Source organism: Synechococcus sp. C9, from assembly GCF_022984075.1.
In the GTDB taxonomy this organism is placed as follows: Bacteria; Cyanobacteriota; Cyanobacteriia; order Gloeomargaritales; family Gloeomargaritaceae; genus Gloeomargarita.
Genome location: NZ_JALAAD010000001.1, coordinates 575441 through 633111 on the forward strand (window position 1 = coordinate 575441; position 57671 = coordinate 633111).

Annotated in this window: 56 protein-coding genes and 1 pseudogene (1 of these 57 cut by a window edge); 33 read left to right on the forward strand and 24 right to left on the reverse strand. The window is 55.8% G+C overall.

The genetic code is table 11. The features are described 5' to 3' along the window. Positions 1-518: the 3' end of an SMC family ATPase gene (locus MLD66_RS14605; RefSeq protein WP_247215428.1), read on the forward strand. It extends 2485 nt beyond the left edge of the window; the window shows 518 of its 3003 coding nt (coding positions 2486-3003); its start codon lies off the left edge, out of view; the stop codon is at positions 516-518. Beyond that, complete coding sequence (locus MLD66_RS02850) at positions 515-1555, forward strand: FAD-dependent oxidoreductase (RefSeq protein WP_247215429.1); 1041 nt, start codon at positions 515-517, stop codon at positions 1553-1555. Before MLD66_RS14605 ends, MLD66_RS02850 begins: the two co-directional genes overlap by 4 nt. A 126-nt stretch (positions 1556-1681) precedes the next feature. On the opposite strand, the gene MLD66_RS14455 is transcribed toward MLD66_RS02850, so the two are convergent. The 6 genes from MLD66_RS14455 to hisD all read right to left on the reverse strand — a co-directional run bounded on the left by MLD66_RS14455 (position 1682) and on the right by hisD (position 7629). After that, positions 1682-2272: a pentapeptide repeat-containing protein gene (locus MLD66_RS14455; RefSeq protein WP_281438400.1), complete on the reverse strand. Its 591-nt coding sequence runs from the start codon at positions 2270-2272 to the stop codon at positions 1682-1684. Positions 2273-2303: 31 nt separating this feature from the next. Then, positions 2304-2801, reverse strand: coding sequence for an HNH endonuclease (locus MLD66_RS02865; RefSeq protein ID WP_247215430.1), 498 nt, complete (start codon positions 2799-2801; stop codon positions 2304-2306). 61 nt (positions 2802-2862) lie between these two features. After that, on the reverse strand, positions 2863-4065 hold the full coding sequence (locus MLD66_RS02870; protein ID WP_247215431.1) for an MFS transporter: 1203 nt from the start codon (positions 4063-4065) through the stop codon (positions 2863-2865). A 336-nt stretch (positions 4066-4401) separates the two neighbouring features. Further along, positions 4402-5949: a bifunctional aminoglycoside phosphotransferase/ATP-binding protein gene (locus MLD66_RS02875; protein WP_247215432.1), complete on the reverse strand. Its 1548-nt coding sequence runs from the start codon at positions 5947-5949 to the stop codon at positions 4402-4404. Then, entirely contained in the window at positions 5942-6340 is a 399-nt protein-coding gene (locus MLD66_RS02880) for a universal stress protein (RefSeq protein ID WP_247215433.1), read from the reverse strand. The genes MLD66_RS02875 and MLD66_RS02880 overlap by 8 nt, the downstream gene beginning before the upstream one ends. Continuing rightward, positions 6340-7629 (reverse strand): histidinol dehydrogenase, encoded by a 1290-nt coding sequence (hisD, locus tag MLD66_RS02885; RefSeq protein WP_247218937.1) that lies wholly within the window; start codon positions 7627-7629, stop codon positions 6340-6342. Before hisD ends, MLD66_RS02880 begins: the two co-directional genes overlap by 1 nt. A 214-nt stretch (positions 7630-7843) precedes the next feature. Here hisD and rpsT point away from each other — a divergent pair, with 214 nt between their 5' ends. From rpsT to secG, 10 genes and pseudogenes are all read left to right on the forward strand, one after another. Then, the gene (rpsT, locus tag MLD66_RS02890; RefSeq protein ID WP_247215434.1) at positions 7844-8137 is read left to right on the forward strand and encodes a 30S ribosomal protein S20; all 294 of its coding nucleotides are present in this window, start codon (positions 7844-7846) and stop codon (positions 8135-8137) included. 5 nt (positions 8138-8142) lie between these two features. After that, positions 8143-8934 carry a TatD family hydrolase gene (locus MLD66_RS02895; protein ID WP_247215435.1) on the forward strand — a complete coding sequence of 264 codons (792 nt, stop codon included), beginning with the start codon at positions 8143-8145 and terminating at the stop codon, positions 8932-8934. A 21-nt stretch (positions 8935-8955) separates the two neighbouring features. After that, complete coding sequence (gene rpoB / locus MLD66_RS02900) at positions 8956-12246, forward strand: DNA-directed RNA polymerase subunit beta (RefSeq protein WP_247215436.1); 3291 nt, start codon at positions 8956-8958, stop codon at positions 12244-12246. 54 nt (positions 12247-12300) lie between these two features. Next, on the forward strand, positions 12301-14265 hold the full coding sequence (locus MLD66_RS14610) for a DNA-directed RNA polymerase subunit gamma (RefSeq protein WP_339396880.1): 1965 nt from the start codon (positions 12301-12303) through the stop codon (positions 14263-14265). 45 nt (positions 14266-14310) lie between these two features. Further along, positions 14311-18159 (forward strand): DNA-directed RNA polymerase subunit beta', encoded by a 3849-nt coding sequence (locus MLD66_RS02905; protein ID WP_339396882.1) that lies wholly within the window; start codon positions 14311-14313, stop codon positions 18157-18159. 8 nt (positions 18160-18167) lie between these two features. Next, the gene (gene hpnA, locus MLD66_RS02910) at positions 18168-19151 is read left to right on the forward strand and encodes a hopanoid-associated sugar epimerase (protein ID WP_247215437.1); all 984 of its coding nucleotides are present in this window, start codon (positions 18168-18170) and stop codon (positions 19149-19151) included. After that, positions 19151-20218: an undecaprenyldiphospho-muramoylpentapeptide beta-N-acetylglucosaminyltransferase gene (murG, locus tag MLD66_RS02915; RefSeq protein ID WP_247215438.1), complete on the forward strand. Its 1068-nt coding sequence runs from the start codon at positions 19151-19153 to the stop codon at positions 20216-20218. Before hpnA ends, murG begins: the two co-directional genes overlap by 1 nt. A 296-nt stretch (positions 20219-20514) precedes the next feature. Further along, a complete protein-coding gene (locus MLD66_RS02920; protein WP_247215439.1) occupies positions 20515-21741 on the forward strand; it encodes an ABC transporter substrate-binding protein in 1227 nt (408 codons plus the stop codon). Beyond that, the gene (locus MLD66_RS02925; protein WP_247215440.1) at positions 21741-22361 is read left to right on the forward strand and encodes a DUF3318 domain-containing protein; all 621 of its coding nucleotides are present in this window, start codon (positions 21741-21743) and stop codon (positions 22359-22361) included. Before MLD66_RS02920 ends, MLD66_RS02925 begins: the two co-directional genes overlap by 1 nt. A 292-nt stretch (positions 22362-22653) precedes the next feature. Continuing rightward, a pseudogene (gene secG, locus MLD66_RS02930) lies at positions 22654-22878 on the forward strand (preprotein translocase subunit SecG); the annotation flags it as partial. A 37-nt stretch (positions 22879-22915) separates the two neighbouring features. Here the strand turns inward: secG and MLD66_RS02935 are convergent. The 3 genes from MLD66_RS02935 to glyA are packed head-to-tail and all read right to left on the reverse strand — an operon-like array spanning position 22916 to position 26227. Next, a complete protein-coding gene (locus MLD66_RS02935) occupies positions 22916-23938 on the reverse strand; it encodes a Gfo/Idh/MocA family oxidoreductase (RefSeq protein WP_247215441.1) in 1023 nt (340 codons plus the stop codon). Continuing rightward, on the reverse strand, positions 23908-24966 hold the full coding sequence (locus tag MLD66_RS02940) for an MraY family glycosyltransferase (protein ID WP_247215442.1): 1059 nt from the start codon (positions 24964-24966) through the stop codon (positions 23908-23910). The genes MLD66_RS02935 and MLD66_RS02940 overlap by 31 nt, the downstream gene beginning before the upstream one ends. Before the next feature lie 4 nt (positions 24967-24970). Beyond that, entirely contained in the window at positions 24971-26227 is a 1257-nt protein-coding gene (glyA, locus tag MLD66_RS02945) for a serine hydroxymethyltransferase (RefSeq protein WP_247218939.1), read from the reverse strand. Between the two features lie 123 nt (positions 26228-26350). Between glyA and MLD66_RS02950 the strand changes: the two genes are divergently transcribed. After that, positions 26351-26593 carry a NifU family protein gene (locus MLD66_RS02950; protein WP_247215443.1) on the forward strand — a complete coding sequence of 81 codons (243 nt, stop codon included), beginning with the start codon at positions 26351-26353 and terminating at the stop codon, positions 26591-26593. A gap of 466 nt (positions 26594-27059) precedes the next feature. Here MLD66_RS02950 and plsY read toward each other — a convergent pair whose 3' ends face one another. The 6 genes from plsY to MLD66_RS02980 all read right to left on the reverse strand — a co-directional run bounded on the left by plsY (position 27060) and on the right by MLD66_RS02980 (position 29721). Further along, a complete protein-coding gene (plsY, locus tag MLD66_RS02955; RefSeq protein WP_247215444.1) occupies positions 27060-27692 on the reverse strand; it encodes a glycerol-3-phosphate 1-O-acyltransferase PlsY in 633 nt (210 codons plus the stop codon). Beyond that, positions 27689-27952 carry a chlororespiratory reduction protein 7 gene (locus MLD66_RS02960; protein ID WP_247215445.1) on the reverse strand — a complete coding sequence of 88 codons (264 nt, stop codon included), beginning with the start codon at positions 27950-27952 and terminating at the stop codon, positions 27689-27691. The genes plsY and MLD66_RS02960 overlap by 4 nt, the downstream gene beginning before the upstream one ends. Further along, entirely contained in the window at positions 27945-28616 is a 672-nt protein-coding gene (locus MLD66_RS02965; RefSeq protein ID WP_247215446.1) for a type I restriction enzyme HsdR N-terminal domain-containing protein, read from the reverse strand. Before MLD66_RS02965 ends, MLD66_RS02960 begins: the two co-directional genes overlap by 8 nt. 10 nt (positions 28617-28626) lie before the next feature. Next, entirely contained in the window at positions 28627-29157 is a 531-nt protein-coding gene (locus tag MLD66_RS02970; RefSeq protein ID WP_247215447.1) for a tetratricopeptide repeat protein, read from the reverse strand. Then, entirely contained in the window at positions 29158-29445 is a 288-nt protein-coding gene (locus MLD66_RS02975) for a hypothetical protein (RefSeq protein WP_247215448.1), read from the reverse strand. 126 nt (positions 29446-29571) lie between these two features. Further along, positions 29572-29721 (reverse strand): chlorophyll a/b-binding protein, encoded by a 150-nt coding sequence (locus tag MLD66_RS02980; protein WP_247215449.1) that lies wholly within the window; start codon positions 29719-29721, stop codon positions 29572-29574. A gap of 119 nt (positions 29722-29840) precedes the next feature. On the opposite strand from MLD66_RS02980, the gene MLD66_RS02985 reads away from it, so the two are divergent. The 9 genes from MLD66_RS02985 to hisG all read left to right on the forward strand — a co-directional run bounded on the left by MLD66_RS02985 (position 29841) and on the right by hisG (position 39742). Continuing rightward, a complete protein-coding gene (locus tag MLD66_RS02985) occupies positions 29841-31049 on the forward strand; it encodes a DUF697 domain-containing protein (RefSeq protein ID WP_247215450.1) in 1209 nt (402 codons plus the stop codon). Between the two features lie 34 nt (positions 31050-31083). Beyond that, positions 31084-31389, forward strand: a complete 306-nt coding sequence (locus MLD66_RS02990) for a YtxH domain-containing protein (protein WP_247215451.1) — start codon at positions 31084-31086, stop codon at positions 31387-31389. Then, positions 31382-31813: a hypothetical protein gene (locus MLD66_RS02995; protein ID WP_247215452.1), complete on the forward strand. Its 432-nt coding sequence runs from the start codon at positions 31382-31384 to the stop codon at positions 31811-31813. The genes MLD66_RS02990 and MLD66_RS02995 overlap by 8 nt, the downstream gene beginning before the upstream one ends. A gap of 47 nt (positions 31814-31860) precedes the next feature. Then, positions 31861-33204 (forward strand): ribosome biogenesis GTPase Der, encoded by a 1344-nt coding sequence (der, locus tag MLD66_RS03000; protein WP_247215453.1) that lies wholly within the window; start codon positions 31861-31863, stop codon positions 33202-33204. 173 nt (positions 33205-33377) lie between these two features. Continuing rightward, positions 33378-34595: a chemotaxis protein gene (locus tag MLD66_RS03005; protein WP_247215454.1), complete on the forward strand. Its 1218-nt coding sequence runs from the start codon at positions 33378-33380 to the stop codon at positions 34593-34595. A gap of 672 nt (positions 34596-35267) precedes the next feature. Beyond that, positions 35268-36767 (forward strand): mechanosensitive ion channel, encoded by a 1500-nt coding sequence (locus MLD66_RS03010; RefSeq protein ID WP_247215455.1) that lies wholly within the window; start codon positions 35268-35270, stop codon positions 36765-36767. A 459-nt stretch (positions 36768-37226) separates the two neighbouring features. After that, the gene (locus MLD66_RS03015) at positions 37227-38078 is read left to right on the forward strand and encodes a hypothetical protein (RefSeq protein WP_247215456.1); all 852 of its coding nucleotides are present in this window, start codon (positions 37227-37229) and stop codon (positions 38076-38078) included. A gap of 773 nt (positions 38079-38851) precedes the next feature. Next, positions 38852-39058, forward strand: a complete 207-nt coding sequence (locus MLD66_RS03020; RefSeq protein ID WP_247215457.1) for a hypothetical protein — start codon at positions 38852-38854, stop codon at positions 39056-39058. Beyond that, the gene (gene hisG, locus MLD66_RS03025; RefSeq protein WP_247215458.1) at positions 39059-39742 is read left to right on the forward strand and encodes an ATP phosphoribosyltransferase; all 684 of its coding nucleotides are present in this window, start codon (positions 39059-39061) and stop codon (positions 39740-39742) included. Here hisG and MLD66_RS14615 read toward each other — a convergent pair. The 6 genes from MLD66_RS14615 to def all read right to left on the reverse strand — a co-directional run bounded on the left by MLD66_RS14615 (position 39662) and on the right by def (position 43900). Next, positions 39662-39985: a DUF565 domain-containing protein gene (locus MLD66_RS14615; RefSeq protein ID WP_247215459.1), complete on the reverse strand. Its 324-nt coding sequence runs from the start codon at positions 39983-39985 to the stop codon at positions 39662-39664. The genes hisG and MLD66_RS14615 overlap by 81 nt on opposite strands. Further along, complete coding sequence (gene secF, locus MLD66_RS03035; RefSeq protein WP_247215460.1) at positions 39966-40883, reverse strand: protein translocase subunit SecF; 918 nt, start codon at positions 40881-40883, stop codon at positions 39966-39968. Before secF ends, MLD66_RS14615 begins: the two co-directional genes overlap by 20 nt. Positions 40884-40943: 60 nt before the next feature. Next, entirely contained in the window at positions 40944-41720 is a 777-nt protein-coding gene (locus MLD66_RS03040; protein ID WP_247215461.1) for a hypothetical protein, read from the reverse strand. After that, complete coding sequence (locus tag MLD66_RS03045; RefSeq protein WP_247215462.1) at positions 41720-43006, reverse strand: bifunctional oligoribonuclease/PAP phosphatase NrnA; 1287 nt, start codon at positions 43004-43006, stop codon at positions 41720-41722. Before MLD66_RS03045 ends, MLD66_RS03040 begins: the two co-directional genes overlap by 1 nt. Positions 43007-43130: 124 nt before the next feature. Beyond that, on the reverse strand, positions 43131-43334 hold the full coding sequence (locus MLD66_RS03050) for a hypothetical protein (protein WP_247215463.1): 204 nt from the start codon (positions 43332-43334) through the stop codon (positions 43131-43133). Continuing rightward, positions 43331-43900, reverse strand: a complete 570-nt coding sequence (gene def / locus MLD66_RS03055) for a peptide deformylase (protein ID WP_247215464.1) — start codon at positions 43898-43900, stop codon at positions 43331-43333. Before def ends, MLD66_RS03050 begins: the two co-directional genes overlap by 4 nt. A gap of 65 nt (positions 43901-43965) precedes the next feature. On the opposite strand from def, the gene MLD66_RS03060 reads away from it, so the two are divergent. Both MLD66_RS03060 and MLD66_RS03065 read left to right on the forward strand, forming a co-directional pair. After that, the gene (locus MLD66_RS03060) at positions 43966-44292 is read left to right on the forward strand and encodes a hypothetical protein (protein WP_247215465.1); all 327 of its coding nucleotides are present in this window, start codon (positions 43966-43968) and stop codon (positions 44290-44292) included. A gap of 10 nt (positions 44293-44302) precedes the next feature. Next, positions 44303-44977 carry a response regulator transcription factor gene (locus tag MLD66_RS03065; protein WP_247215466.1) on the forward strand — a complete coding sequence of 225 codons (675 nt, stop codon included), beginning with the start codon at positions 44303-44305 and terminating at the stop codon, positions 44975-44977. A 654-nt stretch (positions 44978-45631) separates the two neighbouring features. Here MLD66_RS03065 and MLD66_RS03070 read toward each other — a convergent pair. Beyond that, positions 45632-46519, reverse strand: coding sequence for a DnaJ C-terminal domain-containing protein (locus MLD66_RS03070; RefSeq protein ID WP_339397027.1), 888 nt, complete (start codon positions 46517-46519; stop codon positions 45632-45634). A gap of 4 nt (positions 46520-46523) precedes the next feature. Beyond that, positions 46524-48431: a molecular chaperone DnaK gene (gene dnaK / locus MLD66_RS03075; protein WP_339396884.1), complete on the reverse strand. Its 1908-nt coding sequence runs from the start codon at positions 48429-48431 to the stop codon at positions 46524-46526. A 142-nt stretch (positions 48432-48573) separates the two neighbouring features. Here dnaK and MLD66_RS03080 point away from each other — a divergent pair, with 142 nt between their 5' ends. Further along, positions 48574-48936, forward strand: a complete 363-nt coding sequence (locus MLD66_RS03080; protein WP_247215468.1) for a hypothetical protein — start codon at positions 48574-48576, stop codon at positions 48934-48936. A 150-nt stretch (positions 48937-49086) separates the two neighbouring features. After that, complete coding sequence (locus MLD66_RS03085) at positions 49087-49659, forward strand: Uma2 family endonuclease (protein ID WP_247215469.1); 573 nt, start codon at positions 49087-49089, stop codon at positions 49657-49659. A gap of 415 nt (positions 49660-50074) precedes the next feature. Here the strand turns inward: MLD66_RS03085 and MLD66_RS03090 are convergent, their stop codons facing one another. Next, complete coding sequence (locus MLD66_RS03090; protein WP_247215470.1) at positions 50075-50887, reverse strand: transporter substrate-binding domain-containing protein; 813 nt, start codon at positions 50885-50887, stop codon at positions 50075-50077. Positions 50888-51444: 557 nt separating this feature from the next. Here MLD66_RS03090 and MLD66_RS03095 point away from each other — a divergent pair. From MLD66_RS03095 to MLD66_RS03125, 7 genes are all read left to right on the forward strand, one after another. Beyond that, positions 51445-52371: an NAD(+) kinase gene (locus MLD66_RS03095; RefSeq protein WP_247215471.1), complete on the forward strand. Its 927-nt coding sequence runs from the start codon at positions 51445-51447 to the stop codon at positions 52369-52371. A gap of 4 nt (positions 52372-52375) precedes the next feature. Further along, positions 52376-52777 carry a hypothetical protein gene (locus MLD66_RS03100; protein ID WP_247215472.1) on the forward strand — a complete coding sequence of 134 codons (402 nt, stop codon included), beginning with the start codon at positions 52376-52378 and terminating at the stop codon, positions 52775-52777. Positions 52778-52845: 68 nt separating this feature from the next. Continuing rightward, a complete protein-coding gene (locus MLD66_RS03105; protein WP_247215473.1) occupies positions 52846-54237 on the forward strand; it encodes an NAD-dependent malic enzyme in 1392 nt (463 codons plus the stop codon). Positions 54238-54295: 58 nt separating this feature from the next. After that, positions 54296-54496 (forward strand): 50S ribosomal protein L35, encoded by a 201-nt coding sequence (gene rpmI / locus MLD66_RS03110; RefSeq protein WP_247215474.1) that lies wholly within the window; start codon positions 54296-54298, stop codon positions 54494-54496. A gap of 28 nt (positions 54497-54524) precedes the next feature. Further along, positions 54525-54878, forward strand: coding sequence for a 50S ribosomal protein L20 (gene rplT / locus MLD66_RS03115; RefSeq protein WP_247215475.1), 354 nt, complete (start codon positions 54525-54527; stop codon positions 54876-54878). Between the two features lie 484 nt (positions 54879-55362). After that, positions 55363-56517 (forward strand): RNA polymerase sigma factor SigC, encoded by a 1155-nt coding sequence (sigC, locus tag MLD66_RS03120; protein WP_247215476.1) that lies wholly within the window; start codon positions 55363-55365, stop codon positions 56515-56517. Positions 56518-57245: 728 nt separating this feature from the next. Continuing rightward, positions 57246-57584, forward strand: a complete 339-nt coding sequence (locus MLD66_RS03125) for a hypothetical protein (RefSeq protein WP_247215477.1) — start codon at positions 57246-57248, stop codon at positions 57582-57584. Positions 57585-57671 lie beyond the last annotated feature (87 nt).

Genomic DNA, 57671 nt, shown 5'->3' on the forward strand with positions numbered 1-57671 from the left:
CATTGACCCAAGCCTTCGGGAAAAATGGCATTCAAGCCCTGATGATCGAGCAGATTTTACCCCAATTGGAAGCCACCGCCAATCACATTTTGGGACGTTTAACTAACCATCAACTCCATGTGCGGTTTGTGACTCAAAAACCCAAAAAAAGCGGCGCTAACAAAAATCAACTGGTGGAAACCCTGGAAATTTACATCGCCGACCATCAGGGCACCCGTCCCTACGAAACCTACTCCGGCGGGGAAGCCTTCCGGGTGAATTTTGCCATCCGCCTTGCCCTCGCTCGTCTGCTCACCCAACGGGCGGGAGCTACGTTACAGCTATTAATCGTGGATGAGGGGTTTGGCACCCAGGATGCCCAGGGCTGTGACCGGCTGATCGCCGCCATTAGTGCCATTAGCGATGAATACGCCTGTATCCTGATGGTGACCCATATGCCCAACCTGAAAGAGGCTTTTTCCACCCGCATCGAAGTTAGTAAAACCGAGCAGGGTTCTCAGGTGCAATTGGTATTGTGAACCGGATTGCCATTATCGGGGCGGGGGTAGTCGGTGCCGCCATCGCCTGGGAATTGTCCACCGTACCGGACTGGGAAATCCATCTGTTTGAAGCCCAATCATCCCCTGCCCAGGGAGCCACAGGAGCCGCCTTGGGATTGCTGATGGCGGTTTTGAGCGAACGGGGGGCGCAAAAACGTTTGGCAAGTTTGCAACGTTATCAACAAATACAAACCCAAATCCCTATCCCTGGCAATTCCCAAGGCATCTTGCATTTATATTATGACTCGCAGGATTGGCAGAAAAATTTGGCTAAAATTCCCCGCCGACAAGCCCAGGGTTGGGTATTAGAAATTTTTACGCCTGAACAGGTAAAGATGCGGTTTCCAGAGGTCAATTATAAAAATTTATGCGGTGCTATTTTCGCCCCCCAAGAACGGCAGGTTCAACCAGTTAAACTCACCCAAAATTGGCTGAATATTGCCCAACAGCGGGGCGTACAAATTCACTATAATTCCCCAGTGATAGAAGTCATTCCCGGAGCACCCATCCGGTTGAAATTACCTAATTGGGAACAGGAGTGCGACTGGTTAATTATCAGTGCGGGTTTAGGTGCCACCCAAATTGCGGGGTTAACGGCTCCTTTTGAATTAGCACCCGTCCTTGGGCAAGCGGTGGCAATTGATTGTCCCGAATTAGCTCATTCGCCAATTTTCTATGGCAATGATATAGCGATTGTTCCCCAGGATTCGGGAGTGGTTTGGGTGGGTGCAACCGTGGAATTTTCTCCATCCAAACAACCCCTACCCGACCCAAAATTATTAGAGCAACTTTGGCAAAACGCCACCAATTTATGCCCCCTTTTGCGAGGGAAATCCTGGCAGAGGCAATGGTATGGTTTACGACCTCGACCAGTGGGACAGACCGCACCCATTTTACAAATTGACCCCGGCTGTCAGCGCATCCTTTGGGCAACAGGTCATTATCGCAATGGGGTTTTATTGGCTCCTTTTACCGCCGATTGGGTGCGCCAAACCCTCCAAACCGCTACGGTATGATGGGTATTTTTAATTTAATTCTTTTTTGAATCCCTGATAGGTTTAATTAACAGGCACCTCTATCAATCGCAAACTACCGGTCGCAGGGGCATCGCCTTTGGTTCTGAGTAATTGAAATTGCAACAACTATGGATGAATCGTGCCATCGGGCATCACCGCCCCGGTCAGATTCGCCCCCGTGAGATTCGCACCCCGCATACTCGCCCCCGCCAAATTTGCCCCTGCCAGATTCGCCCCCGTGAGATTCGCCCCCCGCAGGATTGCCACCACCAAAAATGCCCCGGTTAAATCCGCCCCGGCGAGGTTAGCGTGATAAAGATTTGCTTCCGTGAGATTGCTATGCGCCAAGGAACAGCCTTGCATCTGGGCGTTCAACCCATCCACCCCCCGCAGATAGGCTCCCCGCAAATCCGCCTCCTGCAACTGCGCCTCCCCAAAATTGGCAAAAATCAAATCCGCCTCCCGCAAACCCGCCTGGTTGAGCCGCGTACGGGTCAGGTTACACCGGCAGAGAATCGCCCCCCCCAGGTTGGCACCCGTCAAATCCGCCTCAAATAAATCCGCCCGGTACAGGTTTGCCCGTTCCAGCACAATGCCGGGGAGTTTCATCCCATGCAAATCCACCCGGTTCAAGTCCACCCGTGCAAAATGCCGCTCCCCTTCCAGGTAACGTTGCTGGAGTTGTTCCGCCGTCAGTTGGGTTAGGGTCATGGGCATCGTACCAATGAATTAATTAAAAAAAATTAAATTACAAACCAATCACATATTTGCGCCATTCCTGGTTGGAACCACCCCGCAGATGCTTGCTCACCTCAAAATGTAAACTGCTGTGGGGACGACGGGGACGCTGGCGCAGGGGTAAGCGGGCTTCCTCCGGGGTACGATTGCCTTTTTTGATATTACATCGCACACAAGCGGTAACGATATTTTCCCAGGAATCCCCCCCACCCCGGGACTTGGGAATCACATGGTCCAAGGTTAAATCCTCCCCCGTATAGCCACAATACTGACAACTATGCCCGTCCCGATGGAGGACATTACGGCGGGTTAAGGGAATTTCCTTGTGGGGAATGTTCACATAATGCCGCAGACGGATAACCGTAGGTAAGGAAAAATTGGGGTAAATTACCTTACCATTATGTTCCAATTGCTCCGCCTTGCCCTTGAGAAGCAGTACTGCCGCCCGTTTCCAGGTGGTGATATTCAATGGCTCATAGGAAGCATTCAGCACCAACACCTTTGCCATCACTTCCCCAGGGCAAGAGCAAGATTTGTCAAGATATTAACACAATTAAACGAAGCCGTGTTTAGGAAATGCGGTAGGCATCCGGGCCATTCCGCAGGGCGAAGGCGAAGGAATCCCGGGGATTTTTGCCAATCCACAAAATGTACACCCCCAAGGCGAGCAGAGCCACCCCCGCCAGCCAACCAAAAACCTGCCGCAACCCCAGCCCCACCGCCAGATTCCCCAACAGGGGCCCCGCCATTGCAATCCCCAGGTCAAACCCCCCCAGACATAGCCCAAAACTGCGCCCCCGCTCCTGAGCATAGGAACGATCCGCAATCAAAGCCGCCATACCGGGGATCAACAGCCCCGCCCCCATCCCCTCCAACACCCCCGCCAGCACCAACCAGGGCACCCCCTGCGCCCACCACAAAGTGACCATCGCCAGCCAATAGCAGGCCAAGCTGACCGTAATCAGCCGCCCCCGCCCCCACCGGTCCGCCACCTGTCCCAACGCCAGCCGCACCGAAAAACTCGCCACCGCCACCGCCGTATAAAACAACCCCGGATTCATGGGGATGCCCTGCCGTTTGATAAATAGGGGGATAAAAATCTGCAAACTGCCAAACAACAACCCCACCAGCAAAAACACCAAAGCAGGTGTCCGTAGGCGAGGCGTTAGCAATAACCCCCACGACATCCCCAGGCTCGATGCCGCCCGTGCCCGTTGCGGTTCCTGTACCCCCCAAGTACACAAGCCCCAACTCAACCCACCCAGCAGAGCCGACAGGGTAAAAATCGCCGTGTATTGTCCCTGATCCGCCAAAAAACCCCCAATCGCCGGCCCCAACGCCACCCCCACCGGTTGCGCCAAGGTCATATAGCCCAACACCTGCCCCCGCTGAGCCGCCGGAGCCAAATCCGTCACCAGAGCCAAATACCCCGTCGCAAACGCCGCCACACTCAACCCGTGATACGCCCGCAGTACCAGCAGAGCCGGAATCCCCTGCAACCAGAGATACCCCAGGGGAGCCGTCGCCAACACCAGCAAACCAATTTGAATCCCCAGCTTGCGCCCCCTCGCATCCGTCAACCGCCCCACCGGCTCCCGGAACAGCAACATCCCCACCGCAAACGCCCCGATCACCCAGCCAATCTGGGCATCGCTCGCCCCCACCACCTCATCCAAATAAAGCGGCAAAGTCGGCAACAGCAAGGTCAGCCCCAACCAAAACAACAACGCCGACCCAAACAACCGCCCCATACATCCTTGCAAACCTTTCAAATCATCCCCCGCTGACCAACCAGTCAGATTGATAATTAAAGTACCAAGTTTATTAAAAATTGTATCTTTTTTGACGGCATAGCGGCGGGTAATACCGATGGCGCAGGTTAATTCATCCAGGTAATCTCAAATGATTGATGGGAAGCACCAAATTACTCAAAGCCAGAATAAAGCCACGCACTGCTATCATCACCCTAAACGGGAATAGCATCGGGATCGCAGGTGCACCGCCCCCATCCTTGATTCTGCGGAATGTTTGTTCCTGCATCGAATCGGCTGGCTCAATCCTTAGCTCTTGAAGTATGAAATTTTAAGTATGAAATTTTTACTCACGATTCAAGTGAGACTGCCGGATAACTGGGCTTGCCATACCGAGGAATCCAGGGTCGTATCTACTGTTGTTACCAAAGGTAATTCGGCTGGGGTAAAAGGCTCCCATTGTTGCAATTGTTGTGTTAATAAATCTGCCGTTGCATCCGCAATATCCCCGGTACGCAAACGCAATCGCTCTCGCAACACTTCTACGGGGGCTTGCACATGAATGATTCGCACAAAGACAGTTAAATTTTCCACCTTTTTTAATACCTCTTGCCGCAAATGTACCCGGTCGTATTTGGCATCCAAAACCACCGATTGCCCCTCAGATAAGAGCGCCAAAGCCACGCGCAATAATTCCTCATAGGTACGCTCAGTCATGGCGGGGGTATAGAGTTCCGCACCGCCTTTTTCGTGCAAATCAATTCCTGCCAAATGCTTCCGCACCGCATCCGAACGGATATGAATTGCCCCATAAGTTTGGCTGAGATACCGGGCAACCGTAGATTTTCCCGCCCCCGATAAACCCGCCATCACCCACAACCGGGGCGTTAACCACTGACTATAATGCCAGGCGAATTGGTAATAGCGAATCGCTGTGGTTTTTGCAGATTCCCGCAAGGACGCTGGTGCCCCCGCATCACTCGCTAAAAAAGAATTTACCTTCGCCCGAATATACGCCCGGATACTGCAATAAAACGGGAGTAATCTTGCCGCTAAATAGTCCCCGGTTAATTCTAAATAGCGATTCAAAAAGGCATAGGCTAAATCCCTGCGCCCCCGAAACTCTAAATCCATGACCAAAAAGGCGACATCATACACCGTATCGGTCAGGCGAAATTCCTCATTAAATTCAATACAATCAAATACACAGGCGCGTCCCTCAAAAAAACAGATATTCCCCAGATGTAAATCCCCGTGACATTCCCGGATTTTCCCCAGGTTTTGCCGCTCGATAAACCAATCCCGATGTTGGGTTAAATAAGTATCCGTAAACTCCCGAATTTCTTGAAACTCTTTAGCCAATCCCCAGTCTTTTGTATAGGATTCCGTCGCCTCATAATTGCTATCCACCACCCGCTTGAGCATTTCTAAAGAACCAAAACTGGTAATATATTCGTTGGTGGGAGATTGTTGGTGAAATTGGGCGATTTGGGTGCCTAAATTTTCTAAATCCTGCACCGTCAATTTCCCTTGCTCAAAACAGGTGAGCCACAAATCCTGTTCGTTGAATTGCCGCATCTTAACCGCATATTCCACGATTTCCCCATCATTGCCCAACCCGTATTCCCCCTGGTTATTAACAGCAATGGGCAGGACTTCTAAATATAATTCCGGGGCTAACCGTTGATTTAATCGTAATTCCTCATAGCAAAAGGTGCGGCGTTTTTCCAGGGTAGAAAAATCTAAAAACCCAAAATTCGCCGGTTTTTTCACCTTGTAGGCATAATCCCCGGTCAAAATCACCCAGGAAATATGGGTTTGCTTGAGGCTGATTGCCCGCACCGGATGGGGATAAAATGCCGCCCGTTGCATCTGTTGGATCAAAGGGGAGAGCGTCTCAGCCATGCACCACCAACACCGCACAGGGCGCATCCGCCACGACCTGGGCACTCACGGACTGCCGCAAAATCCGCTCCACCCCCGTCAACCCCCGACTGCCGATGAGAATTAACTCTGCCCCCGTCGCCGCCGCCCAACCTACAATCTCCTCTGCCGGGTCGCCTGTTAGTATTTTTATACTACAATCGCAGGATACCATTTGCTGACACCATGCCAAACAGGGGGTCAAATCCGGTTCCGGGTGGGGCACATCTGCCGGGCTGTCGGCGGGAATGGGTGGTCGTACATACACCAACTGTACCTGGGTAACCTGGCTCACCTGGAGCCAACCCAAGGCTTGCAGTACCTTTTGGGCGGTACTCCCACCATCCACAGCCACTAAAATCGTTTTCAACATCAGGGTTTCAAGCGTAGGCGCACCGATTCTGCATGGGAATGCAAGCCTTCGGTTTCCGCTAACACTACCACAGCTTCTCCCAATTGGTGCAAGGCGGCCAAGGAAGCGGAGACAATACTGGTGGATTTCAGAAAGGTCTCTACCCCCAGGGCAGAACTGTAGCGCGCCGCCCCGCCGGTCGGGAGGGTGTGGTTGGGCCCCGCCAGGTAATCCCCCAGGGCTTCCGGGGTGTGATGGCCCAGGAAAATCGCCCCCGCATGGCGAATCTGGGGGAGCAGTTCCCAGGGTTCCGCCACCGCCAACTCCAGATGCTCCGGGGCAAAGTCATTCGCCAGTTCCGCCGCCTGCGCCAGGGATTCCACCACCACCACCAGCCCGTAATGGGCAATGGATTTTTCCGTCAACAGCTTGCGGGGATGCGCCTCTAATTGGACGGCTACCTGCTGGACAACCGCCTGGGCCAGGGTGCTATCGGTGGTGAGCAAAATCGCCGCCGCCAAAGGGTCATGCTCCGCCTGGGCCAGCAAATCGGCGGCCACCTGGGGGGCCTGTGCCGTTTCATCCGCAATGATCAGTACCTCCGAGGGCCCCGCCAAAGCGTCAATCCCCACCCGGCCATAGACCTGTTTTTTCGCCAAAGTTACATACACATTTCCCGGCCCGGTGATCACATCCACCCGGGGGATCGTCTGCGTCCCAAAGGCCAACGCCCCAATCGCCTGCGCCCCGCCGATGCGGTAAATTTCCTGCACCCCACATTCCTGGGCCGCCACCAATACCGCTGGATGCACCGCCCCTTCGGCCCCCGGCGGCGTGACCATCACCACCCGTTCCACCCCCGCCACCTTCGCTGGAATACAGTTCATCAACACCGTGCTGGGATAGGCCGCCCGCCCCCCCGGCACATACACCCCCGCCCGGTCCACCGCCGTATAACGCTTGCCCAAAACCATCCCATCCGGGGCAAACTGCACCCAGGTCTGGGGCACCCGTTGCTGGTGAAATTCCGTAATGCGTTTGTGCGCCAAGCGAATCGCCGCCAACAATTCCGGGGACACCTGCTGGTAGGCGGCATCCAACTGGGAACCGGAGACCAAAAAATCCGCCGGGGTGAACTCCTGCTGGTCAAACTGGCGGGTATAGTCCACCAAAGCCTGATCCCCCCGTTGCTGTACCTGGGCGAGAATCTCCCGCACCTGTTCAGCCTGCGCCTGGGTATCCGTCAACCGCTGGCTAATTCGCCCCAACTCGGCTTTGGCCTCTGTCCCCTGGGTGACAACACGTAGCATCATCGGGTTGACCCCCACTTCATGTCTTTACCCTGTTGTAGCTTAATCTGACCGCCATTCAGGGCACTTGGTTAAGTCCTGTTAAGAATTTTCCCACCTGCCGCCGGGAGTGTTGACGAACTGATTTTAGATGCTCTATATTTATAAAGCACTTGTGTTGTCGGACGAGTGCCATGATCCTACCGCTGTCCGGGTTGTTGCTGGGGTAATTTGTGTGGCTAACATCAAATCTGCCATTAAACGGGTCAAAATTGCCGAGCGTAATCGGTTACGCAACAAAGCTTATAAGTCCACGGTCAAAACCTTAATCAAGAAATGTCTGCTCGCCGTCCAGGCTGGGGATGTCGCTCAGGGGGAGGTTGCCCTGCGGTTCGCCTACAGCAAAATTGACAAGGCGGTGAAACGGGGGGTTCTGCATCCCAACAACGGTGCCCGTAAAAAAGCTCGCCTCGCCCGCAAATTGAAGCAGTTGGAAGCCCAAGCCCAGACCGTTGCCCCTTCGGCTTAGTTGCCATGCCCCCCTTGGTGGATACCCATGTGCATCTCAACTTTCGGGACTTCGCCGGGGAGGAGGGGGAGGTACGGCGGCGTTGGCAAAAGGCAGGGGTGGTGGGGCTGGTGCATTCCTGCGTGACCCCGGCGGAATTTCCGGAGATTCAAGCCCTGGTGCGGGAGATGCCGGAATTGAGTTGTGCGGTGGGGTTGCATCCCTTGGAGGCGCATCAATGGGGGCGGGAGGTATGGCAAGCCATCGAGGTGGGGATCGCCCAGGGAGAGCGGGTGGTGGCGGTGGGGGAAACCGGTTTGGACTATTACAAAGCCACCAATCGCAGTCAGCAGGAACGGGCGTTTTGGGAGCAATTACTGCTGGCGCAGGCGCACGGTCTGGCGGTGATCATTCACTGTCGGGAGGCGGCTCTGCCCATGCGGGAACTGTTGGCAAAATTCTGGGCGCAGTGGGGAGCGGTGCGGGGGGTGATGCATTGTTGGGGCGGTACACCGGAGGAAATGCAATGGTTTTTGGACTTGGGGTTTTACATCAGTTTCAGCGGCATTATCACGTTCAAAAATGCCCGGCAACTCCACGCCTGTGCCCCCTTAGTGCCAGCGGAGCGGTTGTTGGTGGAAACGGATTGCCCGTTTTTGGCGCCCGTCCCCCATCGGGGTCAACGCAATGAACCCGCCTATGTCCTACACGTGGCGGAAAAGGTGGCTGTTCTGCGGGGGGAATCCTTAGCCCAGGTGGCGCATCAAACCACCGAAAATGCCCGGAGTTTGTTTCAGTTGCCGGTTGTGGTTGCTTAATGTTGTTCAGGGGATGGTGCCATGAGTCAGTATGATACCTCGTTTTTGTTGCCGGATTTGATTGAAATTCAACGCTCCAGCTTCCGTTGGTTTTTGGAGGAGGGGCTGATTGAGGAATTGAAAAATTTCTCCCCGATTACGGACTACACGGGCAAGATTGAACTGCATTTTTTGGGGGAACAATATAAACTCAAGCGCCCCAAATATGATGTGGAGGAGGCGAAGCGGCGGGATGCGTCCTATGCGGTGCAGGTGTATGTCCCGGCGCAATTGATGAATAAGGAAACCGGGGAAATTATTACCCAGGAGGTGTTCATCGGCGACCTGCCTTTGATGACCGACCGGGGGACCTTTATTATCAACGGGGCGGAGCGGGTGATTGTGAACCAAATTGTCCGCAGTCCGGGGATTTATTACAAAGAAGACAAGGACAAAAACAACCGCCGTACCTACAGTGCCAGTTTGATTCCCAGCCGGGGGGCGTGGCTGAAATTTGAGACGGATAAAAATGATTTGGTGTGGGTGCGGATTGACAAAACCCGCAAGCTCTCCCTGCTGGTGCTGTTGAAGGCGATGGGGTTATCGGATAACGAAATTTTTGACAGTTTGCGCTACCCGGATTACCTGCACAAAACGGCGGAAAAAGAGGGGAATCCCACGGAAGAGGAAGCCCTGTTGGAACTGTACCGGAAACTGCGCCCGGGGGAACCGCCGACGGTGGGCGGGGGGGAACAACTCCTGCATTCCCGGTTTTTTGACCCGAAGCGTTACGACCTGGGCAAGGTGGGGCGGCACAAGCTGAATAAAAAGTTGGAACTGGCGGTGCCGGAGGAAATTCGGGTGTTGACCCGGGATGACATCCTCAAGGCGGTGAATTATTTGATCAATTTGGAGCATGGCACCGGGGAGGTGGACGACATTGACCACCTGGGCAACCGCAGGGTGCGCTCGGTGGGGGAATTGTTGCAGAATCAGGTGCGGGTAGGGTTGAACCGCCTGGAACGGATTATCAAAGACCGGATGACCAGTGCGGAGGCGGAGCGGCTGACCCCGGTGAATCTGGTGAATCCCAAGCCGTTGGTGGCGGCGATCAAGGAGTTTTTTGGCTCCAGCCAGTTGTCCCAGTTCATGGACCAGACCAATCCCCTGGCGGAGTTGACCCACAAGCGCCGGATCAGTGCCCTGGGGCCGGGGGGGTTGAGCCGGGAGCGGGCGGGGTTTGCGGTGCGGGACATTCACCCGTCCCACTACGGACGCATCTGCCCGATTGAGACCCCGGAAGGGCCGAATGCGGGGTTGATTGGCTCCCTGGCGACCTATGCCCGGGTGAACCAGTACGGTTTTATTGAAACCCCCTTTTACCGGGTGGATCACGGCAGGATTCGCCGGGACTTGCCGCCGGTGTACATGACGGCAGACCAGGAGGACGAACGGCGGGTGGCGCCGGGGGACATTCGGGCGGATGAGCAGGGGAATATTTTGGAACCGCTGGTGACGGTGCGCTACAACCGAGCCGTGACCCAGTGCGAGCGGCAGGAGGTGGAATTTGTGGCGGTGTCCCCGGTGCAGGTGGTGTCGGTGGCAACCTCGATGATTCCCTTTTTGGAGCATGACGATGCCAACCGGGCGTTGATGGGTTCCAATATGCAGCGGCAGGCGGTGCCCCTTTTGCGTCCCCAGCGTCCGTTGGTGGGTACCGGGTTGGAAGCCCAGGCGGCGCGGGATTCGGGGATGGTGGCGGTGAGCCGCACGGATGGGGAAGTGACCTATGTGGATGCCAGCCGGATTGTCGTCCGTAGTACCCAGGGGATGGAAATCACTTACCCGTTGCAGAAGTACCAGCGTTCCAACCAGGACACCTGCATCAACCAACGCCCTCTGGTCTATGTGGGGGATGAGGTACAGCGGGGGCAGGTCTTGGCGGACGGGTCAGCCACCGAGGGGGGGGAATTGGCTCTGGGGCGGAACGTGCTCGTCGCCTATATGCCCTGGGAGGGGTACAACTACGAGGATGCGATTCTCATCTCCGAGCGGTTGGTGTCCGAGGATGTCTATACCACCATCCACGTGGAGAAGTACGAGATTGAAGCCCGCCAGACCAAACTCGGTCCGGAGGAAATCACCCGGGAAATTCCCAACGTGGGGGAGGATGCCCTGTCCCAGTTAGACGAAAACGGCATTATTCGGGTGGGTGCCTGGGTGGAAGCCGGAGACATTTTGGTGGGCAAGGTCACCCCCAAGGGGGAATCGGACCAGCCCCCGGAGGAAAAGCTCCTGCGGGCGATTTTTGGGGAAAAAGCCCGGGACGTGCGGGACAATTCCCTGCGGGTGCCCAACGGGGAAAAGGGGCGGGTGGTGGACGTGCGGGTCTTCAACAAGGACTACAAGGACGAACTGCCCCCCGGGGTGAACATGGTGGTGCGGGTCTATGTGGCCCAGAAACGCAAGATTCAGGTGGGGGACAAAATGGCCGGTCGCCACGGCAACAAGGGAATCATTTCCCGGATTTTAGCCCGCCAGGATATGCCCTATTTGCCCGATGGCACGCCCATTGATATTGTTTTGAACCCCCTGGGGGTGCCCTCGCGGATGAACGTGGGGCAGGTGTTTGAATGCCTGTTGGGGCTGGCCGGGTTGCACCTGGGCAAACGGTTTAAGCTGATTCCCTTTGATGAGATGTACGGCCCGGAAGCCTCGAAAAAGCTGGTACATAGCAAGTTGCAGGAAGCCGCCCGCAAAACCGGCAAATCCTGGCTGTTCAACCCGGAGCATCCCGGCAAGGTGATTTTGACCGATGGGCGCACCGGCGAACCCTTTGACCGGCCCGTGACCGTGGGCTGTGCCTATATGTTGAAACTGGTGCATTTGGTGGACGACAAAATCCACGCCCGTTCCACCGGCCCCTACTCCCTGGTTACCCAGCAACCCCTGGGAGGGAAAGCCCAGCAGGGGGGGCAACGGTTTGGGGAAATGGAGGTGTGGGCCCTGGAAGCCTTTGGGGTGGCGCACATTTTGCAGGAACTGCTCACGGTCAAATCCGACGACACCCGGGGGCGCAACGAAGCCCTGAATGCCATCGTCAAAGGGCGGCCCATCCCCGAACCCGGCACCCCGGAGTCCTTCAAGGTGTTGATGCGGGAATTGCAATCCCTGTGTATTGACATCGCCGCCTACAAAAACAAGGAGGACGAGGTCACCGGGGAAACCACCGTCGTGGAAGTGGACTTGATGACCGACCCCGCCGGGGCCCGGCGGGTGCCCCCCCGACCCACCGCCTACGAATCCCTGGGGCGGGATGACGATGAGGACTAGGTACCGGTGAGGAGTGACACGATTTAATGCTAATGTACTGCATGGAGGGAGACCATGACCCGGACTGATTCAGGTAGTTTTGATTTTGTCAAAATCCGTATTGCCTCCCCGGAGCGCATCCGCCAGTGGGGGGAACGCACCCTTCCCAACGGGCAGGTGGTGGGGGAAGTCACCAAGCCGGAAACCATCAACTACCGCACCCTCAAGCCGGAGATGGACGGGCTGTTTTGCGAGCGGATTTTCGGGCCGGTCAAGGACTGGGAATGCCACTGCGGCAAGTACAAACGGGTGCGCTATCGGGGCATTGTCTGCGAACGGTGTGGGGTGGAGGTGACCGAATCCCGGGTGCGTCGCCACCGCATGGGCTATATCAAACTCGCCGCCCCCGTCACCCACGTCTGGTATCTGAAGGGGATTCCCAGTTACATTGCCATCCTGCTGGATATGCCCCTGCGGGATGTGGAGCAGGTGGTGTATTTCAACGCCTACGTGGTCTTAAACCCCGGCAACGCCGAAAACCTCAGCTACAAGCAACTCCTCACCGAAGACCAGCGCATGGAGATTGAGGACGAACTGTACCGGGAGGATACCCACCTGAGCGGGGTGGAAATCGGGTTTGGGGCCGAGGCGATCAAGCAGTTGCTCCAGGACCTGGACAAGGAACAGGACGGTCGCCGGGGTTTGGAAATCGAAGCGGAAAACCTGCGCCAGGAGATTGCCACCGCCAAGGGGCAACGGAAACCCAAGCTGATCAAACGCCTGCGGGTGATTGACAGTTTCATCGCCACGGGAGCCAAACCGGAGTGGATGGTCTTGGACGTGATCCCGGTGATTCCGCCGGAATTGCGCCCGATGGTGCAGTTGGACGGGGGGCGGTTTGCCACCTCGGATTTGAATGACCTGTACCGGCGGGTGATCAACCGCAACAATCGCCTGGCCCGTTTGCAGGAAATCCTGGCCCCGGAAATTATCGTCCGCAACGAAAAACGGATGCTCCAGGAGGCGGTGGATGCCCTGATTGACAATGGCCGCCGGGGGCGCACCGTGGCTGGCCCCAACAACCGCCCTTTGAAATCCCTTTCGGACATCATCGAGGGCAAACAGGGTCGGTTCCGGCAGAACTTGCTCGGGAAACGGGTGGACTACTCCGGGCGTTCCGTGATCGTGGTGGGGCCGAAGCTGAAACTCTACCAGTGCGGTTTGCCCCGGGAGATGGCGATTGAACTGTTCCAGCCCTTTGTGATCCACCGGTTGATCCACTTGGGCATAGTCAATAATATCAAGGCCGCCAAGAAAAAAATCCAACGGGAGGACCCGGACGTGTGGGACATCCTCCAGGAGGTGATCCAAGGGCATCCGATTCTGCTCAACCGGGCCCCCACCCTGCACCGCTTGGGGATTCAAGCCTTTGAGCCAATTTTGGTGGAGGGGCGGGCGATCCAACTGCATCCCCTGGTGTGCCCCGCCTTTAACGCCGACTTTGACGGGGATCAGATGGCGGTACACGTGCCCCTGTCCTTGGAAGCCCAGGCGGAAGCCCGGATTCTCATGCTCGCCGCCGGGAATTTGCTCTCCCCCGCCACCGGCCAGCCGATTATTGCCCCGAGTCAGGACATGGTGCTGGGGGCCTACTATCTCACCGCCGAAAATCCCGCCCCCCAAAAGGGGCAAGGCCGGCACTTTGCCAACATGAACGATGTGATTTTGGCCTATGAGCAAAAACAGGTGGATTTGCACGCCTGGATTTGGTTGCGTTACGACGGGGAGGTGGAAGTGGAACCCGCTGACCGCAAAAAAGGCATTGGCGAAGAAACCCTCCTGCGGACCGAAACCCAGACCCGCAGTGATGGACTGACCGAGACCCTGGAGGTGTACGGGCAAAAACGCCGGGGCGACCGCATCCAGGAAACCCGGAAAATTCGCAGTACCAGTCAGGGCTATCGGGTGCAGTACATTTGCACGACTCCTGGCCGGGTGATTTTCAACAAAACCATTCAGGATGCCCTTGTTACTGGTTAACTGAATCCGTAAATTCCCTATCCCTTTACCGTCGGAGGTCTGACCATGAACCAACCCGCCCCCCGCCCCCTGTTTCGCAACAAGGTGATCGGCAAAGGCCAGTTGAAGGAGTTGATTGGCTGGGCATTTAGCCGCTATGGCACCGCCCGCACCGCCCAGATGGCCGACTGTATCAAGAGCATGGGGTTCCGGTATGCCACCCAAGCCGGGGTGTCCATCAGCATTGACGACCTGCGGGTACCCCCCAGCAAGCCAGAACTGCTCCAACAGGCGGAGGAGACGATCCAAGCCACCAAGGAGCGGTACGACCGGGGGGAAATTACCAAGGTGGAACAGTTCCAAAAGGTGATTGACACCTGGAATGCCACCAGCGAAACCCTCAAGGATGACATGATGCGGAATTTTGAGCAGACCGACCCCCTCAACCCGGTGTACATGATGGCCACGTCCGGGGCCCGGGGGAATGTCTCCCAGGTGCGCCAACTGGTGGGGATGCGGGGGTTGATGGCCGACCCCAATGGGGAAATCATCGAGCAACCGATCAAGGCCAATTTCCGGGAGGGGTTGACCGTTACGGATTACATTATTTCCTCCTACGGGGCCCGCAAAGGTTTGGTGGATACGGCCCTGCGGACGGCGGACTCGGGTTATCTGACCCGCCGGTTGGTGGATGTGGCCCAGGACATGATCATCCGGGAGACGGATTGCGGCACCCAAAAAGGGGTGATGCTGCGGACCCTGCAGGTGGGGGAACGGCAAATTCCCCTGCGGGAACGGTTGGTGGGGCGGGTGGCCGCCCGGGATGTCCTGCATCCGCAAACCCAGGCAGTGCTGGTGGCCCGCAACCAGTGCATTGACCACGAGTTGGCGAAAGCGATTGTGAAAGCCGGGGTGACGGAGGTGATGGTGCGTTCCCCCTTGACCTGCGAAGCCAGCCATTCCATTTGCCAACACTGCTACGGCTGGAGTTTGGCCCACGGCCAGTTGGTGGATTTGGGGGAAGCGGTGGGGATCATCGCCGCCCAGTCCATTGGCGAACCCGGCACCCAGTTGACCATGCGGACTTTTCACACCGGCGGGGTGTTTACCGGGGATGTGGCGGAACTGACCCGGGCCCCCTTTGCGGGCGTGGTGGAACTGGGCAATGAGGTACCCACCCGGGCCCACCGTACCCGGCACGGGGAAGATGCGCTGGTGGCGGAAGGGGACATGGTGTTGCGGCTGGTGGGGGAGACGGAAACCCGGGAATTTACCCTGGCGAAGGGGAGTATTCTGTTAGTCCAACCGGGGGCCCAGGTACGCCCGGGGCAGGTCTTGGCGGAAAAACCCACCACGGGCCATACCCGCCGCACCACGGAAAAAGCCACCCGGGACGTGTCCACGGATATTCCCGGCGAGGTGTACTGTGCGGATTTGCAGGTGGAGGAAAAACAGGACCGCAGTGCGGGCAGTGACGGGCAGTCCGCCACGATTCGCAGTACCCAACGGGCGGGGCTGATCTGGGTGCTGGCGGGGGAAGTGTACAATTTGCCCCCAGGGGCGGAGCCGGTGGTGCAGACCGGGCAAGAAATCCAGCCGGAAACTGTCCTGTCCCAGACGGATTTGATCAGCGAACATGGGGGCTTGGTGCGCCTCAGCCACGGGGAAAACCACCGGGGCAGTCGGGAAATTAAAATCATCACTTCGTCGGTACTTTTGGATCAAGCCAAGGTGATCAAGGAAACCCTGCACGGGAGTGAACATTACGTCTTGGAAACCCGCACCGGCCAGCGGTTTGCCCTCAAGGTCAGCCCCGGCAGTAAAGTCACCCACGGGACGGTGGTGGCGGAATTGCAAGATAGCCAATACCGCACCCAAACCGGGGGAATTGTCCGCTATGGTGCCGGGCTGGAAACCATCCGCAGGGGGCGGGGGAGCAAACAGGGCTACGAAGTGACCCACGGGGGTACCCTGCTGTGGATTCCCGAAGAAACCCACGAGGTGAACAAGGATATTTCCCTCCTGCAGGTGACCGCCGGGGAATCGGTGGAAGCCGGGACGGAGATTGTCAAGGACATTTTCTGTCAAACCAGCGGGGTGGTGGAGGTAGTGGAAAAAAATGACATCCTGCGGGAGGTGGTGATCAAGCCGGGGCAGGTATTTTTGGTGGACGACCCGAACCTGGCGATGGAGCGGCATGAAACCCTGGCCCAGCCGGGGGAAACCGTCCTGACCGGGGTGACGGCGACCGACCTGAGCTTGGTGGAATATGTGGAAACCCCTGCGGGGGCGGCCCTCTTGTTGCGCCCGGTGGTGGAATATTCCATTGCCGACGAACCGGCGGTGCCCAGCCAGGAGGCCATGCACGAATCCGGGGCGGGGATTCGCCTGCGGGCGGTACAACGCTTGAGCTACAAGGATGGGGAGCGGGTGAAATCTAAAGACGGGGTGGAATTGCTCCGTACCCAACTGGTGCTGGAAATTGGCGAGGATGCCCCCCAATTGGCCGCAGACATTGAATTTATCCCGGACGCTCAGGACCCTACCATCAACCGCTTACAGTTGGTGATCCTGGAATCCCTGGTGGTGCGGGCGGACGAGGAAGCCGACCAAATCCAAGGCCGTACCCATACCCAAATTTTGGTGCAGGACGGCCAGACCATTCTGCCCGGTTCTCCCGTGGCACGCACGGTGATGCTCAGCCGCACCGGTGGCTTTGTCGGGCGGATCGTCCAGGAGGGGGGCACGACCCGCAAATTGGTGGTGGTCACCTCGGAAGACCAGTTCCAGGTACCCTTGGACGGGGCAAAAGCGCAGGTACGGCCAGGGCAAATGCTCCGGGCGGGGGATGAATTGGCCCCTGGGGTGACGACCCCCGAATCCGGGCAGGTGGTGCAGGTGAGCCAAGACCACGTTACCCTGCGGCTGGCCCGTCCCTACCTGGCCTCAGCCGGTTCGACCCTCCACGTCGCCCACGGGGATTTGGTGCAACGGAACGAGCGGCTGGTGACCCTGGTGTTTGAGCGGGTGAAAAACAGTGACATTATCCAGGGTCTGCCCCGGATTGAGGAACTGCTGGAAGCCCGCAAGCCCAAGGATTCCTGCCATCTGGCCCGCCGTCCCGGTCAGGTGCAGGTGACCCGCCGCCCGGATGACACCTATCAGATCAAGATCATCGCCAGCGATGGCACGGTGGTGAATGACATCACGACCGACCCGGGGCAAAACCTAGTGGTCACGGACGGGGAAATGGTGCAGGCGGGGGACCCCCTCACGGATGGCCCGGTCAACCCCCACGAACTGCTGGAGTTGTTTTTTGAACTCTACCGGGAAACCGAGTCTCCCTACGAAGCCTGCCGTCACAGTTTGGAAAAGGTGCAAACCCACCTGGTCAACGAGGTGCAGGGGGTGTACCGCAACCAGGGGATCGAAATTTCCGACAAGCACATTGAGGTGGTGGTGCGGCAGATGACCGCCAAGGTGCTGGTGGAGGACGGGGGCGACACCATGCGACTCCCTGGGGAAATGATGACCCTGCGGGAAATCGAAAGCCTGAACAACACGGTGCCGGGTGCCCCAGCGCAGTACAGCCCCAAGTTGATGGGGATCACCAAGGCGGCCCTGAACACGGATAGTTTCATTTCGGCGGCCAGCTTCCAGGAAACCACCAAGGTCCTCACCGAAGCGGCCATCGAAGGGCGGGTGGACTACCTGCGGGGGTTGAAAGAAAACGTGATCATCGGGCGGTTGATCCCGGCGGGGACGGGCTTTTTCGCCGAAAGCTCCAGCGGCTATCGCCATCGCACGGTGGTGGACGTGCCGGAGAGCGAAGAAGAAGTCCTGGTGCTGGACGAGGACATGGTAGACGACTCCACCGACCCCCGCCAAGTCCTGTTGGAAGCTGAAGACGAATAACCCCCCGGATGGCACAGGCGTTGGTGACTGGGGCAACCGGGTTTGTGGGGGCGAATCTAGTGCGGCTCCTGCTCCAACAGGGGCATCGGGTGCGGGTACTGGTGCGGCCCCAGAGTTCCCAGCGCAATCTGGCGGGGTTAGCCGTGGAGTGCGTAACCGGCGACCTGTTCAGCCCGGAATTGCCCCAGTACCTCCAGGGGTGCGACGTGCTGTTTCACGTGGCCGCCCACTATTCCCTCTGGCAAAAAGATAAAGATCACCTCTATCAGGTCAATGTCCTGGGCACCCGGCAGGTACTGCAAGCCGCCCAATTGGCAGGCGTACCCCGCACTGTTTACACCAGTTCCGTGGCGGCCATTGGGGTAGGGGCACCCGGACAGGCGGTGGACGAAACCCACCAAAGCCCGGTGGAGACGCTCATCGGCCATTACAAAAAGTCCAAATACTGGGGGGAACAGGAGGCCCGGCGGGCGGCGCAATCCGGGCAGGAGGTGGTGATTGTCAACCCCACCACGCCGATTGGGGCTTGGGATGGGAAACCGACCCCCACCGGGGAAATTATCCTGCGGTTTTTGCGGGGACAAATGCCAGCTTATGTGAATACGGGTTTGAACTTTATCCCGGTGCAGGACGTGGCTTGGGGGCATCTTTTGGCATGGCACAAAGGTCAATCCGGGCAACGTTATATCCTGGGGCACACGAATTTATCGTTACAGGAATTTTTACAAAAACTGGCACACATGACGGGCTTACCCGTTCCCCGCTGGCAGATTCCCGTGCAGATTCCCCTGGCGGTGGCCTGGGTGGATGAAATCCTGTTGGGTACCTTGGGGAAAAAGCCCAGCCTCGCTTTAGATGGGGTACGCATGGCGCAACAAACCATGTATTACAATGCCCAGCGGGCGGTACGGGAATTGGGGTTGCCGCAGACGGATTTAGACCAGGCAATTCGGGAAGCCGTCGCTTGGTTTCGGCAGGAGGGGATGGCCTGATGCCCAAATTGTTGATCGCCGCCAGTGGCACGGGTGGGCATCTCTTTCCGGCTCTGGCGGTCGCCCAGGCGTTACCCACCTGGCAGATCGAATGGCTGGGGGTGCCGGAGCGGTTGGAACAGCAACTGGTGCCCTCTGCTTATCCTTTGCATCGGGTGCGGTTGTCCGGGTTGCCGGGGGGACTGAATCGGCGCACCGTGCAGGTCTTGGCGGAATTGTGGACAGCCACCTGGCAGGTACGGCGGTTATTGCAAGCGGGGGGTTTTGACCTGGTGTTTACCACTGGGGGGTACATTGCCGCTCCGGCGATTTTGGCCGCCCGTTCCCTGGGCAGACCCGTGATTTTGCACGAATCGAATGCCCTCCCCGGCAAAGTCACTCGCTGGCTGGGGCGGTGGTGTGCGGTGGTAGCCCTGGGATTTGCCGAAGCCCAAGCCCATCTGCTCAGGCACAAAACCGTGGTGGTCGGCACGCCAGTCCGTCCCGATTTCCTAGAAATTACTGCTCTTAAAGAAAATGTAGCAACCATCCCCCGTGATGCGTTTGTCATCCTCATTACCGGGGGGAGCCAGGGAGCAGTGAGTTTGAACCAACTGGTGCGTCCCTGTGTCCCGGCCTGGGTGGCACGGGGTTGGTGGGTGGTGCATCAAACCGGCGACCAGGATCCGGACTACGGCAGTTACCAACATCCGCAGTACATCGAACGGGCGTTTTTCCCAGATATGGCGGCTTGGATGGCTCGGGCGCAGGTGGTGGTGGCTCGGGCGGGCGCAGGCACGTTGAGTGAATTAGCCCTGTTGGGAAAACCGGCGATTTTGATCCCCTACCCCTGGGCGGCGGACAATCATCAGCAGTACAATGCCGATATATTTGCCAAACAGGGAGCCGCAGTGGTCAAACGCCAATCGGCCTTAACTCCCACTGAATTAGATGCCTTGCTTACGGAACTGGCTGGGGACACACAACGGTTAAGCGAGATGGGGCAAGCGATGGCGGCCTTGGCCGTGCCGGACAGTGCCCAACGGATGGCGGAGGTGTTAGCTTCCTATCCCGTTCAGAAGTCTTAAAAACGGTTTGGTGTTGCCATGATTGGGCATTTCATGTGAACCTAGGAATTAAGAACAGGTTGGTGCCCTGCGACCCGTGACGTTCTCAGTATAGGATTTATGGGCACCTCTATAAATTCAAATTTAGCGGTCGCAGGGGGGCACCCCCGCCCTTGGTTCTGGGGAATACGAGCATTCCCAGGATGGAATTTATGCTTGGATCAAATAAATAGAGGTTCCCTATAGAGATTCCCGATGGAGTCCAAATGAGTAATATGTTTGTTTTATGATAATGAAATTCCCATAGGCGAGGAGGCATGGCGGTGCAACGGTGGGGCTGGCTACTGGTCTTGGGGTTAACCGGTTGTCAAGCGGGGGGGAATGCCCTCAAACTGGGGACGCTGTTGCCCTTGAGTGGAGACTTGGCGCAGTTTGGGCCGGGGATGCAGGATGCGGCCAGTTTGCTGGTGAAAACCGTGAATGATTGCGGCGGGGTGAACGGCCAACCGGTACAGCTGATTTCCGAAGATGACCAGACCCAGCCCAGTGCGGGAGTGAGTGCCATGACCAAATTAGTGGATGTGGATCGGGTGGCAGGCGTGGTGGGAGCCGCTGGCAGTGCCGTATCCGGGGCGGCGGTGGATATAGCCGTGCGGGGGCAGGTGGTGATGATTTCCCCGGCCAGTACCAGTCCCGTGTTTACGGAGCGGGCGAAGAAAGGGGAATTGCAGGGTTTTTGGTTCCGCACTGCCCCCCCGGACAATTTCCAAGGGGAAGCCCTGGCGCAGTTGCTCCAAAAACGGGGTTGGCAACGGGTGGGCATCCTGGCGATTAACAACGACTACGGGCGGGGATTGGCGCAGGCCTTAGAGCAGGGTTTAGCCAAAACCAAGGGACAGGTGGTGGCGACCCAGTTTTATGAGGGGCAAAGTGCCAGTTTTGATTCCGAGGTGCGGTCCGTGTTTGGTCGGAATCCCCAGGCGGTGGTGTTGGTGGGCTATCCCGAAACCGGCACGTTGGTGATGCGTTCGGCGTTTCAGCAGGGGTTTTTCCCCCGGATTCCCCTGGTGTTGACCGATGGGCTGAAGGATAACCAGTTGGCTCAGTTGGTCGGCAAAACCCCCCAGGGGCAATGGATCATCAACGGGGTGGTGGGCACCGCCCCGGCGGCGGCAGGGCCGGGGTTAAAGGATTTTCAGCAACGCTACCGGCAGGCATTCAACCGGGAACCCAATGTCTTTGCCCCCAACACCTGGGATGCCACAGCCGTACTGGTCTTAGCGGCGCAGGCGGCACAATCGAACCAGGGAGCCAAACTGCGGGAAAAAATTACCACAGTGGCCAATCCCCCCGGCACCCCGGTGACGGACGTGTGCGAAGGGTTAAAGTTACTCCAACAGGGGCAGGACATCAACTACCAAGGGGCCAGCAGTGGGGTGGATTTTGACCCACAAGGGGATGTGGCGGGGGAATACGCCGTGTGGATGGTCAACCCGGATGGCACAATAAAAGTGATTGACACCATCATGGTAGGGGGTTCCTGATGGATGAATTTGACCGGGATGCGGAAATTGGCCGGTTATTGGACCTGCTCCCCGCCAGCAGTCGGATGAAATTGCGGGTGATTCCCCAGCCCCAACAAACGGAAGTCCTGACCGCACCCTTCCCCTGGCCCTGGCGGACGGAATGGCCGGTGTCCATCAACTTTCAGCTTTGGCAAACCCTGACCGAACCCCAACGGGACTTGCTGTTCCTGCGTACTGACCGCTGGTTGCGGGGGATTGCCTGGTTCCGCCCCGGTTGGTCCCAGGGATTGATCCTAGCGGGTAGCGTGGCGGTGGCGTTCCAAGGGGTGCAGGGGGACGGGGTCGGGGTGTTGGTGGGCGGCGCTTTGGCGGGCGTGGCCGTGCGTCAGCTACTCAGGAATTATCGTTCCCCAGCCTACGAATTGCAGGCGGATGAGAATGCCGTCACCATCGCCCAGCGGCGGGGCTATACGGAAGCGGAAGCAGCACGAGCCTTGTTATCCGCCATTGAACAGCAAGCCCAATTGGAACGGCGGGGTTTGACCTTTAATGAACTGGTGCGGAGCCAAAATCTGCGGGTGTTGGCTGGGTTATCCACGGTGGCGGTACCAAGCCATTATCGCACCCCCGAACGGTGAAATTTAGATGTAATAGTGCACTTCTATTTATATTGGCATTACAAGCTGGAATACCCATACTATGGAGAACCAATCACGGGGGCTACGACCTATTTTTAGAAGTGCGCTATATATAGCAATCCTACTTGATTAGTGAACAGAAATTCTCCAGAACCAAGGACAGGGTCAGTGCCCCTGCAACCCCTATTCCATTCTCATTTAGGATTGCTATAGAATCCAGACTCGCTTCATCCCCACCACCAAGGGGTTACGGTTCGGTTAAGATGGGAAATGACTCCTGTTGGGCATCCCTATGAGTATTGTCACCCTCGTGGAAGCGATTTGGTTATTTAGTGCGGTGGCACTGGTGATTTTGATTTTGCTCCATAGTCCCAAGGGGGATGGGATTGCGGCAATTGGCGGTCAGGCGCAGTTATTTAGCAGTACCCGCAGTGCCGAAACCACCCTCAACCGGGTGACTTGGAGTCTGGCGGTGGTGTTTATGAGTACCACGGTTGTCCTCTCGGCGGGTTGGCTCCCCGGTAGTACGGTGAAAACCCCGGCATCTGCCCCCGTTACCTCACCCCAGGCGGCACCCATTCCCCCAGAACTACCGGCTGCCCCGTCTGAGCCGACTCCTGTAACGCCGTAGCCACCCGCAAAGCCGTTAAACTCTGTTCTGCGGACGTGTAAAGCGGTGTGCCTTGGGTTAAATGATTCAGTACATTGTCCATATCTTGATGGAACAAACCCTGGCGGCTGGGTAAACTTAAGGGCTGGTTTTGTTGGGGGGTCACCCAGGTTCCTTGGTCGCCGTTGAAAATAATTCCCCCCTGGGTGCCGAACAAACTAAAATAACGTTGATTTTCCCAAATAGATTCCCCTTTGCCGTAGGTCAATTCCACCAGGGTTCCTTGGGTGAACTGTAATTGGGCACTGGCATAACAACTGCGGTAATAACCGTTATGAACCCCATCCAGGTGATAGGTGCAAAACACCCGTTCTACCGTGCCCAGTAAATCCAGCAAACGGTTAATCCGAGCCAGACCGGCGATGAAGGGAAACCCAAATAAATCCTGGTGATAAGTCCATTTTTGCGGTGCCGGATGTTGCACCACCAAATTCACCGACCGCCCCGATTGGATCGCACCTAATTTAGGTAAAACATCCCGCAATACCTGATGAATGGGGCTGAGCAATTCGATATGTTCCACGTGTAGAAATAAACCCTTTTGGCGGGCAAAATTGTATAGATTTTGAGCTTCAGCGTAATCCAGGGCGAGGGGATATTCCACCAGCACCCCCTTGCCATGTTCAAGCGCGTAACGGGCAATCTCCCCGTGCAGGGCATTGACTGTGGCAATGATGACTATATCCACCGCGGGATGCCCAATCACCTCCCGCCAATCCCCACAAGCCTCGGCTGGATAACTGCTGGTCAATTGCTGTACCTTTTCCCAGGTGTGTCCCGCCACCGCCACCAACCGTGCCCGTTCATCCTGCGCCAAAAATTCTGCTCGCCGGGTCGCCGCATACCCCGTGCCAATCAAACCAAATCCCAGCATTTTCAGGAACTCCGACGCATAATCCGTTGCCACACCCCCCAGCCCACAAACCCCAACAGCAACGTGGCAATCGCCGCATAGACGGGCGCACCGGGAAATCGTGCCAGCACCAACGCCACACTCCCCGCCCACAAAGTCAGGGTGTAGATCACCGCCACCGTTCCTCGCTGGGACAGCCCCGCTTGGAGCAACCGATGGTGGAGATGGCGTTTATCCGGGAAAAATGGGGACTTCCCCCGGCGCAGACGGTCAATCACCACCAGGGTCATGTCCAGCAAGGGTACTGCCAAAATAATGTAGGGCAAAATCACCGCCGCCGTCGTCACCCGTTTCACCATGCCAATCGTGCCAATCGCCGCCAGGGTAAAGCCCATGAAATAGGCACCCCCATCCCCCATGAAAATTTGCGCCGGGTTGAAGTTGTAGCGCAAAAACCCCAAACACGCCCCTGCCAACGCCGCCGCCACCAACGCCGCCGCCGGTTGCCCCATAAACTGGCTGACAATTAACAACACCACCGCAGCAATCCCCGACACCCCCGCCGCCAGACCGTCCACCCCGTCCACCATATTGATGGCATTGGTCATTCCCACCAGCCAAATCAGGGTCAAGGGCAGGCTCAAAATCCCCAGGGACACCAGCCCCAGCCCCGGTATGGTGATAAAGTCAATCCGCACCCCCGCCGCCCAGACCAACCCCGCCAAGACCATCTGCATCACCAGGCGCACCCCCGGGGAGAGGGAGAACAAATCATCCGCCAGCCCAATCAAAAAAAAGCCCAGCCCTCCCAAGGTAGTCGCCCAAATCTGGGCATCCGCCGTCGCTTTCAAGGGGTTACCCGCCGCATCCACAAACCCCCCCGCCCACCACACCACCAACAGGGCGACCAAATAGCCCGCAAAAATGGACACCCCGCCAATCCGCACAATCGGTTGCTGGTGAATTTTCCGCTCGTTGGGCACATCCACCTGCCCGCCCTGCAAGCCCCAATAGCGCACCAGGGGGGTCATCCACAGCACCACCCCGGCGGCAAGTAAAAAAGCCAACAGGTGAAACGGCATCCGTCTAAACCGGCAGGGGTTCCCGTTGCGGCAAATAGCTGTAGAGGGGGAATGCCCCACACAACTGCGCCACCCGTTCCCGCCCCGACACATCCTCCGGGTGATACAGCCGGTCGGCAATAATTTCTGCCACTTCCGCAAATTCCGCCTCCCGGAACCCCCGGGTGGTCATCGCCGGTGTCCCCAGGCGAATCCCACTGGTCACAAACGGGGATTGGGGGTCAAAGGGAATCGTATTTTTGTTCACCGTGACATTGATTTCCCCCAACAGGGCATCCGCCGCCTTCCCCGTCAACCCCGCCGGACGCACATCCACCAACACCAAATGGTTGTCCGTGCCCCCGCTGATGAGGTTGAATCCCCGTGCCTGCAACCCCTCCGCCAACGCCTGGGCATTGCGTACCACCTGCTGAATATAGGTGCGAAAATCCGGGCGCAACGCCTCCCCAAATGCCACCGCCTTAGCGGCAATCACGTGTTCCAAAGGTCCCCCCTGCACCCCCGGAAACACCGCCTTATCTAACTTCTTGCCCAACTCCGGGTCATTGGTCAAAATCAACCCGCCCCGGGGACCCCGCAACGTTTTATGGGTCGTGGTCGTCACCACATGGCAATGGGGCAACGGACTGGGATGGGCACCCGCACACACCAACCCAGCAATATGCGCCATATCCGCCAGCAGATACGCCCCCACCTCCTCCGCAATCGCCCGGAAGCGGGCAAAATCAATCTGCCGGGGGTACGCCGAATAGCCACAGATGATCAACTTGGGGCGATGTTGCAACGCCAACTCCCGAATCTGGTCGTAATCCAACCGATGGGTCTCCGGATGCACCCCGTAATGCACCGCCCGGAACCACATCCCCGACAGATTCACCGGCGACCCGTGCGTCAGATGCCCCCCGTGACTCAAATCCATGCTCAGAATCGTATCCCCAGGCTGGAGCAACGCCAGGAACACCGCCTGATTCGCCTGCGCCCCGGAGTGAGGTTGCACATTGGCGTGTTGCGCTTGAAACAACTCTTTTGCCCGGTCAATCGCCAACTGCTCCAGGGCATCAATCACCCCACAGCCCCCGTAGTAGCGTTTCCCCGGCAGACCCTCAGCATATTTATTGGTCAACACCGAACCCTGAGCCGCCATCACCGCCGGTGACGCAAAATTCTCACTAGCAATCAACTCCAAATGCTCCCGTTGCCGTTGCAACTCCTGGGCAATCAAATCCGCCACCACCCCATCCGTTGTTGCCAACTGCGCCATTGCCAACTGCTCAGTCACCTTGCCCCCCAACCGGAAGTTTCACGTTACACTGGGAACTGGGTACAGGCACCGGCTCCCTGTCCCATGATAACCTGATTCCTTGGTAGGTTTGCGGAGAACATCATGGTCGAAACCCTAGCCCTGACGACTGACAATGTAGAGAAAGTCCTGGATGAAATGCGCCCCTACCTGATGGCGGACGGGGGTAATGTGGAATTGGTGGAAATTGACGGTCCCGTGGTGCGTCTGCGGTTACAAGGGGCTTGTGGTTCCTGCCCCAGTTCCACCATGACCCTGCGGATGGGGATCGAACGGCGACTGCGGGAATTTATCCCTGAAATTGCCGAAGTAGAACAGGTTTTTTAATTCCTCTTGTTCACCTGAAGGGTCACAATTAACTGCTGGGGTGCGTTGGCATCCTTGTTCAAAGTCAATTGTCATCCCAGCGGAACTTTTGGTAGGAAGTGGGGAGTGCTACGCCTATAAATTTGCTGGAACATTTTTACCAAATGGTTGTGCCATGTGAACTATAGCAATCCTAAATGAGAAGAGAGTTTCAAGTAAATAATGATGTCCTATGGTGATCAACCCCCAAAATCCTTTCAGGGAGAGAGGTTTGCTAAGATCAAGTCCCATGCCAGCATTAGTAAAGTGAAACTCTCCACAAAAGTACTGAGCAATGCTATGCTGTTCTTGTATTTTATTCCCATTTTTTGAATAAATAGAGGTGCCCTAGGGTTAGCTGGCGTGCCGTGGGCATACAGAAATTCTCCAGAACCACAGAGGAACCCCTATTCCATTTTCATTGAGGATTGCTATATTCCCTGCTTGATCATTCTTGCGTGGGTTTGGCCTGTCCCAGACGGGGTTCTGTCCCCTGCCACAGCCGTTGGATATTGGTGCGGTGACACCAGATAATGTACAAAGTCGCCAACAACGTATATGCCTGATAGGGTAGAGGAATTCCCAGCCCCACCGCCAGCCCCAGGGCAGTCACGCAGGCTCCCAGAGAACCCACGGACACAATCCGCACCGTTGCCACCAGCAACCCAAATATGACCAAAGCCCCCACCGCCACCGGCCAGCTAAAAAAAGCCAACAATCCCAACCCGGTGGCCACGGATTTGCCTCCCTGCCAGTTGATCCATACGGATTTGCTGTGCCCCACCAGTGCCGTTAGGGCATAGACCAATTCCCACCAAAGCCGCCCCTCCCCAGGGTCAACGCTGGGAAATACCTGCCATAACCAGCGAGCCAGCGCCACCGCCAGCACCCCCTTACCCACATCCAGGAGGAAAACCACCAGGGCTGGACCTTTTCCCAGGGTACGCAGGACATTGGTCGCCCCCGTAGAACCCGACCCCACCTGGCGAATGTCAATCCCTGCCCACCGCCCCGCCACATACCCAGGGGGAATCGAACCGCAGAGGTAAGCCACCAGTATCCACAGGAGATTTACGGTCATGGGCGGGGTTTCTCCAAACGCACGGCATACCACTCGATAAATTCATCTGTGCCCCATTCCCAGCGACAGCCCGTATCCAATAGATACTGTACCCGCTCAGCGATGGTGGGGTAGGCAGACAATTCCGGGCTAATCTCCTCGACCTGCGCCAAAATCTGCCCCAGTTTCTCCCGCAATTCCGCCTCAGTGTAAAACTGCTCTGGTTCTCCTGGCATTAGGACAACGTAATGTTCACTTTGGTACATGAGTGAGTCAGCCATAGGGGGTTGCTCCTTGTCCATGATTGGCGGTTCTTGAGTGTAACCCGACCAGGTGTTTTAGCACTTGGGCGACCCGTAGGAGATTGCCAGTTGCATCTGACAGCAAACTAAAGTTATCTGATAAACCAAATTCCCTGCCTGCTAATTTGAGAAATAAATAATCATAACCGTTGGTGACTAATCCAAAAATTGGGTAGTACGGGGTAGCAGACATATAAGCAATGGCTTGGGGAACCGCCCGAAGCACATTAAAGCCATTCCGTTTTCCTTCAATCACTACGAGCCAAAAATTGTCCTGGATCGTCAGGGCATCAATACGCCCTTCAAGGGTCATTCTGCCAGCTTCCGTATCCATTTGGGTTTGAACTGCTACCCAAGTTTCGCCTCGAATTCGATAGGGTGGGTCGCATAAACCCAAAATATCCAACAACGGTGCAATTAAAATAATATTCAAAGTTCCTTCACTGACTTCACCCTCTTCTAAATAGGTCATATATCGTTGGGATAAATGGTTAATTCCGGTAGTTTCTGTCGGCGTTAATTCCGGCAAAGGCATCTGCCACTCCAGGAAAAAATTGGGGTTTTGGATGCGTCTGCAACCCAATTTATCCTCAAGGTCACGAAAGCTGAGAATGGCTTGAGTAATCGCTGTACTCGCAACCATAGCCACTCCTTTATCCCGCTGGTGCTAGGCGTTTTCGTAGGGCATTGGCACGTTGTTTCGCCGTAGGATTGTCCGGGGCAATTTGCAACGCCTGTTCATACATTTCCAGGGCTGGGGCGGTGAGTTTTTTCTTTTCGTAGGCGTGCCCCAAATTATTCATAGCGGTCACATACTGGGGTTGGCATTTGAGGGCTTCCCGGTACTGGCGAATGGCGAGGTCGTATTGCTCTTGGCTGAAATAGGCATAGCCCAAAGCGTTATAGACTTTAGCTAAGCCCTCCGGGTCATTTTCATCCCAATTTTTGATCGCTTTTTGCAGTTGATTGATGCACTGCACATACAGTTTTTTACGCAGATAAATACTGCCCAATTCGTAGTAGTCCGCCGGGGTAGCCGTTCCCTCGGTGACCGCCCGCTGCAATTGGTTGAGCCGGGTTTCCGTACTGCGGGTGCGCCAGACCTGCCGTGCCACCAGGACAGCGGCCACCACCAACAGGGTCAACAACCCCAACAGATAGGACGACTGCAGGACAAAATCCACCTACTCCCCCCCGGTAGTCATGGTCAACGGCTCGGGCACCGTTAAATCTAAAACATAATCCGGGCTGGTGAAAAAGCCCCGCAGTTGGTTGGCCTGGTCATTGTAAAAAGAATAGGCTTGCAGACCCCAATGCCCGGTAAACCCATTCGGGTCCCCATTCAAACTCCCCGACCCCTCGTCCACCAACAGGGTGACGCAATTATCGCTAAAGGAATTGCTGTCGTTTAACCGCACCCGCACGATGTAGTCCGTGTTGAATACCTGGCTGCCCACGCGGATCAGTGCCATATCGCCTCGTTGAACCCACAATTCCAGGATAAAACACAAAAAAGCCTGGAGTGACCCCAGGCCAGAAACTTCCTTGCCGGTTGCCCCAGGTGATCTGCGGGGACAAACCAGCGTTTTGGGCAGAAATTACATCAGACCCAGTTGGGCCAAAATCCCTTTGCCGGTCAACAGTTCGGTCGCAATCCCGATCACAAAGCCCAACATCGCCAAACGGCCGTTCCAAGTTTCCGCAAAGTTGGTGAAGCCAAACTTGGGGGCAGGAGTTTGTTCTTGCATGACCCAATTCCTCAAACGGGTTTACATTAACAAATGTAACCAACTCTCTGCGAAATGGCAACAAAATTTTACATTCTGCTGGTCTGGGGGACGCACAATGGGAAGAAAAGGGTTGCAGGATGGGTGAAACGGGGATTTATCCGGTGCGGGATTGGGCGGCGCTACGGGGGGCGTGGTGCTATGAGCAGGCACGGGTTTTGGCGACTGGGTCGGTGCGCCAACGGTTAGAGGCCAAGCGGTTGCGGGTGGTGGTCTTGGGGTTGGTGGGGCGGGGTAAATCCAGTTTGTTGAATGCCCTGGTGGGGGAACCAGTGTTTGCCACGGGGGCGGTGCATGGGGTGACCCGGGGGGCGCAGGCGGTGGACTGGCGGGTGGGGGAATACCCTGTGGAATTGGTGGATACGCCGGGGTTGGATGAGGTGGGGGAAACGGCGGCGGTGTGGGAATTGGCGCTGGGGGCGGAGTTGGTCCTGTTGGTGCTGAGTGGCGACCCCAACCGTTTGGAAATCAATATCCTGTCCCGGTTGGTGCGTTCCGGCAAACCGGTGATCGTGGTGATGAACAAGATGGATCAGTATCCCCCGGCGGCGCAGGCCCAACTCCAGGCTCGCTGGCAGGGCGGCAAATTGGCCCGGTGGGTGGCTGGGACGGATGTGGTCTGGGTGTCAGCACAACCCACGGGCTGGCAGAAAACGGCGACGGGCAAGGTGGTACGGCAGTCCCTCCCTCCCCAAGTCGAGGAATTGCGCCAGGTGTTGGTCAACCAGGTGCAGACCCTTGCGCCCGCCCTCTTGGCCCTCAATGCCCTGCACACCACCGCTCAACAGCCCCCCTTGCTGGCTCCTCCTGCCCAAACCGAAGCCCTGATCTGGCGAGCCAGTACAACCAAAGCCCTGGCGGTGGCGGTGAATCCCCTGCTGGGGGTGGATTTGCTGATTGGGGCGGCGGTGGATGGTGCCCTCCTATTGCGGTTGGCACGGCGGGCGGGGGTGACCTTGACCCCGGTGGAAGCCAGCAAGTTGCTGTACCTGATCGCCGGCAGTTTGGGGGGGCTGGGGGTGGGAAGCAGTCTGCTGGCGGGCATTTTGGCGGGGGGCGGGTTGTGGTTGCCCTACTTGGCTCTAGCGACGGGGCGGGGGGCGGTGGCGGGGTTGGCCACCTATCTGGTGGGGCGGCTGGGGTGGCAGTACCTGGTGCAGGGCAAAACCTGGGGCACGGGCAGTCCCCGGGAGCAGATTCATCGGCTGGTGGGCGCCATTGACCAGGGGGCGGTCTTAGCCCGGTTGCGCCAGCATTTGCATTACCCCCCCGGGGATGGGATACAGTAAAGCCAAGATGGGCGAGTAAACGGGGCAAACAACCATGAGCCGGAACAATGCGGGGGCATTTTTGGGGGGCTTGGTGATCGGCGGGGTGGCCGGGTTGGTGACGGGGATGGTCTTAGCACCCCGTTCCGGTCAGGAAACCCGTCGGGTGCTCCGCAAAACGGCGGCGGCCTTACCGGAATTGACCACCGACCTCTCCGACAATCTCCAACTCCAGGCGCAACGCTGGCAAGGCATACTCCAGACCCAATGGCAGGACACCTGGGAACGCCTGCACATGGCGATTAATGCCGGGCTAGAGGCGGGGCGGCAAGAACACCAACGCCAACAGAACCGTGGCTGAAGCAATTTTTATCCTGGGGTTATCGCTCCTACTGGTGGCCGTTTCCCTGACGGCGGTGCTGGTTGCCCTGATCCCAGCGGTGCAAGAGATTGCCCGGGCCGCCCGCAGTATTGATAAATTAGCCGATACCCTCAGCCGGGATTTGCCCCCCACCCTGGATGCGATCCGTTTGACCGGCATGGAAATCAGCGACCTCACGGATGATGTGAGCCAGGGGGTACAGAGTGCCAACCGCATCGTCGAGCAGGTCAACCAAAGCGTCGAAAGCACCAAACAAACCGTCCGCCGTACCCAGGTGTCCACCCGGAGCGTCTGGGTGGGGATGAAAGCCGCCTGGAATACTTGGAAACGGCCCCCCGCCCCCACCTACCGCTTGCCCCCGGAACGCCCGTCCCCGCCAGAACTGCCCCCGGAATCCGGCTAGGGCGAAAACGATATAATAAAAGCTGGCCTTTTGTGTCTCCTCTGCCCATGTCCCTGCCCATTGTCGCCGTGGTTGGCCGACCCAACGTGGGCAAATCCACCCTGGTGAATCGGATTGCCGGGGATCACTCGGCGATTGTCTATGACCAACCAGGCATGACCCGGGATCGCAACTACCGGCCCGCCTTTTGGCAAGACCGGGAATTTTTGATCGTGGATACGGGCGGCTTGGTCTTTGCGGACGACACGGAGTTTCTCCCCCAAATTCGCCAGCAGGCGATGACGGCGATAGCTGAGTCCCAGGCGGTTATTTTTTTGGTGGATGGGCAAACTGGCCCTACCGCTGGGGATGCGGAAATTGCCCAGTGGTTGCGCCAACAGCCCCTGCCCGTATTCCTGGCGGTGAACAAATGCGAATCCGTCACCCAGGGGTTGACCCAGGCCGCCCAATTTTGGGAACTGGGGCTGGGGGAACCCTATCCCATCTCCGCCGGGCATGGCTCCGGGGTGGGGGATTTGTTAGATGCGCTGGTGCCCCATTTACCCCCAGTCGTGGGTGGCTCTGCCCCAGAAGCGATCCATGTGGCGATCATCGGGCGGCCCAATGTGGGCAAATCCAGTTTATTAAACGCCCTGGTGGGGGAAGAACGGGCGATTGTCAGCCCCATTGCCGGTACCACCCGGGACAGCGTGGACACCCTGGTGGAGCGGGACGGGCAAGCCTACTGGTTGATTGACACCGCCGGGATTCGCCGCAAAAAATATGTGGACTACGGCCCAGAATTTTTCAGCATCAACCGGGCCTTTAAGGCCATCCGGCGGGCGGACGTGGTGCTGTTGGTTTTGGATGTCACCGCAGGGGTCACGGATCAGGACTTGAAACTGGCCAACCGGGTGATCCAAGAAGGCCGAGCCTGCGTCATCGTCGCCAATAAATGGGATGCCCTGCCCAAGGACAGCCATACCCTGCCTTTAGTGGAACGGCAACTGCGGAGCCGATTGTATTTCCTGGACTGGGCGGATTGCCTGTTCATCAGTGCCAAAACCGGCCAACGGGTGGAAAAAATTCTCCCCCTCGTGCAGTCCGCCGCTGAATCCCACCGCCGCCGGGTCGCCACCGCCGTCATCAATGAAGTCCTCGCCGAAGCCACCGCCTGGCAATCCCCCCCCGCCAACCGCCAAGGCCGCCAGGGGCGCATCTACTACGGCACCCAAGTCCAAAGCCAGCCCCCCACCATCGCCCTATTTGTCAACGACCCCAAACTGTTCAAGGACAACTACCGCCGCTACCTCAACCACCAATTTCGGGAACATCTGGGCTTCCGGGGCAGTCCGGTTCAGCTGATCTGGCGGGGCAAAACCGCACGCCAAGCCCAACGCCACACCCCCTAATTTGGGGAATCCGTGCCACCATTGAACCCCAATTTTCCCAATTAATCAACTTTTTACCATTTATTAACCCTTTCATAACCGGCAAGGCTATTTTATTTCCAGGCATTGGGAGTAGAATTTGGGATAAATGCAGAAGTCATCAGAACACTCATCACCGGGCGAGGGGCACAGGCATGGACGAGATGATACAGCTGGAGGCGATGGACTATCGGGTGAGCGACCTGCCCTACACCGATTATTGCGTTGACCCCAGCACCCCTGGCAAGGAAGTCTGGCATCGGGTGCAGGAGGACTCGGAACTATGCGGGGTGATTTTGCAACGGGAGGATCAGTTGGTGGGGATGATTTCCCGGCGCCGCTTTTTGGAACGGATGAGCCGCCCTTATAGCCTGGAAATTTATCTAAAACGCCCCATCGAAGCCATTTTGGAACTGGAAAATGTACCCGTTTTAGAGGTGCCTGGGGACGCTCGCATTGATGAAGTTGCCGCCGCCGCCCTGAATCGTCCCATTGAATTGGTTTACGAACCCGTGGTGGTCATTATCCCCGACCAGCCCCCCCGCCTGGTGGATTTGCATGTGTTGCTCTTGGCTCAGTCGCAAATGTTGGCGGCTACCAATGCCATTGTGCAGCAAAAAACCGCTGAGCTTCAAAGCAGTTTAGACCGGTTGACCGAGGAACAAAACAAGGTGCGGGAATATACCCGTCTGTTGGAAATCAAACAGATGGAAAACAAACAGCGCAACGACCTGCTCCAGGCGCAACAGGAAGAACTGAGCCGCAAAACCAAGGAAATCGAAGAACTCAATCAGAAGTTCGTCCGCATTGGGCAAATCCTTTCTTTGGAGGGAAAAAAGGCATTCCAAGCCACGTTTTCCGGGGTCAATAGCATCTGCAATACCACGGATCAAATTATTAGCATTGGGGAAGCCCTGGAAAAGGAATTAGAAGCGGTAGATAGTGCCACCAAAATTATCGAGGATGTGAGTAAACAGGTGCGGCACTTGGCGGTACAGGCGGCGGTGGTTGCCAATCAATCCGGGGGGCAATTGGCTGGGTTCGGTTATATCACCTCGGAAATTGGTAAATTGGTGAGCCAAACCTTTGAAGCCAGTAGTCAGGTGAATCGGATCGCCAGCCGGTTTCGCAGTAAAATTCAAGAGAACGGGGAAGCGGCACGTTCCACGGCGGAAACCGCTCGTTCTCTCATCCAAAAAATTCAACGGGCGGAGGTTGCCCTCACCGAATTGGAGGAAGCGGTGGGCAGTGCTTTAACTCCGGTCAGTTCCCCGGAGGAGGTGCAAGCGGTGATTCGGGACGGAAGTGACTCCAGCACCCGTCTGCAAATTGTGGATGAGCCGACGACCCAGGTGCAGTCAGAAGCGCAATAACGACATCACCCATTCCCGATTCAGCGACGGTAGTCCTGTTACAATTGGCGGTTTAGAGATGCCCGGTTCCCCCAGTATCTTGGTAGCTAACCGCAGAGGATTTGTGGGATGAATCTGGGATAAATAGAATTTTTGAGAACCAGGGCAAAACCCTACCCTTGTGCTTTTTGATTCCTGAAGTTTTTGATTCTTTAGCCATGAAAAGAGTATAAAATTTTACCCACAATAGAACCAAGGACGGGGGCGGTGCCCCGGCGATGAGCAGTGAGAAGTGAGAAGCGAGATTCCCGAGAACCAAGGGCGGGGGTGCCCTCTGGGACTGCTAACTTTGAATTGATAGAGGTGCCCTTAATAGAGAAACACCCGTAGAATTTTATTTTTATCGAATCCTGATAGTGCCAGTAGCGTAAGGATGGGCGTTCAATCTCTCCGACTGCCTTTTCCGAAATGCTCCCTAGGGAAAAATAACCATAAGAAAAAATAATCATATTAAAGCAATAGGGGTGTAATCCCGCAACCAGGAGGTGCTACAATACGCTTGGTTTTTAAGAGCTTTATTCTCTATATTCTGGGAAGTGAGGGGTCATCATGTACCACACTGCACCGTTGTCATTAGTACCACCAATTGGGGAAACCTATTTTTCTGCTCTCATTTTGACACAAACTGGGACGATGGATAGCTGGATTGCTTTGGATTGGGAGCGTTTGGCACCGTTTTTGTTGAATTTGATGGGTGCTTTAGGAATTTTTATTATTGCTTGGATTGTTGCCACCATTTTATCCGGTGTGGGTCAAAACGTTTTGAAACGGACGGGGCTGGACAATCGGCTTTCGGAGTTGGTTTCCGGTACGGCGGAAGCGCCGATGCAAGCAGGTAAGTTGGTCGGGCAAATCATTTTTTGGTTGGTGATTGGGCTGGGGTTGGTGGGTGCCTTCGATGTGCTGAAATTGACCGGCATTTCCCAACCTTTGACCCAGTTGTTAAACGAAGTGTTTGCCTATGCGCCCAAGCTGTTGGGGGGGCTGATTTTGGCGGTGATCGCCTGGGTGTTGGCGACGGTGACGAAGTTGGTGGTGGTGCGGTTGTCGGCTTCCTTGCGGATGAACCAGCCGGTGGCGACGGTACCTCGGGCGGAGGGGGAGCCGGTGCCGGTGACGATGGGCGAGACCCTGGGGACGGTTTTGTATTGGTTTGTACTGCTGTTTTTCCTGCCCTTGATTTTGGATACGTTGCAGTTACAGGGGCCGTTGCAACCGGTGCAAAACCTTTTGAATGAACTGTTGTCGGCGTTGCCCCGGATTTTCAAGGCGGGCTTAATTGGTCTGGTGGGTTGGCTGGTGGCTCGTTTGGTGCGGGGGATTACCACCAATTTGCTGGTCACGGCGGGGGCGGATCGCCTGGGGCAATCCTTGGGCTTACCGGCGGCGGAGGCGGATCAACCCCGTTTATCGGGTATGGCGGGGGCGGTGGTTTATGTATTGATTTTGATTCCCACGGTGGTGGCGGCGTTGGAGGCTTTGGAAATTCGGGCGATTTCCGACCCGGCGGTGTTGATGCTGAATACGATTTTGACGGCTCTGCCCCGGGTGTTTACGGCGGCGGCCATCATGCTGGCGGCCTATGTGGCGGGGCGGTTTGTGGGGGAACTGGTGACCAATCTGCTGACCCAGGTGGGCTTTAATCAGGTCGTGCAGGGGTTGGGAGTGCCTGCCCCGACGGAATCCCAGAAAACTCCCTCCCAGGTGATGGGGTTGGTGGTGGTGGGGGGTGTGCTCCAGTTAGGGGCGATTGCGGCAACGGAAGTGCTGGAAATCCCCACCTTGACGGCGGTGGTCACGGGTCTATTGGTGATTTTTGGGCAGGTCTTGGTGGGCTTGTTGGTGCTGGCGGTGGGGTTGTATTTGGCGAATCAGGTGTTTCGCTTGATTGCCAATGGGGGTACGCCCCAAGCCCGTTTGTTGGCGCATGGCACCCGGATTGCCCTGTTGGCATTTGTGGGGGCGATGGCACTGCGGCAGATGGGAATTGCGGCGGATATTGTCAACCTAGCGTTTGGACTGCTGTTTGGGGCGGTGGCGATTGCCCTGGCGATTGCCTTTGGTCTGGGGGGACGGGAAGTGGTGGCACAACAGTTGCAGGAATGGCGTTCCCAGATCAAGGACTCCCGTTAATCAGGCGGGGAATGGGGGCGGGGTTTTGTATCGTCTTCACAATCCGCTTGAAACATTGCCTCACCCCCTGACCCTTACAGCCTTTTACAGTCATTTCACAAAAAGATGCAACACTTTTTAGCCACTTGTAATTGCTCTATACCCTTCTACGACAGGGTTTTTAACTAAAGGTGAATGTTACAAACTTGTTTGAAATTACTATAATCATTTCCAATCTAAGTTGTTAGTTCAACTCGCCCTCTCTAGACTTTAGGGAGTTTTTAAGCTATAGCTAAGCATACAAAGGTTGACATGATATGGGTCGCTGGGCGTAGCCCCACATTGGTTTCCCATAGCTTGCGTGGCGTAGCCATGAATCTTAAGGCGACAACCTTAACCTACCTAGCTATATTATAGAATTAGCAATGATTGGAGGATGTTATGTTGAAACGATACTTTAGCTTTCTATTGTCCACCCAGATGGTGTTGATGATGTGTTCACCAGCTTTAGCAAGCTTTATTGATCGCGAACTGCTGGAAAAGGCAAAGCCATTTTTGGAAATAACGGACTTGATGGTTACTAATCGTGTGCCAAGGATGGACTGCCGGGTAGACCACCCCGTTCTTGAAAACTTAATTGCAAATAATCAAGAAACGGGATTAATTCTCGCTCAAAGAATGGATGATGATCGTTTCAATCCATCTGCTCACCTCCGGCGTGGTTTTCTTTGGAGCATAGGCGTGGATCCGGACTTTCCTGAGCCAGTTGAAATCTTTTTTTGTAGTGCGTATGAAATGCTTAAACGTTATGTTGATGGTGAAAATGTTCATATTATTAAGCCAACAAAGAACTTCAATTTTGAATGGATAACAGTTAATGGTTATGAAACCTTGATAGACCTCGAAATTGCTCCTTTGAGTGAGCTAGAAGTTGTTTACTATACGGTAGATGGGGAACGGGAGTATTTTTATGATGAGGAAGGCAGAACCGTTTATCCTTATTATTTTGCGTATGATGAACGCCTGATCTGGCCTGCCCATTTAGAGAGATTGCACATAGAAAATCCCGATGTTCAAATCAAATATAAATCCATTACTCTTGCTCAGTTCTTTGAGTTAATGAAAAAGCAGGATGCTCACACATCCCATGAGCTATGGGATCGATGGCAATTACCGAAAGATAATATATTACGACTTCAAAACCAGTTGGATTATAGAACTGCTCCCGAGTACGAAAGACTAAGGAAATTTTGGAGAGATTACAAAGAATTGTGGAAGGAAGTACCTAAACGTTTGAGGGAATTATTTCAAAAATACCCTGAGCAGGAATGAATATACCGCTATTTGGTGCAGGTTTGGGTAGTATAGGACTCAGAGACATCTACCACCGTCACAATTTTCTTCTGCGCTTGAAACTTCAAGAACCGCTTGAACCGATAGTGGGACTAGGTGAGCGTCTCCGAACCGTCTGACTACCGATGTGTCGCTTTGGTAGAAGGAACGCTATAGCTAAGCAGGCAAAGGTTGGCATATAGAGCAGAGGACTGAATCTATAAGATCATAAAGATTTTGGGTCGTAGATGTCATGGTTTTTCTAACTCTTTGCTTGATTCTATGCCATTGATGCTGAATCGGATTTAAATCGGGAGAGTATTTCGGTAGATATAGTACTTTCAAACAAGTTTGCGACATTTGCCTTTACCTGCAAACCTTGTCCTAGAAGGGGATGCAGTGATGACCCGTGCCTCAAAGTGTCGCATTTTCTTGTGAAACGACTATAAGTGTTTACGGGATGCGGCTGTAAACCCACTTGCTCTAAATCTTCATGAGAACCAAACCTTGAACTTTAATTGGTGAACAGGCTGTAGCTTTAGGACACCTCTATAAATTCAAAGTTAGCGGTCGCAGGGGGGCACCCCCGCCCTTGGTTCTAGGGAATCTCGCTTCTCGTTTCTCACTCCTCTAATTCGTCTGAGATTGCTATGGCTAGAGATACCCCAACAAGGACTTGTTACACTTGATGAAGGGAATCCCGAACAATCTTAACCTTCGTGTTAGCCTGCTAAAGGTATTGCGTAACATCCAACTGAGTGATTGAGACCCTCATGAATTCCACCCCCACTTCCGACCTGCGGGCAGAATTGCGCGAAGACCTGCGGGACTACGTTGCCCATCTCCAGGTACACATGGCGTTACAATTTCGCAATTTAGTACCCCCGGTGTCTCCCCAGAGCCAGGATATGCGGGAACAGATGTTGGGACAAACCCAGGCGGACTTGGAAAAGCGGATTTCCCGCCAAATGCTGGGGTAGATGCTGGTCATTGCCCTGGCGAAGGGCGCCCTGCTGGGCGATAGCGTTGCTCGGTTATCCCAGGTGGGTATGGATTTTCGTCCCCTCCTGGCGGCGGATAACCGGTTTTTGCAGATGAACGACCCCCACACGGGCACCCAAGCCCTGCTGGTACGCAACCAGGATGTGCCGGTGTATGTGGCACGGGGGCAGGCGCATTTGGGCATCGTCGGCTATGATGTCCTGCGGGAATCCCAGGCGGAGGTCGCCCAGTTGGTGGATTTGGGGTTTGGTCACTGCCGGATGTCCGTGGCGGTGCGCCAGGATAGCCCCTACACCTGCGCTTTGGATTTGCCCGCCTACAGCCGGGTTGCCACCAAATTCAGCCATTGCGCCCGGGAATTTTTCACCGCTTTGGATTTGCCCGTGGAACTGGTGCCCCTGGCGGGTTCCGTGGAACTGGGCCCCATCACCGGCATGGCGGAAGCGATTGTGGATTTGGTCGCCACCGGCCGCACCCTGCGGGACAACGGTTTGGTGGAGCGGGATGTCTTATTCCACAGCACCGCCCGATTGATCGCCCATCCCCTCAGCTACCGGCTCAACCAGTACGGGTTGCAGGAATTAACTGCCCAGCTTGAGCGCATCCAGGTACATACCGCCCACAAAACCGATCTTGAGCATATTCAGCAACGAGAGCCATAAGCCCACCCGCCGCCGACTATAGACCCAACGGTTCAGGATTTCGGTGGCCAAGAGCAGGACGGCCATCGCCACCACATCAAACTGGGCAACCGCTCCCAGGGTGGTGCTGACGGCACCGGCTAAAAACGTGCCCAGGAAAAACGCCACCAGGTACAGCGACCAACTGGAAAAGGGTAACTTCAGCCACCCTTGCGCCGTTTGCCCCAACTGGTCGGCAATCTGATTAAGCCGGGTTTGTTGCACGACGACTCCGCCACCAGGCCAGGGACGTACTGGCAATAAAGATACTCGAATAGGCGCCACTTAAAAAGCCCACAATCAGGGCCACCGCAAACCAGCGCAGGGTTTCCCCCCCAAACAGCACAATCGCCACCAAACTCAACACCGTGGTCAAGGTCGTATTCACCGAGCGGGTCAAGGTCTGCGCCACCGCCGTATCCACCACCTCCTGGATCGGCCAGTCCCCATGCAGTTTCAGCAATTCCCGCACCCGGTCGTAGATCACCACCGTATCATTTACCGAAAACCCCACAATCGTCAACAACGCCACCACAAAAAGGGTATCCACCTCCACCCCCGCCAACAGACCCAACAGGGCAAACACCCCCACCGTCACCAGCACATCATGGGCCAGGGCCACAAAAGCCAACACCGAATAGTCCACCTGAAACCGGAACGACAAATAAACCCCAATCCCCAGGAACGCCACCACCAAAGCCAACAGGCCACTGACCAAAATTTGGCGGCCAAACGTGGGGCCAATGCTGTCAATCTGGGTTTGATTCAGGTTCAATTTCCCCATCACCTGGGCTAATTTCGCCTGTACCCGCTCCCGTTCCGCCGGTGGCAAAAACCGAGTCCGCAGGGACACCCCCTGCCCCCCGACAATTTGCAAACTGCTATTGGCCAGCCCCAACTCCTCCAAGGCCGCCCGCAGGGGGGGCAAGGTCAACGGCTCAGGACACCCCTGGCGACAATCCCGCTCCAACTGCAACCGCGTACCGCCCACAAAATCAATGCTCGGCCGCAGGGGAAACCCCGTCTGCACCCACAGAATTCCCATCGCCACCCAGCCGACCAAAATCACCGCCAGGGAAATCCCCCACCAGAGGCGTTGGTATTGAGTCACCCGCCACGTCATGGTTGTTGCACCGGTCAGGAACTGAACCAATTTTAGAACGTTTGGGCAACCTACCTGAACTTAATTCGCCGTTCCAGCCCTCACCAAACGGGGTGGGAGCACACACTGACGTTCCTTAATTATCGCCCGGGCCTGGTGGGCCAAATCCGCCAGGGAACGGCATTCAACCGTCAACTGGGGGGTCAAACGTACCTTGACCAAGGGATTGACCAACAGCAATTCCTGCCGTAAGTCGGTCCCCAACACCTGGAACACCGCCAACAATACCCGTTCGTACAAATACTGGGGAATCGCCAGATCACAGCAAAACGGCACCGGTTCCCCCCCCTCCCTGACCAGGGGTTGCTGGATATGCACAACCAACGCCGCCTGCAAAGGGTCATAAATCCGCAGGGACAATTCCTGACCCCCGGTGACCCAGCCCTTCACCCGCAGGGTTTGGTGCCAAGGAAACCGGCAACGGTATTGCCATTGTAATGCGGCAATTTGCGGCGGTTCCGGGGTGGGGGTGATGTGTACTACCAGCCCATCACTCCAGGATTCCCAGGTATGGCTCGGTTGCTCCCACCGGCAACGGACTTCCCAAGTGCCCACCTCCCACCGGCTCCAGGGCATGAGCAGTGCCAACCCCTGCCGGTTGAGGGACACCTCCTGCTGACGGTACCGTTGTCGCCCGCAACCCGTCGGCCAGTACCATTCCACCACAGCGGTTTGGCTTTCCCGCTCCGTCGTCCGTCCCCACAACCGATAGACCCCCGGCACCAGGGGCTTTTCTCCTTGGAGCCAGCAGTAGCTCCGGGGGGCATCCTGCCGTTGGAGCAAAAATTGCCACGCCATCAGGTGACCTGTACTTGCTTTTCCGGGCTGATCAACCGCAGGAGTTTTTGCTTAATTTGGGTGTCGTACACCTCCCATTTCAAATTGGCGTAATTGGGATTGTCATTCAACCCCGCCAAAAACCCCATGGGAATCTCAAAACCCCCCGCCTGGGACCGCCCCCCGCCAAAAAACCGCCCCTGGGGGTCATGCCCAAAAGCCTCTTTCAAAAACTCGTCCGGGTCCAGGGTCAATTTGGTCGTCCGCAGGGAACCAATCACCAACTCCCGCTCCCGGTCCTTGTCATAAACAATGCCATACACCACCGCCGTATGCACATTGTCCTCCGTGACCAAAAAATCAGCCGCCTGGGGAATCGCATCCCGGGCATCGTAGCGCAGATAGCCGACCCCCGCCAGGGAAAAATTATTTTGGATCATGCGATTTTTCAACGCCCGCTCGATCACATCCATCGCCTGTTTACTGCGATTCACCTGGAGAATGGAGCGCAAGAGTTGGGGGTCATAATAACGGCTCAGGTACGCCACTGCCAGCAAATCCTCCTCCTGGGCTTGGAGCAGACCATTGGTGTCCGAGCGGATGCCGTGGATCAAAGCGGTTGCACACTTGATGTGTTCCGCCACATTCCGGTCTAAAACCAACAATTCCCCCTGGAGATACTGGGTCAAAATCGTCGCCGTCGCCTTGATATGCGGGCGAATATCCACAAAATCCGCCGCAATATCCCCCCCCGTATGGTGGTCAATCACCGCCAGCACCGGCAATTCCAGCTGGTGTACCCACTGGGTCAACTGGCTGGTCGCCCCCTGGTTATCCACAAACACACACCCCTGGTAACTCTGCCAATCCCGGTCCTTCAGGGTGGAAGCGGGCCAGTTTTGCACCGGCATCCCGGTCAATTTCACCAGGGCAATATTTTCCTGATGGCTAATGGTACCGGCATACACCAGGTCACAGCGAATGTCATACTGTTGGGCAATCAACAGGTACGCCCAGCCGCAGGAGAGGGCATCCGGGTCGGGGAAATCCTGCAAAATCACCAGATGCCGTTCCCCCCCATGTTTGGTCAGCAGGCGGTGCAGTTCATCCAAACGGTGGTCATTGAAACGCCGGGTTCGTTCCCCGGTCGGGGTCGCCAAGACCATACTGCCCTGATGATTGCCGTTGAGAGCCAGACCATTCGGCGCCGTGGGGCTGTCTTCCACCGCCGCTGTTACCCCAGCTTCAGGTGGGGGGTTCGATGCGAGGACGGGCGGGTTATGTGGGTCGGTCGGTTCGTTATTCATACCAGACCTAACAGAATCAAGAGGGCAATTAACATCAGATTAACATCCCCTTCTTTATAGTTTACCCTATCCCCTAACCCATGTTCCCCAATCAGGGTTTAATAGGCAAAACTCACAGACACCCCTATTCCCGCCGGGCTGAGCGTACCGCCGCCACAAAACACCCCACCCCCGCCGGGGTACTCAGGAGCAAAATCCCCCAGGTCAAGGGTGCCCCCAGTTGGGGATGCCCGTAGCTCAACTCAAACACACAGCCCACAGCGGCAATCGCCAGCACACAGGCACCCAGGAGAAACACGCCGCTCAAGGGGGTCAAAGGACTCATCATGACCGCACCCGCCGCACATCCGCCAGGGAAAACCGGTTTTTGCTCAATTCCTGCGCCAGCGCTAGGGGATTTTCCACCCGGTCCACAAACATCACCCCCTGCAGATGGTCCATTTCGTGCAAAATCACCCGTGCCGTCAGCCCCGTAAACTCCCGTCGGTGCAATTTGCCCCCCTCATCCTTAAAACTCACCGTCACCTGCGCCGGCCGCTTCACCGGTAAAAATACCCCCGGAATGCTCAAACACCCCTCTTCGCCAATCTCACAAGCGTCGCTCTGGGCTTCCAGCACCGGATTGATCACAACCAAAGGCGGCGTAGCGGGATTTTCCGGGTCAATATCCACCACCAACATCTGTTTCAAAATCCCCACCTGGGGAGCGGCTAACCCAATCCCCTGCTTGCTGTACATGGTTTTGAGCATTTGCGCCACCAAGTCCCGCAATTCCTGATTAATTTGGGTGACTCGCTTGGCCGCCTGGCGCAACACCTTGCTACCCAAAAGTTCCACCTGGAGGGGTGGCGTTTTCAACCGAGTTTTGCTCACCGCTAGGGTAGAACTGGTCATGGCACCTGATTCGCAAATCCCTTGTCCTAATGTAGCATGGGGATATTCCCAGTGGCGGGGTAATCATGGCAGAACCCAAACGCACCGTCCGGTTTCAATTTCCCGTAACCCCGGAACGGATACCTCAGTACATTAACATCACTTTGGCAAACCATATCAATGACGATGTGGTGCTGGATTTCGGCTTTCTTGACCCCTTTTGTTTGCCCCCAGCCCTGCCGACCAATGGCTCGGAACCCAGTGGGGTGCTGGTGCAACCGGTGGTGCGGGTCGCCATGAATGCCCGGGTAGCGGAACAACTCTATCAGCAATTGCACAACGTACTGTCGGAACGCCGCCGCCAACGCCTGCCTGGGGTGAAACATTACCCCCATCAACCCCCCACCGTTTAACCCCCTGGGTATGTCCCTGCTGTTGGTGGAAGATGACCGGGAATTGAGCGAACCCCTCACCGCACTCCTGGCGCAACAGGGGTATCAGGTGGAATGGGTCAATGATGGGCAAACCGCCTATACGTTGGCAATGCAAAATAATTATGAATTACTGATTTTGGATTGGATGTTACCGGGTTTGGACGGGTTAACGCTTTGTCAACGGTTGCGACAGCAGGGTTTGGCGACCCCGGTCTTATTTTTAACCGCCCGGGACAGTCTCACCGACCGGGTGCAGGGGTTGGATGCGGGGGCGGATGATTATTTGGTCAAGCCTTTTGCGTTTGCGGAATTGGCGGCGCGGGTGCGGGCGTTACTGCGGCGACCTTTGGCGGGCACCACCCCGACCCGTTTGCAGGTGGGCACCCTGGTTTTGGAGCCAGAACAACGTCTTGCCTATCGGGGAGCGCGGCAAATTGTTTTATCGGAAAAAGAGACCCAACTTTTGATGCTGTTGATGCAACATCCGGGGCAAATTTTGTCCCATGCTCAGCTATTGGCGGGGCTATGGCCGGGGGAATCCCAGGCGGATCGCAATCTTTTGGCGGCGCAGGTGCGGCTGTTGCGGCGAAAATTGGAATGCCCCCCGGAACCGCCCTTGATTCAAACGTTGTATGGACGGGGCTATGGGCTGATCCCCTCCTAACAGTCCTTGGCGGGCATCCGGTAGCCATCCACCCTGGAATGGTCAGGAAAAAATTTGATATTTTATAGTCATTTTGATTTAGAATGCGACACTTTTTAGATATTTGTAATCGCTCTATTTCCTGGGTAGCTCTATCAATTCAAAGTTAGCAGTCGCAGGGGGGCACCCCCGCCCTTGGTTCTGGAGAATTCTTGTTTGTTAATCAAGTAGGATCGCTATAACGCTAATCAAATAGGACTGCTATAGTCTGTTCACCAATTACAGGATGCAAAATTTAGTGCTAATGAGGTGAGAACAAGTGGGTTGACAGCCCTATCCCGTAACCCCTTAAAAGGCTGTAAGGCTCGTAGGGGCATGATCCCCGTTATTGGTTCTGGGGAATTTCTATTGGTTAATTGAGTCGGTTTATCATAGGGCAAATCTTGCAAAAATTTTAGGGGAACAGGCACGCCCGCTCCCCTATCGGATTTAATTAGATTCAGAACCTTTATGGGCTGGTTCCGTTATAAATTGAGATTAAGGTTAAGAACCTAATGGGCTGGTTCCTAAATAAATCACATTTTTACTATCGCATCTCCCTCAACCTGGGTAGGGATTCCTTAATTATTTCTTTATATTGCTGACTGATGGCGAGATGTTAACCGCTGTTACGTTTTATAACGAAGTCGGGGTGGTTGGTTGGCGGGGATTAAAGCGTTCGATTTGGCGAATTTGTTCATACAGTTGCAGTTCTTGGGGGCTGAGTTCGGTGGGGACTTGGATCAGGAGTTCTACGATTTGGTCGCCCCGGGTTTGGTCTTCCCGCAGGTAGCCCCGACCGGGCAGGCGCAGGCGTTGGTGGTTTTGCACCCGGGGGGGGATGACCATTTTCACGGGACCGTCCAGGGTGGGGACTTGGACGTGGGCACCGAGGATGGCTTCGCTGGGGGTGATGGGCAGGGTGCAGTAGATGTCATCCCCTTGCAGGCGCAGGTGTTCGTCGGGGGTCACTTGGATATTTAGGTACAGGTCGCCGCCGTTGTCCCCTTGTTTTTTCAGGCGGATGCGTTGACCCGTGACCATGCCGGGGGGGAGGTTGATTTCCAGGGTGCGTTCCCCCAGGCTGAGCCGATGCCGACCCCCTTTGTAGGCTTGCTGGAGGGATAAATTCAGGCGGGCTTCGATGTCGCCGGGGGATTCCCAGGGTTCGGGGCGGGGTTCACTGCGGCGGGTAAAGCGGGTCAGGAGTTGGTCTAAAAAGTCCTGGAAGTCCAGGAAGCGGCTGTAGTCAAAGTCCGGGCTGGGGCGGGGGGGGGCTTCGCCCTGGAAGCCTTTTTGTTGCCAGTATTGCCCAAACCGGTTGTATTCCGCCCGTTTTTGGCTGTCGGAGAGGACTTGGTAGGCTTCGCCGATGATTTTGAATTGTTCTTCGGCGGTTTTGTCGCCGGGGTTGAGGTCCGGGTGGTAGCGGCGGGCGAGTTGGCGGTAGGCGCGTTTGATTTCGGCGAGGCTGGCGTTGCGGTCCACCCCCAGGATTTGGTAATAATTGCGGAAATTACGCATGGTATTACCAGTTTTCATCGTCCCATTCCCGGCGACGGGGCGGGTTGTCATCCAGGCGGCTCCAGGGGGGGGAGAACCAGGGCACTTCGTCTTCCTGCTGTTGTTGCCGGACGAGGGCGAGCAGTTCCGTCAGTTGTTCTTGCAGGCGACTGCTGAGGCGATCCACTTTGACAAAATCGTTGGCGGCTAAACTCCGGCGCAGGGCTTGGATCAGTTGTTCGATTTTCTGACGGCGTTCCCGCACAAATAGAAAACCGTAGTCCAGGGTCACCTGCCGCAGTTGCCGTTCCGCCCGTTGAATCAGGGCTTCCGCCTTGTGGTATTGCTCCACCCGTTGTTTTTGGGCTTGGTCCATTGGGGCGGCCCGTTCGGCTTCCGCCAGCATTTTTTGTACCTCCGCCTGGGTCAAACTGGCGGCATCCTGCACCGTCACCGTATGTTGCCGCCCAGTCTGCCGGTCTTGCGCCGTGACCTGCAAAATGCCGTTGGCATCAATGTCAAACGCTACCTGCACCTGGGGTAGCCCCTTGGGCGCGGGGGGAATGCCGGTCAACCGGAACCGCCCCAGGGATTTATTGCCGCTGGCGAGGGGACGTTCCCCCTGGAGGATGTGAATTTCCACCGCACTTTGGTTGTCCTCAGCGGTAGAAAAGGTATCCGAGCGGCGCACCGGCACCGGTGTATTGCGGGGAATCAGGGTTTTCATCATCCCCCCGGCGGTTTCCAAACCCAGGGATAGGGGGGTGACATCCAACAGCAGGACATCCCGCAGTTCCCCCGCCAGCACTGCCCCTTGAATGGCCGCCCCCACCGCCACCACCTCCTCCGGGTTCACCCCCTGGCAGGGTTCCTGATGCAGGAGTTCCCGTACCAACTGGCGCACCATCGGCATCCGGGTCGCCCCCCCCACCAACAGCACCGCATCAATATCCTGGGGGGCCAAACCGCTGTCGCTGAGGGCTTGATCCACCGGCAGGCGCAGGCGGTCCAGCAAATCCCCACAGAGGGATTCAAACGTACTGCGGCTCAATTCCGTTTCCAAATGCTGGGGGCCCTCCTCGGTGGCGGTAATAAACGGCAAATTGACCAGGGTGCTTTTCACACTGGAAAGTTCAATTTTGGCCTTTTCGGCGGCTTCCAATAACCGTTGAAACGCCTGCCGTTCCCGGCGCAGGTCAATGCCCGTCTCCTTTTGAAATTGCTCCGCCAGCCAATTCACCAGCCGCTGGTCAAAATCCACCCCCCCCAACTGGGTATCCCCGCTGGTCGCCCGCACCTCAAAGACCCCTTGGCTAATTTCCAGGATGGACACATCAAACGTGCCGCCCCCCAAATCAAAGACCAGGATGGTTTGTTCCTCTTTTTTATCCAACCCATAGGCCAAAGCCGCGGCGGTGGGTTCATTCAAAATCCGTTTCACCTCCAACCCCGCCAACCGCCCCGCATCCCGGGTGGCCTGCCGCTGGGCATCATTAAAATAGGCGGGTACCGTGATCACCACATCCGTCACCGGTCGCCCCAACACCTGCTCCGCATCATCCGCCAATTTCCGCAAAATCATTGCCGACAATTCCTCCGGGGCATATACCTGCTCCATGCGGGGACAAACCACCTCTACCCGGTTGCGCTCCCCCCGTCGAATCGTGTAGGGCACCCGCCGTGCCACCGCTGGCAATTCATCGTAGGTCATCCCCATCAACCGTTTCACCCCATAAAACGTATTTTTGGGGTCCAGTACCGCCTGTCTGCGTGCCAACTGCCCCACCAGCCGCTCCCCTTCCCGGGAAAATCCCACCACACTCGGCGTGGTGCGACTCCCTTCACTGTTGGGGAGTACCACGGGTTTGCCCCCTTCCATCACCGCCACTACCGAATTCGTTGTTCCCAGGTCAATTCCCACCACGCTGGTCATGGGCTACCCTATCCACCTAACAAGAAGTTCCCTGTATCCTATCTTACTGTGAACCCAACAGCAGTCCGGATTCCCCTACTCCTATCCGACCTGAGCTAGTCTAATATGATAGCAATTCAATAATTATCCCTAAATTATCCCTATGAGCGATTCATCCCCAAACTTTTGGCAAAAAGCCAAGGCGAAACTGCAGGACATCACCACCAGCCCCCCGGCGCAACAGGTGAAAAAATTAGCCCAAACTGCCGCCCAACAAATCGGGGAAACTGCCCAGGAACTCCAACAGCAGACGGAAGAATTGCTCCAAAGCGAACGGGTCAAGCATCTGCGTCAGAATGCCACCCAAACCGCCCAAAAAGTTTCCCAACAGACCAGCACGGTTTTGGGACAGGTGACAGAAACCATCAAAACCACCACCGCTGACTTGGTCGATCAGGCGAAAAAACAATTGGATGCTTCCTCTTCAAAACCTGATGCCAACGAAACAGATTTGCCCGGCTTCTGAACCACTAATCATACAATCCTCAACCAAAATGGTATCAAGGTCCTAGGCATACTGCCCCCGAGCTTGGGTTTACAAAATTTTTGTTTGTGAATCAAGTAGGATTGCTATAGAATTGTCGTCTGAGCATCAATAATAATCAAATAAGTTTTTATGCAATCTCTCACCAATACCAAGCAGTTAACCGTTGAGGAATTTCTCACCCTTCCCACTGGCGATATCACCTATGAGTTAGTAGAGGGAAAAGCGGTACCCAAGGATAAACCGATGTCACCCCAGCGTTTTCATGCCTCTTTACAGAAATGCTTGCTGTGGATTTTGGATGGGTGGTGCCGAGGGAAGGGAGATGTTTATACAGAATTAGCGGTGCAACTCCAACGCCAGGGGGATGTGTGGGTGCCTGTACCGGATTTAACCTATGTTTCTTTTGAGCGTTGGCCGGAGCAATTAACCAGTGATGGCCTTTGTCCAGTCGCCCCTGAATTGGTGGTTGAAATTATTTCTCCGACCCAAGGTTTTGGGGAAATGGCACAAAAAGCGGGCGATTATTTAGAGGCTGGGATTCTGCGGGTATGGATCGTTGATGCGGTCGCCAAAAGTATCACCGTGTTTTACCCCGACCGCCGCCCCCACACATTTACCAAATCCCAAAGGATGACAGATGATTTATTCCCAGACTTGGTGATCATTCCCGAAGATATATTTGCCCAGGCACGCATTCCCTAAGCCTAGCGGTAGAAAATCACCCATTGATTTAATCGTGAGAGGGCACTTCTATAAATTCAAAGTTAGCGGTCGTAGCGCCCTTGGTTCCGGGGAATATAGGCATTCCCACGATGGGATTTATGATTGGTTCAAATAAAATAAATAGAGATTCCCTGAAAATAGAATAGGGGTCGCAGGGGGGCACCCCCCGCCCTTGGTTCTGGGGAATATGGGTATGCCAACGATGGGATTTATGATTGATTCAAATTCAAATAAATAGAGATTCCCTGAAAATAGAATAGGGGTCGCAGGGGGACACCCCCCGCCCTTGGTTCTGGGGAATATGGGTATGCCAACGATGAAATTTTTGCTTGGCTCAAATAAATAGAGATGCCCTATAAACCGTAACATTCATCAAGTAGGATAGCGATAGGGTTTAACCGGGTTCTGCTAATAACTTTTCCGTTGTTAATGTCCCATACTCTAAAGTTAGATATTGATTCACCAAATCCCGTAAATTGTAGCTATTCCAAGGCAAAAGTACCGCCCGCAGATTGCGGCTATCACTCACCACCGCTGTTTTCAAATAGAGGGCTAATTTCGGTTGATTTAAGACCAACTGACGCACTTCTAATTCATCCCGAAATGCCGCGATAACTGCACCCTGTTCTACGGCTGTCACCACATCCCGCCAGTGGGGATATTCGATGATCTGCGCCTGGGGAAACCGACGACGGGCAATGCGAGCGTGGGCTGTCTCGGTAATCACTCCCAACCGCCCTGAAAATTGCCGAATGTAGTTCACCAAGGCATCCTGATTTTGGAGTCCCTGTTGCGCCAGTTGCAAACGATTGAGTAGGAGGGCATCCCGCATCACCAGGTAGGGTTGGGAAAATAAACCCCTCGTGGCACGTCCGAGGGTAACGGTCAGTTTGGAAATCGCCACATCCGCCTGGTTGGTGTACACCAGTTCCGCTACCTGGTCAAAGGTCTGCGCCGTGCGGATAAATTCGGGTTTTACCCCCAGGGTGGCCGCTAAATTTCGGGCTAAATCCACATCCACACCCGTCAGTCGCCCTTGAGCATCCTGGGCAAAAAAGGGGGGGTTGTCCTGTCCGAGCATCGCCACCCGTAGGATACCCCGCTGTTGGATGGCTTGAATATCCGGTGCTAAGGCTAAAGCCGGGTCAATCCCCAGGATGCCCCATCCGAACACCACCACCAATAGGCAACAGAGATAGTTCCACATCCAGACGCCTCGATGATTTGGGAATGAGTGGGTGTAGGGGCGGAACCCCCCGGACTGATTTTTCCAGAATTTCAGCATCTTGAGCATGGAAGTTTTTGCTGGTTCTGAATTAATATACCAAGCTGGAAAGCACCTTTATTCTATTTTTGAGAGTTTCACTTTACTAATGTTGGCATGGGACATAATTTTAACAAACCTCTCTCCCTGAAAGGATTTTGGGCGTTGATCATCATACGACATCATTATTTACTTAAAACTCTCTTTTTTATTATGGGTTATGTAGTGATCCTGCTTGATTTACATTAGCTTGCGTGCCGTAGGCATACAAAAATTTTCCAGAACCATACACCGCAGGTGCTGTTTTTACGGGGATATTCCCCGTACAACCCCTATTCCATTTGCATTTGTCTATTCTCATTTAGGATTACTGTATATCCTCGGCGGGGACATTTTTAATCTCGTACCAGTATTCTCAACGTTATTTCTGCACCACTTCACTTTTGGCTTTTTCCCTGCAATCTTCTGGCATCATAGGAAGGGGGCTACCCTGGGAAACTGTGCAGTTACAGCAGGTCATTATCACCTACAAGGCCAACGACCCGGAGAGTAAACGCTGGGCGACTCGCTGTGAGCAGGAATTGACCGCTCGGGGGGTGCGGGTGTTGGTGGGGCCGAGTGGACCGAAGGACAACCCCTACCCGGTGTTTTTGGCTTCGGCGCATCAGGGGATTGATTTGGCGATGGTGCTGGGGGGGGATGGGACGGCCTTGGGGGCGGCACGGCATCTGGCCGGGGAGGGGATTCCCCTGTTGGCGGTGAACATCGGCGGGCGGTTGGGGTTTCTCACGGAACCGGCGGAGGTACTCTACGACACCCAGACCGTCTGGGAGCGGTTGGCGCAGGATCGCTATGCGGTGCAAAAACGGATGATGGTGCAGGCGCAACTGTTTCAGGGCAATCAACGACCAGGGGAACCCACCAGCGAGGTGTTTTGGGCGTTGAATGAAATGGCGGTGAAACCGGCGAGTGTGGAACGGCTCCCCACCTGCGTTCTGGAAATTGAAATTGACGGGGAACTCATTGACCAGTACCAGGGGGATGGGTTGATCGTGGCCACCCCTACGGGTTCCACCTCCTATACCCTCTCGGCGGGCGGGGCAATTATGCACCCAGGGATGGAGGCCCTTTCCGTCGTGCCCATCTGTCCCTTGAGTTTATCCAGCCGCCCCTTGATTTTGCCCCCGGCGTTTGTGGTCAGCATTTGGCCCTTGCAGGACCGGGAGTTGAGTACCAAACTGTGGATGGATGGGGTACTGGCCACCAGCATTTGGCCGGGACAACGGGTGGACGTGCGGCGGGCCCAGAAGGATGCCCAATTTATCATCCTGCGGGAAAATTACTCCTACTACCGCACCCTCCGGGAAAAGTTGCAGTGGGCGGGGGCATTGGTGCCCTATCCCAATAACCACCGGGTCTGGTCCTAAATGTATGCGGCGATGGCTCTGGGTGGTGGTCGTTTTGGCAGGCTGTGGCGATGCGGTGGATTCCCCGGAACAGGCGGTGCGGGAATTTTTACGCTACGGCCCAGGCAGTCCCACCCCCAGTTATACCCAAATCCAATCCCGCCTATGTAACCGGGTCGTGGACGGGGTACCGCTCCCCCAACGGATACTGCGTTTGTACGACACCCTCGATGACCTGGAATTAACCGTGGATTACGCGGGCGTGGATTTGACCACCCAGATCAGCGGCAATCGGGCGACCGTGCGGGTAACGGGTTCCGTAAAACGTACGGAAAAAGGGGTGGTGACGACCCAGCAATTGACCGGAGAAGACCAGGTTTTGACCCTGATACGCACCGGGGGACGGTGGCAAATTTGTCCTCCCTGAACGACCCCTTGGGGCAAACTATGGTACGGTTGCTTATTACCAAATCATTGCCCAGAACGGAAACCCCTATGACCAGCCTTACCCCCAGTCCCAGCTTCAGTCTGACCGTGCGCCTGGAAATTCCCAACCGGGCGGGGCAGTTGGCCACCATTTTGCAGGCGATTGGGGAGGTCGGCGGCAACCTCGGCCCGATTAACCTGGTGGACCAGACCCGGCACATGGCGGTGCGGGAAATTACCATTGAGGCCACCAGCCCGGAACACGAAGAACGGATCATTCAAACCCTCAAGGGGTTGCCCCAGGTGCGGGTGCTGAGCGTGGACGACCGTACCTTCAAGCTCCACCAGGGGGGCAAAATTCATTTGCAAAGCAAAATTCCGCTGAAAAATCGGGCGGATTTGGCGATGGCCTACACCCCCGGCGTGGGACGGGTATGCAGTGAAATTGCCCAAAATCCCGACCAGGTGTACCGCTTGACGATCAAACAAAACTGTGTGGCGATTGTCACCGATGGCAGTGCGGTATTGGGGCTGGGGAATCTGGGGGCGGCCGCCGCTTTGCCGGTGATGGAAGGGAAAGCCATGCTGTTTAAGGAATTTGCGGGCATTGATGCCTTTCCGATTTGCCTGGCCACCCAGGATACGGATGCGATTGTCAATACGGTGAAATACCTGGCACCCGTATTTGGCGGGGTGAATTTAGAAGATATTAGTGCGCCCCGCTGTTTTGAAATCGAACAGCGACTGCAACAGGAATTGGATATTCCGGTCTTTCACGATGACCAACATGGCACGGCGGTGGTCACCCTGGCGGCTTTGCTGAATGCCCTGCGCTGGGTCGGCAAATCCCTGGAACGGGTGCGGGTGGTGATCAATGGCGCCGGAGCCGCCGGTTTAGCAGTGGCCAGCCTCTTGCAACGGGCGGGTGCCCAGGGGTTAATTCTGTGCGATTCGCAAGGCATTGTCAGTACCAGCCGTTTCGACCTCCACCCCACCAAAGCCAGCTTTGCCGTTGAGCAAACCGGTACCTTGGCCGATGCCCTCGTGGATGCGGATGTGTTTCTGGGCTTGAGTGTCCCCGGTGCGGTCACCCCGGAAATGGTGATGCGGATGGCCCCCGACCCGGTGGTGTTTGCTATGGCCAACCCGGTGCCGGAAATCCAACCGGAATTGGTGGAAGACAAGGTAGCCGTCATGGCGACTGGACGCAGTGACTACCCCAATCAGATTAACAATGTGCTGGCCTTTCCCGGCATTTTCCGGGGGGCATTAGACAGCCGGGTACGCCATCTCACCCCTGACTTGTATCTGGCCGCCGCCCGTGCCATCGCCAGTTTGGTCGCCCCCCAAGAATTACAACGGGAGTACATTATCCCTTCCGTATTTGATTCACGGGTGGTGCAGGCCGTTGCCCAGTCCGTGAGCCAGTGCGCCCGGGAATGCGGCTTGACCCAGTCCTAGGGACTTGTAATTTCCCGCATCAGGGGCATATAATAAAAGACCGTGACTTTCTAATATCATGGCAAAAACCAAACTCAAAACCCGTAAAGCGGCGGCTAAACGGTTCCAGGTGACGGGAAGCGGCAAAATCCTGCGGCGCAAAGCGATGCGTAACCACCTTTTGCAAAAAAAATCCAGCATCCGCAAGCAACGGCTGGCCCACAAGGTGGAAGTGAACGAGCGGGATTTGGAAAATATCCGGTTAATGCTGGCGAGTTAGTTTTTTAGGTTTCTAGCGAGGGAACACCATGCGAGTCAAACGGGGTAATGTCGCCCGCCAACGGCGCAAGAAAATCTTAAAACTGGCGAAGGGGTTTCGGGGAGCGGCATCTCTGCTGTTTCGCACCGCCAACCAACGGGTGATGAAAGCCCTGCGGAACGCCTACCGGCACCGACGGGAGAAAAAACGGGATTTTCGCCAACTATGGATCGCCCGGATCAACGCTGCCGCCCGCACGGAAGGCCTATCCTACAGCCAACTGATCGGCCAACTGGCCAAGGCGAAGATCACCCTCAACCGTAAAATGTTGGCGCAGATGAGTATTTTTGACCCGGACACCTTTGCCCAAATTGCCCAAGTGGCGAAAACCAACCCCAGCTAATTGGGGTTCTCCAGTCTCGCCGTCAGGATACCTAGCCATCTCGCCTGAGTATGGTGAGGCTATGCCATCGTCAGGACGGTGCTTCCAGGGGCGCAACCCGCTGGTGAAAAACCAGTTCACCCACCCAATCAGGTTACCAAAGTACCGGTTTTCAGCCGCCCCAAGGGGAAATTCCTAGAGCAGTTTTACCTTTTGCAGGAGAATTTTGCTTCCCACAGCGAAAGTAACCAGACCGCCCAGCAGGGCAAAATAGGTGAGAACGCTTGTCATAACTGCCCGTATTTTTGCAACAAGATTTACTATAGCAAAGCCTGAGCCGCTTGTCCTCAGGTTTGTCCGTCCGGGGTATCCCGCTGTGGTCAAGTCTTATATTTTTATTAAAAATTACCATTATCCCCGCCAATCGCCCCGTTCTGGTAACCTGCGGCACTGGATTTTTGCTAAAACCAGGGTAGCCTGATGTCATTGGTTAACTTCTCCGCCCATGAGCCTAGACCAGGTAGAACTCAGCGAGGTGCCCTCAGCCTCCCCCAGCGGAACGCAGGATTTAGTCCGGCTGTATTTGCAAGAGATTGGCCGGGTGGAACTCCTCAGTCGGGAGGAGGAAGTCGCCGAAGCCCAGCGGGTACAGCGATACGTGCAATTGCTGGAATTTGCCCAGGGGGTGGCCCAGGGCAGGCATACGGCTACCCCGGCGCAACAGGCGCTTATGCAGAGGTATTGGCAACTCAGGCAACTGCGGGATCACCTCACTGCCCAGTATGGCCATCGCCCCACCCCGCAACAATGGGCACAGGCGGCGGGCATCCCGGCGGCGCATCTTAAACAAACCCTGACCCAGGCACGCAGTTTGTGGGCAGACTTGGCGGGTTTGACCCCGGAAGCCTTGGGACAAATTGAACAGGAGGGGTTACGGGCGAAAAACCACATGATTGAGGCGAATTTGCGCCTGGTGGTCTCGGTGGCGAAAAAATACCAAAACCGGGGTTTGGAACTGTTGGATTTAATCCAGGAGGGCACCCTGGGGCTAGAACGGGCGGTGGATAAGTTTGACCCCACCAAGGGCTATCGTTTCAGCACCTACGCCTACTGGTGGATACGCCAGGGGATTACCCGTGCCATTGCCACCCAGTCCCGCACCATCCGTCTGCCGGTACACGTGATTGAAAAGTTAAATAAATTAAAAAAAGCCCAACGGCAGGCCGCCCAAGTCCAGGGACACACCCCCAGCCTGCGGGAAATTGCCCAGGAGATGAACATGACCCCGGAACAGGTGCGGGAATTGCTGGCCTGTATTCCCCGGGCGGTCTCCCTGGAAACCCGGGTGGGACGGGAGCGGGATACGGAACTGGGGGAATTGCTGGAAGCCGCCGAGGTATCCCCAGAAGACCAGTTGGTCAGCGAATCCCTGCACCAGGACTTACTGGAATTGATGAATGACTTAACCCTGCGGGAACGGGATGTGATCACGATGCGCTACGGTCTGGGGGACGGTCATGTGTATTCCCTGGCGGAAATTGGCCGTGCCTTGAATTTATCCCGGGAGCGGGTGCGGCAAATTGAATCCAAAGCCATGCAAAAGTTACGGCAACCCAAACGGCGCAATCGGATGCGGGGGTACCTAGACTCCCTCAACTGAGTTAACCCCAGCCGGTAGGGCTATGGCAATCCGAAATGAAATGTGAGAATATCGGTCGCAGGGCACCGCCCCGCACTTGGTTCTAAGAAATTTCTGTTGGTCAATTGCATGGGATGGCTCTATTGAGAAAGCCAGGGGGTCGCAGGGCACCGCCCCGCCTTGGTTCTAAGAAATTTCTGTTGGTCAATTGCATGGAATGGCTCTATTGAGAAAGCCAGGGGGTCGCAGGGCACCGCCCCGCACTTGGTTCTAAGAAATTTCTGTTGGTCAATTGCATGGGATGGCTCTATTGAGAAAGCCAGGGGGTCGCAGGGCACCGCCCCGCCTTGGTTCTAAGAAATTTCTGTTGGTCAATTGCATGGAATGGCTCTATTGAGAAAGCCAGGGGGTCGCAGGGCACCGCCCCGCACTTGGTTTTAAGAAATTTCTGTTCACTAATCAAGTCGGATTGCTATATATAGTCGTTTCACAAGAGAATACAACACTTTGAGGCACTGGTAATCACTGTATCCCCTTCTAGGAAAGGGTTTACAGGTAAAGGGGAATGTCGCAAACTTGCTTGAAATTACTATATCCATGCCACACAAGCGATCCGTTTTACTTTCATCCATCCTGAACCATACCCCAAGTTGTTGAGAACGATTTTACAAACCGGCCCTATTTAGCTATCAATAATTAGGGGTGTTTTGGGGACACAGATAACCATGTATTTCCGACCGGGATTGTTTATGGCATTGCTGGGAGGCATCCTGATCCCAGGGGTTATGGGTTTAATCCTGTTGGGATTGCCCGGTTTATTTCTCTACGATTTCGTGATTGGACTATTGGGCTGGCCGAGCCTCAAAGACCTAGACCAATCCACTAGCCCGCCCGGCACAGTCTATTGGGGGGTGGGATTGGTGCTATCTTTTCTCTGGCCGTTTGGTATCCCCGTGGGTTACGCCCTCGCCACACTGGCACCTTTACCCCGGCTGTGGATGCGCTGGGGATTCGGCATGGTGGTTTTTTGCCTGTGGTGTGGGCTGGCTGTGATCATCCTCCATCAACGCACCCTGGCTGGAAAATAAACATAGCAATTTCAAACAATCTATGGGAGCTGAAACCCTTGACTTTTTGCGTAAAAGGTTTTATCTCACAATTCAAGTGTGATGGCT

Bases quoted from the DNA above. Each gene is read 5' to 3' on its own strand.
- MLD66_RS03005 (WP_247215454.1), top strand. From the start codon at position 33,378: ATGGACGAGATGATACAGCTGGAGGCGATGGACTATCGGGTGAGCGAC.
- MLD66_RS02875 (WP_247215432.1), bottom strand. From the start codon at position 5,949: ATGGCTGAGACGCTCTCCCCTTTGATCCAACAGATGCAACGGGCGGCA.
- MLD66_RS03065 (WP_247215466.1), top strand. From the start codon at position 44,303: ATGTCCCTGCTGTTGGTGGAAGATGACCGGGAATTGAGCGAACCCCTC.
- MLD66_RS03070 (WP_339397027.1), bottom strand. From the start codon at position 46,519: ATGCGTAATTTCCGCAATTATTACCAAATCCTGGGGGTGGACCGCAAC.
- MLD66_RS03100 (WP_247215472.1), top strand. From the start codon at position 52,376: ATGCGGCGATGGCTCTGGGTGGTGGTCGTTTTGGCAGGCTGTGGCGAT.
- MLD66_RS02980 (WP_247215449.1), bottom strand. From the start codon at position 29,721: ATGCAAGAACAAACTCCTGCCCCCAAGTTTGGCTTCACCAACTTTGCG.
- glyA (WP_247218939.1), bottom strand. From the start codon at position 26,227: ATGGCGCAGTTGGCAACAACGGATGGGGTGGTGGCGGATTTGATTGCC.
- secF (WP_247215460.1), bottom strand. From the start codon at position 40,883: ATGACGTGGCGGGTGACTCAATACCAACGCCTCTGGTGGGGGATTTCC.
- MLD66_RS03015 (WP_247215456.1), top strand. From the start codon at position 37,227: ATGGTGTTGATGATGTGTTCACCAGCTTTAGCAAGCTTTATTGATCGC.
- MLD66_RS02925 (WP_247215440.1), top strand. From the start codon at position 21,741: ATGGATGAATTTGACCGGGATGCGGAAATTGGCCGGTTATTGGACCTG.
- MLD66_RS03090 (WP_247215470.1), bottom strand. From the start codon at position 50,887: ATGTGGAACTATCTCTGTTGCCTATTGGTGGTGGTGTTCGGATGGGGC.
- MLD66_RS03080 (WP_247215468.1), top strand. From the start codon at position 48,574: ATGAGCGATTCATCCCCAAACTTTTGGCAAAAAGCCAAGGCGAAACTG.
- MLD66_RS03045 (WP_247215462.1), bottom strand. From the start codon at position 43,006: ATGAATAACGAACCGACCGACCCACATAACCCGCCCGTCCTCGCATCG.
- murG (WP_247215438.1), top strand. From the start codon at position 19,151: ATGCCCAAATTGTTGATCGCCGCCAGTGGCACGGGTGGGCATCTCTTT.
- hpnA (WP_247215437.1), top strand. From the start codon at position 18,168: ATGGCACAGGCGTTGGTGACTGGGGCAACCGGGTTTGTGGGGGCGAAT.
- MLD66_RS02975 (WP_247215448.1), bottom strand. From the start codon at position 29,445: ATGGCACTGATCCGCGTGGGCAGCCAGGTATTCAACACGGACTACATC.
- MLD66_RS02950 (WP_247215443.1), top strand. From the start codon at position 26,351: ATGGTCGAAACCCTAGCCCTGACGACTGACAATGTAGAGAAAGTCCTG.
- MLD66_RS02965 (WP_247215446.1), bottom strand. From the start codon at position 28,616: ATGGTTGCGAGTACAGCGATTACTCAAGCCATTCTCAGCTTTCGTGAC.
- MLD66_RS02865 (WP_247215430.1), bottom strand. From the start codon at position 2,801: ATGGCAAAGGTGTTGGTGCTGAATGCTTCCTATGAGCCATTGAATATC.
- MLD66_RS03125 (WP_247215477.1), top strand. From the start codon at position 57,246: ATGGCATTGCTGGGAGGCATCCTGATCCCAGGGGTTATGGGTTTAATC.
- hisD (WP_247218937.1), bottom strand. From the start codon at position 7,629: ATGCTACGTGTTGTCACCCAGGGGACAGAGGCCAAAGCCGAGTTGGGG.
- def (WP_247215464.1), bottom strand. From the start codon at position 43,900: ATGACCAGTTCTACCCTAGCGGTGAGCAAAACTCGGTTGAAAACGCCA.
- hisG (WP_247215458.1), top strand. From the start codon at position 39,059: ATGCTGGTCATTGCCCTGGCGAAGGGCGCCCTGCTGGGCGATAGCGTT.
- rplT (WP_247215475.1), top strand. From the start codon at position 54,525: ATGCGAGTCAAACGGGGTAATGTCGCCCGCCAACGGCGCAAGAAAATC.
- der (WP_247215453.1), top strand. From the start codon at position 31,861: ATGTCCCTGCCCATTGTCGCCGTGGTTGGCCGACCCAACGTGGGCAAA.
- MLD66_RS03010 (WP_247215455.1), top strand. From the start codon at position 35,268: ATGGATAGCTGGATTGCTTTGGATTGGGAGCGTTTGGCACCGTTTTTG.
- MLD66_RS02940 (WP_247215442.1), bottom strand. From the start codon at position 24,966: ATGCCGTTTCACCTGTTGGCTTTTTTACTTGCCGCCGGGGTGGTGCTG.
- dnaK (WP_339396884.1), bottom strand. From the start codon at position 48,431: ATGACCAGCGTGGTGGGAATTGACCTGGGAACAACGAATTCGGTAGTG.
- MLD66_RS02895 (WP_247215435.1), top strand. From the start codon at position 8,143: ATGCCCCCCTTGGTGGATACCCATGTGCATCTCAACTTTCGGGACTTC.
- sigC (WP_247215476.1), top strand. From the start codon at position 55,363: ATGAGCCTAGACCAGGTAGAACTCAGCGAGGTGCCCTCAGCCTCCCCC.
- MLD66_RS03060 (WP_247215465.1), top strand. From the start codon at position 43,966: ATGGCAGAACCCAAACGCACCGTCCGGTTTCAATTTCCCGTAACCCCG.
- MLD66_RS14610 (WP_339396880.1), top strand. From the start codon at position 12,301: ATGACCCGGACTGATTCAGGTAGTTTTGATTTTGTCAAAATCCGTATT.
- MLD66_RS02985 (WP_247215450.1), top strand. From the start codon at position 29,841: ATGGGTGAAACGGGGATTTATCCGGTGCGGGATTGGGCGGCGCTACGG.
- MLD66_RS02880 (WP_247215433.1), bottom strand. From the start codon at position 6,340: ATGTTGAAAACGATTTTAGTGGCTGTGGATGGTGGGAGTACCGCCCAA.
- rpmI (WP_247215474.1), top strand. From the start codon at position 54,296: ATGGCAAAAACCAAACTCAAAACCCGTAAAGCGGCGGCTAAACGGTTC.
- MLD66_RS14455 (WP_281438400.1), bottom strand. From the start codon at position 2,272: ATGCCCATGACCCTAACCCAACTGACGGCGGAACAACTCCAGCAACGT.
- MLD66_RS02905 (WP_339396882.1), top strand. From the start codon at position 14,311: ATGAACCAACCCGCCCCCCGCCCCCTGTTTCGCAACAAGGTGATCGGC.
- MLD66_RS03020 (WP_247215457.1), top strand. From the start codon at position 38,852: ATGAATTCCACCCCCACTTCCGACCTGCGGGCAGAATTGCGCGAAGAC.
- rpoB (WP_247215436.1), top strand. From the start codon at position 8,956: ATGAGTCAGTATGATACCTCGTTTTTGTTGCCGGATTTGATTGAAATT.
- MLD66_RS03050 (WP_247215463.1), bottom strand. From the start codon at position 43,334: ATGATGAGTCCTTTGACCCCCTTGAGCGGCGTGTTTCTCCTGGGTGCC.
- MLD66_RS02920 (WP_247215439.1), top strand. From the start codon at position 20,515: ATGGCGGTGCAACGGTGGGGCTGGCTACTGGTCTTGGGGTTAACCGGT.
- MLD66_RS02960 (WP_247215445.1), bottom strand. From the start codon at position 27,952: ATGGCTGACTCACTCATGTACCAAAGTGAACATTACGTTGTCCTAATG.
- MLD66_RS02990 (WP_247215451.1), top strand. From the start codon at position 31,084: ATGAGCCGGAACAATGCGGGGGCATTTTTGGGGGGCTTGGTGATCGGC.
- MLD66_RS03040 (WP_247215461.1), bottom strand. From the start codon at position 41,720: ATGGCGTGGCAATTTTTGCTCCAACGGCAGGATGCCCCCCGGAGCTAC.
- plsY (WP_247215444.1), bottom strand. From the start codon at position 27,692: ATGACCGTAAATCTCCTGTGGATACTGGTGGCTTACCTCTGCGGTTCG.
- MLD66_RS03105 (WP_247215473.1), top strand. From the start codon at position 52,846: ATGACCAGCCTTACCCCCAGTCCCAGCTTCAGTCTGACCGTGCGCCTG.
- MLD66_RS03085 (WP_247215469.1), top strand. From the start codon at position 49,087: ATGCAATCTCTCACCAATACCAAGCAGTTAACCGTTGAGGAATTTCTC.